The 57,671-nt window shown below is 52.4% G+C and carries 46 protein-coding genes, 1 other RNA gene and 1 pseudogene; 18 read left to right on the plus strand and 30 right to left on the minus strand.

Annotated elements, in window-relative coordinates; all coding sequences use genetic code 11:
* Positions 1 to 582 (plus strand): annotated as a pseudogene (locus tag BIY29_RS20595) (DUF3732 domain-containing protein); the annotation flags it as partial.
* A gap of 210 nt (positions 583 to 792) precedes the next feature.
* On the plus strand, positions 793 to 1,641 hold the full coding sequence (locus BIY29_RS20600) for a DUF3732 domain-containing protein (protein WP_240630056.1): 849 nt from the start codon (positions 793 to 795) through the stop codon (positions 1,639 to 1,641).
* Here BIY29_RS20600 and BIY29_RS08970 read toward each other — a convergent pair.
* Positions 1,638 to 2,482, minus strand: a protein-coding gene (locus tag BIY29_RS08970; protein ID WP_121574801.1) for an IS5 family transposase whose coding sequence is annotated in 2 segments (ribosomal slippage) — positions 1,638 to 2,137 and positions 2,137 to 2,482 — 846 coding nt in all. Because the reading frame shifts where the segments join, the coding sequence is not laid out codon by codon here. The genes BIY29_RS20600 and BIY29_RS08970 overlap by 4 nt on opposite strands.
* A 41-nt stretch (positions 2,483 to 2,523) precedes the next feature.
* Between BIY29_RS08970 and BIY29_RS08975 the strand changes: the two genes are divergently transcribed.
* Complete coding sequence (locus BIY29_RS08975; RefSeq protein ID WP_121574802.1) at positions 2,524 to 2,778, plus strand: DUF3732 domain-containing protein; 255 nt, start codon at positions 2,524 to 2,526, stop codon at positions 2,776 to 2,778.
* A 78-nt stretch (positions 2,779 to 2,856) separates the two neighbouring features.
* Here BIY29_RS08975 and BIY29_RS08980 read toward each other — a convergent pair whose 3' ends face one another.
* The 5 genes from BIY29_RS08980 to BIY29_RS09000 form a co-directional block, all read right to left on the minus strand.
* Complete coding sequence (locus BIY29_RS08980) at positions 2,857 to 3,999, minus strand: Fic family protein (RefSeq protein WP_121574803.1); 1,143 nt, start codon at positions 3,997 to 3,999, stop codon at positions 2,857 to 2,859.
* Positions 4,000 to 4,879: 880 nt separating this feature from the next.
* The gene (locus BIY29_RS08985) at positions 4,880 to 5,317 is read right to left on the minus strand and encodes a DUF29 domain-containing protein (RefSeq protein WP_121574804.1); all 438 of its coding nucleotides are present in this window, start codon (positions 5,315 to 5,317) and stop codon (positions 4,880 to 4,882) included.
* A gap of 325 nt (positions 5,318 to 5,642) precedes the next feature.
* On the minus strand, positions 5,643 to 7,013 hold the full coding sequence (locus tag BIY29_RS08990; RefSeq protein ID WP_121574805.1) for a sensor histidine kinase: 1,371 nt from the start codon (positions 7,011 to 7,013) through the stop codon (positions 5,643 to 5,645).
* A 38-nt stretch (positions 7,014 to 7,051) separates the two neighbouring features.
* Complete coding sequence (locus BIY29_RS08995; RefSeq protein ID WP_121574806.1) at positions 7,052 to 7,729, minus strand: response regulator transcription factor; 678 nt, start codon at positions 7,727 to 7,729, stop codon at positions 7,052 to 7,054.
* Between the two features lie 14 nt (positions 7,730 to 7,743).
* Entirely contained in the window at positions 7,744 to 8,559 is an 816-nt protein-coding gene (locus BIY29_RS09000) for a MipA/OmpV family protein (protein WP_121574807.1), read from the minus strand.
* A 314-nt stretch (positions 8,560 to 8,873) separates the two neighbouring features.
* On the opposite strand from BIY29_RS09000, the gene BIY29_RS09010 reads away from it, so the two are divergent.
* Together BIY29_RS09010 and BIY29_RS09015 are read left to right on the plus strand one after the other, a co-directional pair.
* A complete protein-coding gene (locus BIY29_RS09010) occupies positions 8,874 to 9,563 on the plus strand; it encodes a helix-turn-helix transcriptional regulator (protein ID WP_121574808.1) in 690 nt (229 codons plus the stop codon).
* A 107-nt stretch (positions 9,564 to 9,670) separates the two neighbouring features.
* Positions 9,671 to 10,039 carry a VOC family protein gene (locus BIY29_RS09015; RefSeq protein WP_121574809.1) on the plus strand — a complete coding sequence of 123 codons (369 nt, stop codon included), beginning with the start codon at positions 9,671 to 9,673 and terminating at the stop codon, positions 10,037 to 10,039.
* 191 nt (positions 10,040 to 10,230) lie between these two features.
* On the opposite strand, the gene BIY29_RS09020 is transcribed toward BIY29_RS09015, so the two are convergent.
* From BIY29_RS09020 to BIY29_RS09030, 3 genes are all read right to left on the minus strand, one after another.
* Positions 10,231 to 11,514 (minus strand): glycoside hydrolase family 68 protein, encoded by a 1,284-nt coding sequence (locus tag BIY29_RS09020; protein WP_121574810.1) that lies wholly within the window; start codon positions 11,512 to 11,514, stop codon positions 10,231 to 10,233.
* 283 nt (positions 11,515 to 11,797) lie between these two features.
* Complete coding sequence (locus tag BIY29_RS09025; RefSeq protein ID WP_121574811.1) at positions 11,798 to 12,136, minus strand: phage holin, lambda family; 339 nt, start codon at positions 12,134 to 12,136, stop codon at positions 11,798 to 11,800.
* A gap of 253 nt (positions 12,137 to 12,389) precedes the next feature.
* Positions 12,390 to 13,076, minus strand: coding sequence for an antitermination protein Q (locus tag BIY29_RS09030; RefSeq protein ID WP_121574812.1), 687 nt, complete (start codon positions 13,074 to 13,076; stop codon positions 12,390 to 12,392).
* Positions 13,077 to 13,476: 400 nt separating this feature from the next.
* Between BIY29_RS09030 and BIY29_RS09035 the strand changes: the two genes are divergently transcribed.
* Positions 13,477 to 14,175, plus strand: a complete 699-nt coding sequence (locus BIY29_RS09035; protein ID WP_170158907.1) for a LexA family transcriptional regulator — start codon at positions 13,477 to 13,479, stop codon at positions 14,173 to 14,175.
* 150 nt (positions 14,176 to 14,325) lie between these two features.
* On the opposite strand, the gene BIY29_RS09040 is transcribed toward BIY29_RS09035, so the two are convergent.
* The 13 genes from BIY29_RS09040 to BIY29_RS09100 all read right to left on the minus strand — a co-directional run bounded on the left by BIY29_RS09040 (position 14,326) and on the right by BIY29_RS09100 (position 28,805).
* Entirely contained in the window at positions 14,326 to 15,051 is a 726-nt protein-coding gene (locus BIY29_RS09040) for a DUF421 domain-containing protein (protein ID WP_170158908.1), read from the minus strand.
* An 87-nt stretch (positions 15,052 to 15,138) separates the two neighbouring features.
* On the minus strand, positions 15,139 to 15,855 hold the full coding sequence (locus tag BIY29_RS09045) for a 4'-phosphopantetheinyl transferase family protein (RefSeq protein ID WP_121574815.1): 717 nt from the start codon (positions 15,853 to 15,855) through the stop codon (positions 15,139 to 15,141).
* A 105-nt stretch (positions 15,856 to 15,960) separates the two neighbouring features.
* Positions 15,961 to 17,238, minus strand: a complete 1,278-nt coding sequence (locus tag BIY29_RS09050) for a NupC/NupG family nucleoside CNT transporter (protein ID WP_121574816.1) — start codon at positions 17,236 to 17,238, stop codon at positions 15,961 to 15,963.
* A gap of 311 nt (positions 17,239 to 17,549) precedes the next feature.
* Complete coding sequence (locus tag BIY29_RS09055) at positions 17,550 to 18,395, minus strand: TatD family hydrolase (RefSeq protein ID WP_121574817.1); 846 nt, start codon at positions 18,393 to 18,395, stop codon at positions 17,550 to 17,552.
* A 93-nt stretch (positions 18,396 to 18,488) separates the two neighbouring features.
* A complete protein-coding gene (locus tag BIY29_RS09060; RefSeq protein ID WP_121574818.1) occupies positions 18,489 to 18,677 on the minus strand; it encodes a CsbD family protein in 189 nt (62 codons plus the stop codon).
* Positions 18,678 to 18,801: 124 nt separating this feature from the next.
* The gene (locus BIY29_RS09065; protein ID WP_121574819.1) at positions 18,802 to 18,963 is read right to left on the minus strand and encodes a DUF1328 domain-containing protein; all 162 of its coding nucleotides are present in this window, start codon (positions 18,961 to 18,963) and stop codon (positions 18,802 to 18,804) included.
* A 101-nt stretch (positions 18,964 to 19,064) separates the two neighbouring features.
* Positions 19,065 to 19,679 carry a molecular chaperone OsmY gene (gene osmY, locus BIY29_RS09070; protein ID WP_121574820.1) on the minus strand — a complete coding sequence of 205 codons (615 nt, stop codon included), beginning with the start codon at positions 19,677 to 19,679 and terminating at the stop codon, positions 19,065 to 19,067.
* Positions 19,680 to 20,142: 463 nt separating this feature from the next.
* The gene (gene prfC / locus BIY29_RS09075) at positions 20,143 to 21,732 is read right to left on the minus strand and encodes a peptide chain release factor 3 (RefSeq protein WP_121574821.1); all 1,590 of its coding nucleotides are present in this window, start codon (positions 21,730 to 21,732) and stop codon (positions 20,143 to 20,145) included.
* A 246-nt stretch (positions 21,733 to 21,978) separates the two neighbouring features.
* Complete coding sequence (gene dhbA / locus BIY29_RS09080) at positions 21,979 to 22,737, minus strand: 2,3-dihydro-2,3-dihydroxybenzoate dehydrogenase (protein ID WP_121574822.1); 759 nt, start codon at positions 22,735 to 22,737, stop codon at positions 21,979 to 21,981.
* Positions 22,734 to 23,612 (minus strand): isochorismatase, encoded by an 879-nt coding sequence (locus BIY29_RS09085; protein ID WP_121574823.1) that lies wholly within the window; start codon positions 23,610 to 23,612, stop codon positions 22,734 to 22,736. Before BIY29_RS09085 ends, dhbA begins: the two co-directional genes overlap by 4 nt.
* Before the next feature lie 3 nt (positions 23,613 to 23,615).
* Positions 23,616 to 25,244: a (2,3-dihydroxybenzoyl)adenylate synthase gene (locus BIY29_RS09090; RefSeq protein ID WP_121574824.1), complete on the minus strand. Its 1,629-nt coding sequence runs from the start codon at positions 25,242 to 25,244 to the stop codon at positions 23,616 to 23,618.
* Entirely contained in the window at positions 25,241 to 26,428 is a 1,188-nt protein-coding gene (locus BIY29_RS09095; RefSeq protein WP_121574825.1) for an isochorismate synthase, read from the minus strand. Before BIY29_RS09095 ends, BIY29_RS09090 begins: the two co-directional genes overlap by 4 nt.
* Before the next feature lie 151 nt (positions 26,429 to 26,579).
* Positions 26,580 to 28,805, minus strand: coding sequence for a TonB-dependent siderophore receptor (locus tag BIY29_RS09100; protein ID WP_121574826.1), 2,226 nt, complete (start codon positions 28,803 to 28,805; stop codon positions 26,580 to 26,582).
* 326 nt (positions 28,806 to 29,131) lie between these two features.
* Here BIY29_RS09100 and fes point away from each other — a divergent pair, with 326 nt between their 5' ends.
* From fes to BIY29_RS09115, 3 genes are all read left to right on the plus strand, one after another.
* The gene (gene fes / locus BIY29_RS09105; RefSeq protein ID WP_121574827.1) at positions 29,132 to 30,427 is read left to right on the plus strand and encodes an enterochelin esterase; all 1,296 of its coding nucleotides are present in this window, start codon (positions 29,132 to 29,134) and stop codon (positions 30,425 to 30,427) included.
* Between the two features lie 24 nt (positions 30,428 to 30,451).
* Complete coding sequence (locus tag BIY29_RS09110; RefSeq protein ID WP_121574828.1) at positions 30,452 to 30,682, plus strand: MbtH family protein; 231 nt, start codon at positions 30,452 to 30,454, stop codon at positions 30,680 to 30,682.
* A gap of 81 nt (positions 30,683 to 30,763) precedes the next feature.
* Positions 30,764 to 39,328, plus strand: a complete 8,565-nt coding sequence (locus tag BIY29_RS09115) for an amino acid adenylation domain-containing protein (protein ID WP_121574829.1) — start codon at positions 30,764 to 30,766, stop codon at positions 39,326 to 39,328.
* 32 nt (positions 39,329 to 39,360) lie between these two features.
* Here BIY29_RS09115 and BIY29_RS09120 read toward each other — a convergent pair whose 3' ends face one another.
* From BIY29_RS09120 to fepD, 3 genes are read right to left on the minus strand one after another with little or no spacing between them, the layout of a single operon-like run.
* The gene (locus BIY29_RS09120; protein ID WP_121574830.1) at positions 39,361 to 40,158 is read right to left on the minus strand and encodes an ABC transporter ATP-binding protein; all 798 of its coding nucleotides are present in this window, start codon (positions 40,156 to 40,158) and stop codon (positions 39,361 to 39,363) included.
* A 22-nt stretch (positions 40,159 to 40,180) separates the two neighbouring features.
* Positions 40,181 to 41,212 carry an iron-enterobactin ABC transporter permease gene (gene fepG / locus BIY29_RS09125; protein WP_121574831.1) on the minus strand — a complete coding sequence of 344 codons (1,032 nt, stop codon included), beginning with the start codon at positions 41,210 to 41,212 and terminating at the stop codon, positions 40,181 to 40,183.
* A 10-nt stretch (positions 41,213 to 41,222) separates the two neighbouring features.
* The gene (gene fepD, locus BIY29_RS09130; protein WP_240630059.1) at positions 41,223 to 42,266 is read right to left on the minus strand and encodes a Fe(3+)-siderophore ABC transporter permease; all 1,044 of its coding nucleotides are present in this window, start codon (positions 42,264 to 42,266) and stop codon (positions 41,223 to 41,225) included.
* Between the two features lie 177 nt (positions 42,267 to 42,443).
* On the opposite strand from fepD, the gene entS reads away from it, so the two are divergent.
* Positions 42,444 to 43,739 (plus strand): enterobactin transporter EntS, encoded by a 1,296-nt coding sequence (entS, locus tag BIY29_RS09135; protein ID WP_121574832.1) that lies wholly within the window; start codon positions 42,444 to 42,446, stop codon positions 43,737 to 43,739.
* 61 nt (positions 43,740 to 43,800) lie between these two features.
* Here the strand turns inward: entS and fepB are convergent, their stop codons facing one another.
* On the minus strand, positions 43,801 to 44,817 hold the full coding sequence (gene fepB / locus BIY29_RS09140; RefSeq protein WP_121574833.1) for a Fe2+-enterobactin ABC transporter substrate-binding protein: 1,017 nt from the start codon (positions 44,815 to 44,817) through the stop codon (positions 43,801 to 43,803).
* A gap of 95 nt (positions 44,818 to 44,912) precedes the next feature.
* Positions 44,913 to 45,566, minus strand: a complete 654-nt coding sequence (locus tag BIY29_RS09145) for a YtjB family periplasmic protein (protein ID WP_121574834.1) — start codon at positions 45,564 to 45,566, stop codon at positions 44,913 to 44,915.
* Between the two features lie 164 nt (positions 45,567 to 45,730).
* On the opposite strand from BIY29_RS09145, the gene serB reads away from it, so the two are divergent.
* The 3 genes from serB to nadR all read left to right on the plus strand — a co-directional run bounded on the left by serB (position 45,731) and on the right by nadR (position 49,517).
* Positions 45,731 to 46,708: a phosphoserine phosphatase gene (gene serB, locus BIY29_RS09150; RefSeq protein ID WP_121574835.1), complete on the plus strand. Its 978-nt coding sequence runs from the start codon at positions 45,731 to 45,733 to the stop codon at positions 46,706 to 46,708.
* Positions 46,709 to 46,725: 17 nt separating this feature from the next.
* Positions 46,726 to 48,111: a DNA repair protein RadA gene (radA, locus tag BIY29_RS09155; RefSeq protein WP_121574836.1), complete on the plus strand. Its 1,386-nt coding sequence runs from the start codon at positions 46,726 to 46,728 to the stop codon at positions 48,109 to 48,111.
* 149 nt (positions 48,112 to 48,260) lie between these two features.
* Positions 48,261 to 49,517: a multifunctional transcriptional regulator/nicotinamide-nucleotide adenylyltransferase/ribosylnicotinamide kinase NadR gene (nadR, locus tag BIY29_RS09160; protein ID WP_121574837.1), complete on the plus strand. Its 1,257-nt coding sequence runs from the start codon at positions 48,261 to 48,263 to the stop codon at positions 49,515 to 49,517.
* On the opposite strand, the gene BIY29_RS09165 is transcribed toward nadR, so the two are convergent.
* From BIY29_RS09165 to zapA, 3 genes are all read right to left on the minus strand, one after another.
* Positions 49,489 to 50,103 carry a 5-formyltetrahydrofolate cyclo-ligase gene (locus tag BIY29_RS09165; protein ID WP_121574838.1) on the minus strand — a complete coding sequence of 205 codons (615 nt, stop codon included), beginning with the start codon at positions 50,101 to 50,103 and terminating at the stop codon, positions 49,489 to 49,491. The two genes, nadR and BIY29_RS09165, sit on opposite strands and share 29 nt — an antisense overlap.
* A 46-nt stretch (positions 50,104 to 50,149) precedes the next feature.
* A non-coding RNA gene (ssrS, locus tag BIY29_RS09170) (6S RNA) lies at positions 50,150 to 50,333 on the minus strand.
* 73 nt (positions 50,334 to 50,406) lie between these two features.
* Positions 50,407 to 50,736 carry a cell division protein ZapA gene (gene zapA, locus BIY29_RS09175; RefSeq protein ID WP_121574860.1) on the minus strand — a complete coding sequence of 110 codons (330 nt, stop codon included), beginning with the start codon at positions 50,734 to 50,736 and terminating at the stop codon, positions 50,407 to 50,409.
* Between the two features lie 187 nt (positions 50,737 to 50,923).
* On the opposite strand from zapA, the gene BIY29_RS09180 reads away from it, so the two are divergent.
* The 5 genes from BIY29_RS09180 to BIY29_RS09200 all read left to right on the plus strand — a co-directional run bounded on the left by BIY29_RS09180 (position 50,924) and on the right by BIY29_RS09200 (position 57,068).
* Complete coding sequence (locus BIY29_RS09180; RefSeq protein ID WP_121574839.1) at positions 50,924 to 51,508, plus strand: YecA/YgfB family protein; 585 nt, start codon at positions 50,924 to 50,926, stop codon at positions 51,506 to 51,508.
* Positions 51,509 to 51,558: 50 nt separating this feature from the next.
* Positions 51,559 to 52,878, plus strand: coding sequence for a Xaa-Pro aminopeptidase (gene pepP, locus BIY29_RS09185; protein ID WP_121574840.1), 1,320 nt, complete (start codon positions 51,559 to 51,561; stop codon positions 52,876 to 52,878).
* A gap of 18 nt (positions 52,879 to 52,896) precedes the next feature.
* On the plus strand, positions 52,897 to 54,075 hold the full coding sequence (gene ubiH / locus BIY29_RS09190; RefSeq protein ID WP_121574841.1) for a 2-octaprenyl-6-methoxyphenyl hydroxylase: 1,179 nt from the start codon (positions 52,897 to 52,899) through the stop codon (positions 54,073 to 54,075).
* Positions 54,076 to 54,099: 24 nt separating this feature from the next.
* The gene (gene ubiI, locus BIY29_RS09195) at positions 54,100 to 55,344 is read left to right on the plus strand and encodes an FAD-dependent 2-octaprenylphenol hydroxylase (protein WP_121574842.1); all 1,245 of its coding nucleotides are present in this window, start codon (positions 54,100 to 54,102) and stop codon (positions 55,342 to 55,344) included.
* Positions 55,345 to 55,742: 398 nt separating this feature from the next.
* Positions 55,743 to 57,068 carry an APC family permease gene (locus BIY29_RS09200; protein WP_121574843.1) on the plus strand — a complete coding sequence of 442 codons (1,326 nt, stop codon included), beginning with the start codon at positions 55,743 to 55,745 and terminating at the stop codon, positions 57,066 to 57,068.
* Positions 57,069 to 57,671: the final 603 nt, after the last annotated feature.

The raw sequence follows: 57,671 nt of genomic DNA on the forward strand, positions 1-57,671 counted from the left end.
ATAATTTCTATTATTGATTATTGCTTGGGAGCCAGCAAATGTGCAATTCCCGTTGGACTCATCCGTGAATCGGTGATGTGGTTTGGGCTAAAAATAAATATTCTTGGACAAGAGTTTATTCTTGCACGTAAGACCCCAGGAGATAAGTCAGTAAGTACAGAATACCACTTTTCTCATTTTTTTGAAGATATCCCATTAACTATAACAACAACTCATTCAGATGCTTTATTCAAAAATGAATTTAATCAACTAGTTAACTTAAGTGATCTATTACTTACTGAAGAAAAAAATAAAGTTGGGTTTGATGGAAGAGCATCTTATCGTGATATGGCTGCTTTTAATTTCTTACCACAACACATTGTTGCTAATCCATATACTTTATTTTTTAAAGCAGACTCTTATCAGAATAGAGAAAGGTTAAAGAGAGTCATGCCTTTTTCTTTAGGAATTATTAATCGAGAATATATGATTAATGAGAAAGAGCGCATAGACATCCAGAAACGACTTGATTCATTAATTAAAGAGCAAGATGTTAATAAAAAGGCACTAGCCAGTTGGGACATCGATGTTGATCATTTATAGAAATCATGCGTAGAACTAGGATTATTAAATTCATCAGAAATTCCGTCCTCTGATAAGAAAATAGAGTCATTAAATTATATCAATAAAGTTTATCTTGAAGGGAATATAGAAAAATTACTAGGAAAGCCAAACTATGAGTATACAAATGAACGGATAAAAACATTAACTATACAGGGAGAGAGTATTCAGCAGGAAATTGATACATTAAGAGTGAAAATTAGAAACCTTGAACAACTTTATTTTAGGGGAAAGAATTTTACTCAAGCAATAAAGAAAGAAAAAGAACATGTTGTTGGATTCACTTGGTTAAAAGAAAACTTATATCCTGAAGGTGAATGCATAGCTTGCGGTTCAAAAACCAACGCATTATCTAGTGTCGTGGATAATCTTGAACATAAGATATCAAAATTAAACTCAATTTCAGATATACTTTCCGACAATCCTATCGCAGATAAAGAAATTCATAAATTAAAAAAAGAATTACGAGATCTACAAGATAAACTATATAAAGTAAGAAAAGAAAAATTTCACTTTGAAAAAATAGATAGGTCTACTAATGATTCATTAAATAAGGTTTACGTCCTTATTGGTCGTATTCAGGAAACGCTATCATCCTTAAGAAAAGTAAAAAATACTGACGATACAAGTGAAAAGATAAAAATATTAGAGCATCAATTAAATGAATTAAATAAATATTTTAGAATATCTAATAAAGAACAAAAGGAATATGTTGTTTATAATAGAATAAACTCTCTTATTGAGAAATATGCTAATAAATTTGGATTAGAACGCCGTGGGAGAATTAATCTTGATAAAAAGGAACTAACTTTAAGTTTTAAACGATCAGAATATGGTAAAAATGAATTTTTATGGGAAGTGGGTAGTGGTGCCAACTGGATGGGATACCATATTTCTACATTTCTAGCCTTACACGAGTATTTATCAGGTAAGGACCAAAGCCATCTACCTCCCTTCAGTTTCTTAGTTATCGATCAGCCCAGCCAGGTCTATTTTCCTAGTGCTGAATCTGGCGATAACATACTAGGCTGTGTCCCTTAATTGCATAACTTCTTGTAAAAGAGTCGGATACAGCCCAGTTTCACCATCGACAGATAATTTCTCGCCGTTTTGTCGTAGCGTGTGGCAATACGCCGGTACTCTTTTAACCGGCCAAAACATCTCTCCACTACGTTGCGGCGACGGTAAACGTCACTGGCGAACCGTGAGCGTCCGTCAGAAGCCATTTTTTCATTAGATTTTCGAGGGATAACTGCTTTTATCCCTTTTCGTTTCAGTTCGTTACGAAGCGCATGTCCTGAGTAAGCTTTGTCAGCCAAAACCGCATAACCACGGCGCTTCATACTGCCGTTCTGACGCTGAACACCAATACCATCCAGCAGGCGTAATGCGAACTGGCTTTCGTGAGCCTGTCCGGGACTCAGTACAATGTTTAGCGGGAGACCGCCTGCATCTGTCGCCAGATGGATTTTGGTGCCAAAACCACCGCGAGAGCGACCCAGCCCATTATCTCCGGTGATATCGGGATGTTTTTTTGAGCACCGGCAGCGCATTTCAGCGCACGGATATTACTGCCATCCAGCGCAGTAGCAGACCAGTCAACAAGGCCATGTGCATCAAGTAATGAAAGTAACTTGTTGAAAATAATGTTAATGACACCAGATTTAGACCACCGATTAAAGCGATTATAAACCGTTTTCCAGGAGCCATATCGCTCAGGTAAATCGCGCCATGGCGCACCAGAACACAACACCCAGAACATACCGTTGATGACTTTACGATGCTCAGCCCATGGGCGTCCGGCTCGTGGGGATGTAGGTTCAGCAGGCAGTAAGGGCTGGATGATGCTCCATGCTTCATCGGGAATATCGTATCGGGCCATATCTCAAAGTGTTGTGGAAATAAGTAGTTACTATAGCTCAGATGATTAAGGGACACAGCCTAGATAAGATGGGTGCAGAGCAGGATCTAAAAATAACAAGACAAAATGATATTATTTCGACCAGAAGGATTTTTGAAATGCTATCTAATGCTATTGAGGAAAATAGTTATAATTTTCAAGTTATTGTATTGGAACATGCCGGTGAGTCAATATGGGGACAAGTCAAAAATACCTATGAAGTGGCAAACTGGAAAGATGAAGGTGATGGACTTATTCCTAAAGAGTGGCTTCAATAAATAATAATGATATTTTATTAAAAAAATCATCAGCAGAGGGATTTTCCCTCTGCATTATATAATTAAGCAAAGTATACATCACAAATCAGGAATAAACCCTTCTTCACTCAGAGCCTTAATCACCCCACGAATCAGATACGAGTTAGAGAACTTCGCTGTATAGGTACGAGCCCCTTCTTCTACCGGCTGGAGCAATCCCCGCTCAATCAACTTACCAAGCTGATAAGTCACCTGCGTCGGTTTTAGATCAGGTAAAACGGCGCGTAGATCGCCCGCTTTTATCGTCCCCAGCTCAACAGCGCGTTTTAGCACCTTCGACTCCAGCGGGTTGATCAGCCCTCTCTCCGACGAATAATCGATGGCCGGATACAGGATCTTTTCGCTCAGGAAAGCGTGGTTTGTCAGTTGATCGACTTTCTTCAGCTCAGATGAGATCCCCGAAAGCACATATAAGCACCATTCTTCCAGCCCCTGCACTGTTCCCTTATCGGCTAACGAAAGCATGGCGTAATAGCGTTCACGATCATTACAGAATACCGCTGTCGGATTGAGTACCCGCCCACCAGCCTGAACATTAAAACCATACTTGATAAGCAACGCATAGGTCAGCAGTCTGACCGTTCTGCCATTACCGTTGCCAAAGGGATGTATCCAGCCAAAGCGATGATGTACCAGTGCAATCTTCATCAGATCGTACTTTGGCTTATCGGTATGGTTAATGAAGGCGGTCAGTTCCGCCATATAATCAGCAACGCGAATGTGGTCCGGCGGTAAATGGTCAGACTGAGCGATGCTGACATTATGTTGTCGATATGCGCCGGGCGTTCTGTCGCCCTCCTGTTGCAGCCCGGCAACCGCCAGACTATGCAGCTCGCGGATAAAATATTCCGTTATCTCATCGCCGTCGCTCAGGAATTCGTCGATGTACTCCATCGCGGCTTCAATATTATTGATTTCTTTGAGCTGATCCGTCGAACTTTGAGTTCCCTCAACCTTGCTTTCAACATAGTCGGCAAGTGTGGTGTGGTTTCCCTCAATCCTTGCAGAACCAAGACTCTCCAGCATGTGGAAAACGGCCTTCAACTGCGCAAACAGGATTGGATGCACATCGGTTTCCAGCCGTAGGTGCCGAAGTAACTCTAGCTCCGTCAGTCCATCGACCAAAGGGGAGTCAAAGCTGGGATTCAGAAGCGAAAGTTTAAAGTGATTAAATTGGGCCATGATGTTTAGTTATCTCAACTGGTGCATGACGGCATCTCAAAAGTATAGCAAAAATACTAATAGAATCTATAAATTAGAAAGAACATCGTTTTTTATTATCTCAAAAATATTTGTTCCAACATATCAAATGTAAGTTTGAACGATGTTCAATGCGAAGGGGGATGGAGCTTTGCCTGCGTAATGCAGCATGGATTTTTTAGCGCCGCTATGTGTGGACCCCGAACCGTTATGTGTGGAGTTCCCCTCACTATATGTGAACCTCAGACCGTTATGTGTGGACCTGACTCCACACATAACGCAGCTTCTACCCTTAAACACCGATTCCTCGTGACAACCATCACAAAAAAAAGCAATTTTTTATGGGGGCTTTAGTGGGTACGCTGTTTCAACAATTTCGCAATAAAACCAATAACAAACAGCATGTTAATCGTCGATATGATCCCAAGTCCGACCATCTTTCCTTTTTTATGCCTCCTTATAAACACCTATGTGTATGCGATATAATCAGTTATTCAGGCAGAGCAAACAGCAAAGTATCAAGGTTCACCATTATCGTTAGTTTTGTACCACGGAGGACGACGAGCTGTATGCTGCTCATAGTCGTTTTTCTCAATCAGATAATACGCCTGGTTTTTTGCAGAAAGTTTGTAAACGTTCATGGTGAGGAAATACCAATAAGACAGACTAATCATTTGGTTATAGCATGTACTGCCATCATAAAAAATAGATTGATATCATGCCTTATCCTACTAACGCGCCTGCGGCTTGTTCAACTGGCCATAGGGTATTACCGTCAGGAGATACAGTGTCTTTCCTGTCAGAAAAGAAAAAACGCGGGCCGAGGCCAGCGTCATTATTTCTTTGCTACATAAGAACATGTTTAATTTGGCCAAAACTCGGAATACAACACCTCGTCCACTGTCCAGATTTGCTCATCAGGCAGGTTTTCAAGCTGTGTTTCATTCGCAGCAATGGCCACTGCTTTAGACCAGATAACATCATACCAATCGGGATCGTTAAGCTTAGTTTTCAGGCTGGGAGACTCTTTCAGCGCATATGCGGCATCTTTGCGTTGCGCTTTGATCGTCTTTTCCCAACTCGAACCACGACGTTCCGGTTGATATTTCCATTTCAGCAGGTGAGCAATCAGTACAGCCATGCGGCTTGCCAGCTCCCTTTGTTCGCTCTTACCCACGTCTGCAATCTCCTCCGCGATATTCTCGCAGTCGATCTCTGAAAATTTACCGGAGCGTAAAAGTGCTGCCTGCTCATTGGCCCAGGCCACAACATCAGTCTCGTAACGAGTATGAGTGGTCATTTTTACCCCCGCAGGATCACAGAAAAAGTAAGCGTTTCACTAAGTCTGTCACGTAAAAAAGCGTCCGTCAAAGCCTGGCGCGGGTGTTTACGAAATAGCATAAAGCGCATGGTTGGGAATACTCAAACTGCACTCTGGTTGTTACTTCCGCCGTGTCCAACCCGACCTTTTAAAGAAGTGCTTTTTTAACTCAGGCTCTGTCACAAGACACGCCGCGTTTTCCATCGCAGCAATAATCGTTCCATCAGTGAAACGAGACGGCGGCTCACCGGTATCAAGCCTGCCTCTTGGTTAATTACTGAACAGACCATTGAAGTTGTTCGCCTTAGCGCGTGAAGCGGATAATAAACCGGGAGCCGACCTCACCCTCTTCAACGGCAATGGTCCAGTTGTGTGCTTTGATGATTTCCTCACAGATGGCCAACCCAAGCCCCGCGCCCTCGCTGGCCCTATCCGCAGGCCGCCAAAATCGTTCAAACAAAAACGGGCGATACTCAGGTTTTATTCCCGGCCCGCCATCGGCAATCTGTATAAAATCGTGCTGCACCAGAATCATCACTGTCCGATGGACGGGAGTGACATTAATGGCATTTTCCAGGAGATTTTTTATCAGAATAAATAACGCGCTTTTATCCGCTTTAATCCACGCAAGCGCTTTAGACACCTCCAGGTTAACCTTCACCTTTTTGCTCTTTGCTTTACGGCTAAGGTAGGTAATAACGTCCAGCGTTACAGCAACCCGATCCACATCCTCAAATTTATAGTTATGCAGTTCACTAACCTCGGAAAGATGCAAAAGCTGCCTAACCTGTCGCGCCATAAAATCGATATCCTGGAATAGCACCGCTTTATTTTCTATTTCATCCTGAAGTTCAATTTGTCCGCGCAGGAGCGTTAGCGGCGTTTGCAGCTCATGCGCCGCCGCGGCGAGAAAATGTTGTTGTACATAGAAACCTTGCTCTAAACGTTCCAACACACCATTAAATGCCACGATGAGCGGCTTAATTTCCAGGGGAACATTTTGCCCGGCAAGGCGCAGACTTAAATTACCCGGCATGATGGCAGCGGAGATGTCGGATGCCTGTTTCAGCGGGCGAAGAATATGCCGAATGGTCAAGGGAAAGATCAGGGCGAAAATGCAGGTGACGATAAAAATACTCCAGCCAACCACTTCCAGCACAGGATCGAGCTTAATGTCCAGCATCGCACGGCCAAAGTCGATGCTTCCAGCGCTTTGTACCGTAAATAGTCGCCCCTGATGATGAAAATTGAGTGTCGCCAAAACATAACGTTTATCATTGATGCTAATTTCACGCAGGCTTTCTGATTCCGCAATCTTCTCAGCCAGTCCCCATCGGGTCAGAGGGCTATCTTGTTTTTCCCCGGTTGAAGAGAGAATAAGGTTGCCGTTACTGTCATAAATGCGATACATCAGCGCGGTGGATGCCTCTTTATACAGCGTCGCCCGTGGCTCATCTAACGTCACCGAAACAGGTTGGCCCTGCGCGTCGTAATGGATTCCGGCTATTACCCGCCGCGCCGTTTCCAGATTTTCATCCTGTATCCACATCTGGCGGGGCGAATAGTTGAAAATGCCCAGCACTATCGTTGCAATCAGCGCCAGACTTGCCGCCAGCGACACGATGCTTACCAACCATAATCTTACCGTCAGGCTGTTCATCCAGTTTTTCATCATGTGCTGCGCCCTCTTTCTTCACCCTGATGCAGAAAGACTTATTGCTTGCTTTGCAGGGCGAAACCGATACCGCGAATATTGACGATATGCGTCTGGTCATTCAATGATTTCATTTTCTTTCGCAGCCGGTGCACCGTGACCTCAAGCGCATTGGGGGTCACTGGTTCACTTAATCCCCACGCCGCATGTTCCAACGCGGTATGCGCAACCACCTTTCCTCTGGCCTTGACCAACGCCAACATAATTTGCAATTCCGCTGGCGCCAGCACCACAGAACGATCGCCGGATTGCAATCGGTGTTCACGAGGATCGACACTCACCCCGGCAAAGTTTGGCGTTAGCGGGATCAGGTCAGTCGGGCGTCGTAGTTGGGTTCTGACTCGGGCAACCAGTTCCGCCATAGCGAAGGGTTTTGTCACGTAATCATCGGCCCCGTTTTCCAGGCCAGCAATGCGATCGTGTAAGGCATCCCTCGCGGTCAAAATCAGGCAGGGCGTTTTTACTCCCGAGGTGCGCAGCTTATTGAGGAAAATCAGCCCGTCGCCATCGGGTAGCCCACGGTCAATAATGATCACGGCATAGTCAGCCATCTTCAGGCCACTGGCCGCTTCAGAGATAGTGGAAAATATATCTGTCTCAATGCCGACTTGTGCAAGAGCCTGCCGGATCATGCTGGCCAAACGCTGATGGTCTTCAAGCAGGGCGATACGTGACATAAACGACCCGTCAATTAAAATTGATATAAGTAGTAAAGGGTTGCGGCAGGAATTACCGAATGATCCACTAACGGACTGTCGGTAATGCCACTACCCAGTCGCGTAAGGCTAATATCAACTCCGAGTTTTTGGTGCTCGGTCAGGCGATAGTCAAATCGACTGCCCAGCGAAAATTTATAGGTTGATTCGCCATCATAGGCCGTGCGCCCCGCTCTGGTTTCTGACTCCCGGACGCCGTAATAGTAATCCACATTTTTATGACTACGCCATTGTGCACTGACATAGGGCGTGACCGACCAACGGCTATAGTTAATATCTTTACCAAAATGAATTTTTGCCTTTTGCCCTTTGCTCCCAGCGGTCAGAAACTCACCGGTGAGCGTGCCGAAACCGGTATTCCAGGCGACGGACGGGCCATACCAAAAAGCCCTCTTACGTTTTTCCATCCCTCTGAGGGCGGAGGAATCCGAACCTTTATAGCCCTCTCCCAACGCGTACTCGCCGCGTAAGGTGACGCTGACATCGCTCCAGCGGCCAACCTTCAGGTCAAGTTTGTTACCAACAAAATGCGCCCATTTATTATCAAAGTACAGCAGAGGCAACGGTGAAAATGACGAGCCGACGCCCTCATAAGGCGATTCTTTATACCCGACACCGACACCCAAACCCCAACGTGTGACGTTGGGTTGATCGCTTAACAGGGTAAAACCGGAAGAGGTGTTCTCAACCGCACGATTTTCTTCACCGGCGGCCCATGAACTTGCTGAGGGTAAAAAGAGTACCGCCGTAAATAACGGTAATGACCAGGTACAGGATGGCGTTTTGCTCACAATTGTTCCCCAATGGAAGCAGCAGGTAGGGGAATCGTAGAGCCGTCAGACTTACAGTTTACTTACGCAACGCTTGCCAGCAAAAGGAGAACGCGGAGAGAGTAGTGCATCGTGCGAACGATCAGCCGTTCATCCCCCCGCAGCCGCAAGCCGTTCGATCGGTAATGTGTGCGCACAATGGGTTATGACGCGAAAACAAAATCCTACAATCTTGACTTTCGCTCTATGGCTTGTAGCGCACTGATTGAGTCTGGTTTATGGTCAAAGGTATGCCGTTGAACGTTAAATAAGCCAATTAACAGGAATAAGTTGAAATGTCCCGTGCACAGCGTTTACTTGATTTACTGCAAATCCTGCGAGGTCACCGGTTCCCTGTTACCGGCTCGTCTCTGGCGTCGGAACTGAATATCAGCCTTCGCACGCTGTATCGTGACATCCGAACGTTGCAGGAACAAGGTGCGGTTATTGACGGTGAACCGGGGCTGGGTTATGTCTTGCGGCCTGGTTATGTCATTCCCCCTCTGATGTTTTCCAGGGAGGAAATTGAAGCACTCGTTTTAGGAATGAGATGGGTTGCTGATCGGGGAGATGTTTCTCTTCAGGCGGCGGCTAAAAGTGCACTGACCAAAATATCAGCGGTCATTCCCGATGAATTACACAGAACGCTCGATACCACTACGTTATTGGTTGGTCCGGGGGCATGCACACAACACAAAGGGGAAGCGCTTCCCCAGATTCGTCAGGCTATTCGCACTGAGCATAAGCTTACTATCAACTATTGCAATCTTGGAGGTGCGGTTTCAATCCGCACAATCTGGCCTTTTGCGCTTGGCTATTTCGATCACACCCGCATCCTTGTCGCGTGGTGTGAACTTCGACAGGGGTTCCGTCATTTTCGTACAGATCGCATTTCATCATTACAAATTCTGGAACAATGCTACCCTCGTCGTCGACAAATGCTTTTAAAGGAATGGCAGGAAATTGAAAAAATTCCTTCGCAGTAAAAACTACTGCTGACAGAAACTGACAGTAGTCGGTTTTATTCTGTCACTCACCTTAACTGGCTGTGATACCAAACTCAGCCAATATCAAACAGTGAGTGAGATTGATTATGACAGATCCAAATTATGTCCTTTTATACGTAGACAATCCGGTTAACAGCGCCAACTTTTATGCTCGTTTGTTAAATAAACAACCCGTTGAAACGTCCTCAACATTTGCCCTATTCGCACTTGATTCAGGGATTATGTTAGGCCTGTGGTCAAAACATACCGTAGAGCCTGCGGCTATAGCCAGCGGTGGAGCCAGTGAACTGGCGATCTCCGTCGCCAGCAATGAAGAAGTTGACGTACTTTATATGGATTGGTGTCAGCGGAAACTGAATATTATACAGACGCCTGTCGATCTGGATTTTGGTTACACTTTCGTTGCGGCAGATCCTGATGGACACCGCCTTCGTATCTTTGCATTGTCAGAATAATGAACAGTAACTGGATTGCTCTTACATCGGCAGAACACGTACAAATTGGTCATAGCGAAGGTTTTATTTTCGCTTTGGCCTCTTTCAGAGAGGCGATCACGATATAAAAACCATTGCTAACAGAATGGACGTTAATTTGTAACCTGATGAATGAAAAAAGGGGAACCACCGCAGTGGTTCCCCGAAAGCGGTTATTTCACCTCAACGTCAATCATTGGGGGAATATAACCATAGTCATACTCTTCAAGTACAAAAGTCTGCTCACCATTGAGTTTAATCTGTACCGTGGGTGCTTCGGTTCCCCCGATGCGATAGGTATCTTCACTCGTTGGTATGGAATCAATAAAGGATGTCACCAGCCCGTTAGGCATAACATAGTGCGAGTAGGTCTGGTAAGGCTGTGAGGGCGGATTACCCAGAACCAGACCAGAACCGTTCAACGGTACGTAAGGCCCAAACAAATCCTTGCTGACAAAACCGTACACACCATCAGGCCCGGTAAGACCATCACCATAGGTATATTTATGGCTAATGGTGAACAGATAATATTTTCCATCCTGGAAAACAAAGTGCGGACGTTCGGTCTGATCGTTGACGCCAACGGCGGTAATCAGCGGCGGCAGCAGTTCCCAATCATCCCCATCCTCATCGCGGCACACCGCAATACCGACACAGCCGGTCTGGTAGCGGGAATTGCCGACATCTTCATAGCCCGGCGGCACATCCCCCAATTCGTCAGGCCCGACCACATGCGATCCGCGCTCTCCGGCAACATTACCTTCAAATAGCATATACAGCTTGCGGCTTTTCGGATCGCGGAACGGACTAGGATCGCGGAAGGCCCAGTAAGGGTTTTGGCTTTCGGTCTGATACATTTTTCCATCTGCATCAAACAGCCTTTTTACCTTTTTGAAGCCTACCATTTCTACACCATTTTCTGTGGTTACCACACGTCCTCGCACTTTTACAATAGTAGAACCCGGTGAAACGGCGGTGTAGTAAAGATCCACTTCGCCGCAATCGTTTAGCAGAATCGGCGTACCAGCCCATTCGCGTGATGTCGGCGAATCATCCTCGTCCATCACGCGGCCACCCATGATCCAGTCTTTACCGGTGCGTGAGTACCAGAAGTATATTTTTGCCCGGCCATGACGATTGTTCCAGTCGAGGGCGATATCGTAATCACCCTGCTCACCCTGATAATCCGGATCGGTTGGGTTGCGGGAAGCGGTCAATGTGAAGATAACAGACCAGCCGTTAACCGATGCGATATTGCCATCAATATCGCGCAGCGGCATGGTATCCCAAACGAAGACGTCATCGCTCATGACCGGGAAATCCCCACGGACTAATGGTTGGGTGGTGGTCGGATCGTTTTCATTTACTTTCAGTGCATCGGCCCGCGACCAAATGGTTGGCTTGTGCGGTTGAATACGTTTAAGGGTATTCGTTTTACAATGATTGAGTTTATTCATAATGTTTCTCTCTTTATAAAAAAATAAAAGCAGGCCAGATAAATAGTTTTAATTATCTGGCTACTGCTTTCTTTCGATTGGATAGCTTTCACATGATGACAGGCACAGAAAGCCCCTTCCATTGATATAACGGAATATATTCATCAGGTGGACTTAACAACACATAAAACCACTTTAGATAATGTTTATCAGGTAACTTATCCTTTGCACCTCCTTTATAAAAATTTAAAAAACAGCGTCATAAAGAAATAACTCACGACGTCACATAAATTACATGATGAGTTTATTTCTTGGTTTTCTTATCATTTTCAACTTGATCATTAAAAAGCCGCAATATACCGTGACGAAGATGTTCGACACCGATAAATCCAATCATACCGCCCAGTGCTGGCGTCAGCGTTTTAGGTAGCGAATAATACTCCAGCGACGCAACAGCCGTTAGCGTCAATGCTCCGCACAGCGCGCCTTCCAAGAACATACGCTGCCAACCACCACCGGTGTATGCGACACGTAATATCGCTATAAAAATCGATAGTAACACGCCACCAGTGGGAACATCTCCGCGCCACCAGGCGTGCATTACGTCATAAATCCCTGTCCAGTTGAAGATATTATTTTGCATACTTACCCTTTCAAAATAATGGATTAAACCGATAGGAAATGTCTCACAGGAGCCATCACAGATAAAAAAAATACATAAAAAAAGCCTCGATCTTATCCGAGGCTTAAATAAAAAAAGCCTGCTGACAGCAGGCTTTGCAGTATATTTATTTTTCGATGCATGAATCAATACATCTCCATCATGGGAATAAATCTAACCAGTTTTGGACAAGAGTGCAAGCCTTAATTAAAAAAAGTGAATTTTATTTTTTGCTTTATTGTTGCGGTGATGTCAATTGAGAAAACAGTTTTTCTGCTGCCGTAGATTCCTGATAACACTGGGTAATAAGAGAGTCATAGAAAACTTTCCAATTCCGCGTCCATGTACGCTGAGTTAAATCAGGCACCAGGGCTTTAATAACTTTATATACTGCTGCCGATGTTGCCGGCTTTAAACCGGTGCCGTCGCAGCGGGGACAGATTTTCTCTATTGTCGTACCCGCCGCACGCGAAGCAGCCAAATCTGCTACTTTGCCCCGGCCTCGGCAACGGCAGCGGGACTTCGGATCGTCCGCTGTCCTGCTGTATTCCTCTACCGCCATTTTTGCCAGCAACACTATGCAGTTAGCCATTTGGCGGCCTGCGGCCTTCCCCACCAGCTTTGGCGCCTGTTTCATGCCGATACCGGCAATCCCCTCTATCGCCTTGTTCTTTTCTTTGGGATCTTTGTTGTACTTGGCAAGGATAAGGCTAAGTCCTAATGCCTCACGCGACTGAACGACCCCCAGGGCCAGCAGGATATCGCTATAACGCTCCCGCGTACCGGTGCTTCCCTTTCTGGTTTGAATAACGGGCCTGCTGCCCTGTGGCCGGTAGGCAAATGAAGGCGCGGCTTCCCTGCATGTAAACATTGACGAGGCTGATTTTGCGCTGTACAGGCTAAGTGCATATTCAATCTTCATAGCCTAATCCCCCTATAACAAGCCGGGACACCACCGCTTAAGGAGCCATACGCTGAGGTGCGATACCCGCATATAAGGATGATTCCCGCCCGCCGCCTCTCCCATAATCGCCAGAGCGCGAACCATCCCGTTCTTGCCCGGCGCAGACAGCCGGGCCATGTTCGCAACGGACGTATTGTCAATTTACGTTCCATAGAGTCTTTCCTTAGGATCTTACCGCCAAACTATGTTAACCGCCGCATTACGCGGCCATCCCTGCCTATGTGCCGGTACTGTACGCATAGTCAAAATTCAGTCATTTTTTTGTTGATTATATCTGCCATAAAGCAGACTATAGTCAACACAAATCAACAATACAATGAATAAATCCACAACATGTTTATTTTTAAAGTTGGTAAAAATGACAGAGCTAATCGCACGCCTGCGCTACCTGATGCGCGAAGAGGGAATGAAGCAAAAGGATTTGGCGGAAATTGTGGGTACGTCACCTCAGACCGTGAATAACTGGTTAAAACGCGGCACGTTAAGCCGTGAATCAGCTCAGGCCATCAATGAAAAAACCGGCTACTCGTTAGACTGGCTGCTCAATGGCATTGGCCAGCCGAAACCAGAAAGCAGTAATTTCAAGGCATCCCGCCTGCATGTCACTGAGTGGGAAAACATCGATAACAACGATGATGAATTTGTGGAAGTTCCATTGTTAGGTGTCAGGCTGTCAGCCGGGGGGGGAGCGTATGATATTGATGAGGAAGAAGTTTATGCCCTTCCCTTTCGCTCCCATACCTTAAGGCGGTTGGGTATCCGGGTAGAAGATACCCGCGTGGTTACCGTAATGGGTGACAGTATGGAACCCAAGCTGTCGGACGGTGACAAAGTGGCCGTCAACCTGTCAGACAGGCAAATCCGGGATGGCAAAATGTACGCCATTCGCATGGGTGAGCTGCAACGCGTCAAGGCGCTTATCAAACGCCCGGATGGAAGCATCATCGTGCGTTCTTACAATTCTCTTTATGAAGACGAGGTTGTTACCAAAGAACAAATCATCAACGGTGAACTGGCCGTCATTGGGCGCGTATGGTGGGTGTCCGCACTGGTGTGAATAACCAGCGCATCCGGGGTAACGGCGGTGCCGGAACCGAGCCTTTGAAGTTAAAATGCAGCAAAGTTTGAAAACAGAATAAAAGGCCGTCAGCCTTTTCAGGTTACATCATCGCCGGTATCGTTCTCATGTGTTTGCTGTTTTACCGCTTCACATACTGGCGGTTTTTTCCGCCCTGCCCGCATAAGCTGAAAAATCCTCTCCTTTAGGCCCCGTGGCGGATAAAACCCACCGCCGGGCGCCACATTGCGGGCATACGGTGGGCGAGGCAGGGATTGAAAGTTCCTGGAAATGTGTATAACTACAGTGGCCACAGGAATAATACCCTTCCTTGCCGATTTCATCTGTAACACGCAGCATGTACAAAGGCAGCGTCGGTAGGCCAGGTTTCACATCCTCATTATTTTCATACAAAAATACACTGATGTTTCCGTCCATCTCCAAAAAGGCGAACTGAACCTGCCCCAGATGCCCAACACTATTTTGTCGCAGCTCCATCATCAGTTCATCCGTGGAGAAGCTCTGCTTCTGGATGAGTTGCCATTTCAAGGCGCCTTCGTCAATCACCAAAAGAGGTTTCCCGTCAAATTTCTCCTGAAAGTAATCACTCTTTTTCAGCAAGTAAGTAAACACTTTATACAAAAAGATAACGACGACAAACACCACCAGTGCAGAAAGGAATGGCGTATCCTCATATAAGGCAACATCGCCGGCAGCAGACCCCAACGATAAAAAAATCACCAGCTCCAGCGGCGTCATTTGTTTAATACCGCGTCGGCCAATGAATTTAATAAAAATCAGTACAAACAAGAATGAGATGACCGATCTGACGGCCACCTCGCCTAAAAAACCGATAGGGTAATCATTAATAACCATGCGGCTGACATCAAAGGCAACCATCTATTACCTTCCTGTATTCCTGACTGACCGACCATCTATTGAGGGGTAGACCTAATCTGGTGTTTAACAACAGAGAAAAGTCGTAACGTCATTCGGCCTTTTCAGATAAGCCCCACTGAAACGTCGCCCCGCATAAAACCGGGGCGTTAAATCAGTCAATAGCTCCAGCTCAAAGGTCTGTCTGACACAATCCAACGCGACCATTCTGACATCAAGAAAATCGAAATAGTGTTTAACCTGTGGATACAACGCCTTAAACAAACTCTCTTTGGCAGAAAAGTTTAGCGTTAATAAACGACGAAACTCATCATCCTGAGCGTTCAGCCAGTGGAACTCCTCGTCGTCCACAATGCCAGGCCATAGCGCCTGAGCGCGTTCCGCGGACATAAAAGCTTCGATATCCACCCCGATGCAACAAAGCCCGGTATTGCGAATATGCGCTGCACACAATACGCTATCCACATTATGGCTTAAGGAACCGACAATATTTTCCGGCCATTGCGGGGATCGATCCGCGCCACTGTTCAAGACAAAATCAGCACACCCCAGCTTATTCAGTACCTGTTTAGCCAAATAGCGACCGGCCAGAAACTCGGCACGCCGCTTCGGCACAGAGCGCTCAAGCGCATCGGAAAAGGGAATCTTAGCTTCGGTAAACAACTCATCGGCATAAGCAGGCAAACGGAAATAGCAACGAGCAACAAAACCAGAATAAACGGCGCCATCCTTTGCCAGCGGGAACGTTATCCATTCAACATCATCGATAAAAGCAGAAAGCATGTTACGTTACTCTTGAAGGAGAAATTACTCTCAGGGCGATCCAGCACCTCAACCTTCAATGAATAATGGGCCACTCCCCGCCCATTATCACTCACCCCAGAACCATCACAGCGCTAAAAAGAACCCAGCGATGCAGGCACTCATCAGGTTGGAAAGCGTACCCGCCGTCACTGCTTTCAAACCAAATCGGGCAATATCCTGACGCCGATTCGGCGCCATACTGCCCAGTCCTCCAATAAGGATAGCTATCGATGACAGGTTAGCAAACCCACAAAGTGCGAATGAAATAATCGCTTTACTCTGATCAGACAACACCTGTAAGCCAGCCGCGGCAACAACGTCATCAGCTTTCAAATACTCGCTGAAATTCATGTAAGCCACAAATTCATTGACGATCAACTTCTGGCCGATAAATGAGCCAGCCACCATAGCTTCATTCCAGGGTACGCCGATCAGGAACGCCACCGGTGAGAAAACCCAGCCTAAAATCAGCTCCAGCGACAATTGCGGGTAGTTAAACCATCCGCCCACGCCACCGAGAATACCGTTAAGCAGGGCAATCAACGCAATAAATGCCAGCAGCATGGCCCCGACATTCAGCGCCAGTTGCATACCGGAAGCCGCACCGCTCGCCGCCGCATCAATGACGTTAGCCGGACTGTCTTCTTCGTCAACAAATCCGCTGATTTCATCACGGTCATGTGTGCGTTCAGTTTCCGGCACCATCAACTTGGCAAACAGCAATCCTCCGGGGGCGGCCATAAAAGATGCCGCAATCAGGTACTCCAGCGGTACTCCCATCTGCGCATAGCCTGCCATAACAGAACCTGCGATAGAGGCCAGTCCTCCGCACATCACGGCAAATAATTCTGACTGCGTCATATTGGCGATATACGGACGAACCACTAAAGGCGCTTCGGTCTGACCAACGAAAATATTCGCTGTGGCGGAAAGTGATTCCGTGCGTGATGTGCCCAGCAGTTTCTGAAGCCCGCCGCCAAGCAACCGGATCACCCATTGCATAATCCCCATGTAATAGAGCACGGCAATAAGTGATGAGAAGAAAACAATGATAGGCAGCACGCGAAATGCAAAAACAAACCCACCGCCGCCGAATACTTCAAACATTTTGTCGGAAACCAGGCCGCCGAAGATAAAAGAGACACCCTGGTTGCCATAGGAAATGAGGTTGGCCACCCCTTCCGTCATACCACCCAACACTCTGCGCCCTAATGGGACATATAACACCAGTGCGCCGATGCCAATCTGGAGCAGGAAAGCCCCCAGTACCGTACGCAGCCTGATGGCTTTACGGTTACTGGAAAACAGGACGGCAAAAAATACCAGTGCGGCCATGCCGATGAGACTCATGATGAGCTGCATGTGAAGTTCCCTCTAGCGAGTGATAACAATAATTTTTGGTAAAAATAGTTTTTGGTCACAATAAGTCGTGATAGCAATCAGTCGTTATAAAAATCGCCCGACAAAGCAGGAAACAGATGACCTGTCAGCCGACCCGATTGTAAAAACAGGCTTTAGACAGTAGCCAACTTATGTCACAAATACATACGACATCGAATAACCAAAAACACATAATAGTGATCCTGATCACACTTCCATTGCCATTATATGAAAAAACGATGGTCATTTCGGATTCACACTCGCAAAAAGGCTGTTGAAATCAAACATACGTTCTACTTGTGCGACAGGGATATCTCACTTTGCCGCGATAATCCGAACAGCCTGAGGGTGTTGTCATATATTGCAGTAGCAATATCAATGGCGGGTTCTGACCGTAACTGGCAGAGTGATTGAAAAACCGACTCTACCCGCTCCGGACGATTTGGCTCCCCCTGATAACCACAAACAGGCATGTCCGGTGCATCCGTTTCCAGCAATAAGCAACTGAGCGGTAAACGGGCGATTGCCCGGCGCGTCTTGTTCGCCCGAGGATAAGTAATCGTTCCGCCAACCCCAATGTAATAGCCTAACTGGATAAAAGCCTGTGCCTGTTCCAGGCTGCCGGCAAACCCGTGGATCACTCCGGTGCGCGGCAACGCAATACGGCGCAATAATTGAGCGAGTCGATCATGACTGCGTCTCGAGTGCAGAATGACCGGGAACTCGTACTGTTTCGCCAGCTCAAGTTGAGCGCCTAGCAACCAACATTGCCGCTCAAACTGCGGCTTCTGCATATAGAGATCCAGCCCGATTTCGCCCACTGCCACCAGCTTTGCCGGATGTTGCCGCAGGCGTGCCGCCAATAGATCAAGATCAGAATCATGATGATGGGAAATATACAGGGGGTGCAATCCCAGAGCGGCATAAAGGGGGGAGTGGTCGCAAGCCAACCTGAGCACACGTTCAAAATGGCGGGATTCAACAGCCGGAATAATAATACGTTCGACGCCAGCCTCAGACGCCAGACGCAGGCTTGCCCGTTCATTCTCGCTGAACAGCGGGAAATCGAAATGGCAGTGAGTATCGATAAATTTATGTCGGGTAGCGGTATTTCCGGTAAGCCTGGGGTCAGTCGTCATAGGCTTGACCGGTATAATAAATTTGCTGAATTAATCCATCTGCTGATATCAGAGAACAGACAACAGAAATGCACATTGCCAATCTGGTTAGCCTCAGTGTAGAACAGTCTTCTCCGAGGATACCTCTTCATGCTCTTTTCCGTAACCTTCTTGCAGTACGCCGGATAAATAACCGTTGTTCCCTTCCAGCCAGGCACAGTCACTGTCAAACCATTCGGCCCACATCGACCAGAAATTCCCTTTCCACTGTTTCCATTTGCCAACCACTATATCGCTATTCATCATCTACCTCCTGATAAAATGCCGACGTTCAGCAAATACCCGAACAGTGTGCCGATTTAATATGACAGCCATATGGCATGGCTGCCCTGTTTTTGAAACCTCGTCTATCGATTTATTCGCTTATCTAAGGTCGTTTGCGACCGAGAAACAAACTCACCAGGAACAGAATAATACCAACAACGAAGACGATTTTAGCCGCACCTGCCGCTGTTCCTGCCAGACCGCCGAAGCCCAGCGCTGCGGCAATCAAAGCGATAACTAAGAATATAATACCCCAACGAAACATACGCTCTCCTTACCCGAAAATTAAAAATCGTGGTGGTGCGGTGTTTTGCACGTCATAGCGGGTTGTCCACCGGAGTGAACAACCCTGCTTCTTGCTCAGTGTTATGACTTGATGGTTAAGTCGTTTTTAACGCTTTTAACACCGTCAACCGCTTTGGAGATACTTTCAGCGCGTGCAGATTGCGCCTGATTGTCAACGTCGCCGCTCAGTTGTACGACGCCTTCATGTGTTTCAACTTTAACTTTACGTGAAGGGACGATGTCATCCGCCAACAGTTTGGCCTTAATCGAACTGGTGATCAGTGCGTCATCGGCATAAGCCCCCACGGACTGGGACGCATTGTCTTTAACCTGTAGCTTGTCGCTGACAGACTTTACGCCCTCGGTGTTGGTCGCAATCTGCACTGCGCGGGCCGACAGTTCCTGACTGCTGACGAATCCGCTCAGGGTGACCACCCCATTGGTGGTTTCGACAGAGATGTCGCCGCTGGTAATGGATTTATCTTCTAATAACGCACTTTTTACCTTTGCTGTGGTGGCGCTATCACTCATGTAGCCTGACGCTTTATCAGCGGTGTTATCGACTTTTTCGCCCGTGGTATCGGCGATACGTTGTATTTTTTGTCCTACCGTCTCTTCAGCCAGCGCATTACCACCAGCCAGAATAGCGCCTAAGGCGACGACGAGCACAGATTGTGTAAGTTTGGTCATTTTCATCGATTTCTTCCCTTTATACTTTTATGTATGTGCCCGGCGAATGGCGACACGGGCAACATTGACGCATAGTGATTAATCAAAGCCATTCAAAACATTGCTGTTAACTTTATTTTGCCAATCAAGTCAGAACTTCATTTAAACGACAAAAAAACAGAGTCGTATTTACATAATCAGCAAAATATCAATACAATTAGCTACCTACAACCTTATTAGCAGTCAAAAAAACTAAAGCGTTTAACACACTGTTAACTATAGACCATCGCGTGGGAAATCACAGGAAGATAGAGAGAAAAGAAGCAAAATCGGGAGGAATTCAGATTTGTCTGTGGTAGGGCTTTCGGGAATAGAACGCTTTTGCAACAAATTTATTCAATTGATAAATAAATAGATTCCGGCCAATCATGATTAATCCACGACTGGCCAGAATGCCAAACAACACGATGACTATTTACACCCACGCCGATTAATGCTCGCGTGTTTTATGGAACTCAACTTCAGGGTAACGTTCCCGCGTCAGATTCAGGTTGACTATTGTCGGGGCGACATAAGCCAGATTGTCGCCGCCATCTAACGCCAGATGCTGTTCGTTCTTGCGTTTGAACTCCTCAAACTTCTTCACGTCACTGCATTCAACCCAGCGAGCGGTCGAAACATTTACGGATTCATAGACCGCTTCTACGTTGTATTCGGTCTTCAGCCGGGCAACCACCACATCAAACTGCAACACCCCCACGGCGCCCACGATAAGATCGTTATTGGTCAGCGGGCGGAACACCTGTACCGCCCCTTCTTCCGACAACTGCACCAGCCCTTTCAGCAATTGCTTTTGCTTCAACGGATCGCGCAGGCGGATGCGGCGGAACAGTTCTGGCGCAAAGTTGGGAATACCGGTGAACTTCATCTCTTCACCCTGAGTAAACGTATCCCCAATCTGAATAGTGCCGTGGTTATGCAACCCGATGATATCGCCGGGATAAGCCTCTTCGACGTGGGAACGATCGCCCGCCATGAACGTCAGCGCATCAGAAATCACCACGTCTTTGCCGGTACGCACCTGACGTAGCTTCATCCCTTTCTCATATTTACCGGACACCACACGCATAAACGCCACCCGGTCGCGGTGTTTCGGGTCCATATTGGCCTGAATTTTAAACACAAAACCGGTGAACTTTGCCTCATCCGCCACGACAAGGCGCGTATCGGTTTTACGCGGCATCGGCGGCGGTGCCCAGGCGACCAGACCATCCAGCATGTGGTCGACGCCAAAGTTACCCAGCGCCGTACCAAAAAAGACCGGCGTCAGATCGCCAGACAGGAACGCATCCAGCTCAAACTCATGCGACGCCCCTTTTACCAGCTCAAGTTCTTCACGCAATTGCATCGCCAGATCGCTGCCAACCGCCTCCTCCAGATCCGGGTTATCCAACCCTTTGACGATGCGCACTTCCTGAATCGTATGACCTTTACCCGTCTGATAAAGATAGGTTTCGTCTTTATAAAGGTGGTAAACGCCTTTGAACAACTTACCGCAGCCAATTGGCCAGGTGATGGGCGCACAGGCGATTTTCAGCTCATTTTCCACTTCATCCAGCACTTCCATCGGATCGCGGATGTCACGGTCAAGTTTGTTCATAAACGTCAGGATCGGCGTATCACGCAGACGCGTCACTTCCATCAGCTTACGGGTGCGATCTTCGACCCCTTTCGCCGCATCAATCACCATCAGGCAGCAGTCCACGGCGGTCAATGTGCGATAGGTATCTTCCGAGAAATCTTCATGCCCTGGGGTATCAAGCAGATTTACCAGACACTCATGGTAGGGGAACTGCATCACTGACGTGGTAATGGAGATACCACGCTGTTTTTCCATCTCCATCCAGTCTGATTTTGCATGTTGATTCGAACCACGCCCTTTTACCGTACCAGCCGTCTGGATTGCCTGTCCGAACAGTAAAACTTTTTCAGTAATGGTGGTTTTACCGGCATCGGGGTGGGAAATGATGGCGAAAGTTCTTCTTTTCGAGACTTCGCGGGCGTATTCACTTGGAGACATGATTTTCAGGTTTCTTCTGTTAGCCACCCGGCGTCAACATCAAATCACACCGATGGCGGCGTCAGGCAAAGCGGGAATAAATCGTAAGCCGGGTATTTTCCCTGATTTAACGGTTATACACAATCAGTGACTGAACGGGATGGAAACACAGGCCGCTGAGGATTGGCCGCGGCCACGCTTCACAGCGCTGAATAACAGCAGAGACTGCCGGAATTTTACCGGCTTATCTGTCAGCGCCAATCATACTCAGGCGCCCAGCGTAGCGCCGCCATCAATAACGATATCCTGTAGCGTAATGTGGCCAGCGAGATCGGAGGCCATAAACAAAATGGCATCGGCGATATCCTGCGGCTGCGCAATTTTCCCCAACGGAATGCCCAACTTAAATTGTTCGGGAAAACCCACAATAGTTTGCTGTTGCGCGTGTGCGGATTGCCACAGGCTACGTTGCATTGGCGTGTCTGTTGAACCCGGAGAGATCAGATTACAACGCACACCATACGGCGCCAGCTCAAGCCCCACCGTCAGACACAGGCTGCGCAACGCCGCTTTGGATGCGCAGTAGGCGGCCATGCCCACGCGGGGAACATGAGCGGCATTGGAAGCCACCGTGACAATGGCCCCGTGGCGCTGACGCTGGAACTGGGGGATCACTGCCTGAAACAGATTGAATGCACCGCCCGCATTGACCGCCAGACAATCCTGCCAGTCCTGCTGACTGAGCATTTCCGTCGCCCCCATGCGCAGAATACCGGCCCCGTTGACCAGTACATCCAACCGTGGCGTTTGCGACAGCCGTTCACCGCAACATTCTGCAACGGCTGTTGCATCGCTGATATCCAGCAAACAGGGCGTAAAAGGCAGCGCCGTATCGGGAAACGCCAGATCAAAACCCACCACATCGGCCCCCGCCTGTACAAAACGGCAAGCCGTTGCGTAACCGATACCGCGACCGGCGCCGGTCACCCATACCTGTTTTCCGCTGAAATCAAGCCGGGCACTCATGCTTCCTCCCGCTGTGGCTGCGTCAGCAGTGTTAACCAGTGGTTGATGGTCGGGGCTTTTACCAACGTAACGAAATCCACCTCGTGCCCCTGCTGACGCCAGCGGCTCACCAGAGACATGATGCGCACGGAATCCAGCCCGTAATCCAGCAGGTTTTCGTCAGCGCCCACCTCGCCGCAGTCGTCATCCAGAAACGGTAACAGCTCCGCCTGCAGGCGGGATTTACTGTACCCCTCAGCCAGAGCCTCAGAGGCTATCAGTTGGTCGGTAGTGACCACCCGTGCGCAGCGACCCGCGCTATAGCGCAAGGCCATCATGTGCTCTTCCAGTGAAAAATCAGCCAGCGCATCCGCCGCCATAAAGGGCTTGATATCACGCATAAAGGCATCGTTTGCCGTGGTAAGGCAGCCGATATGGGCATAAACGCCGCATATAATCAGCTGATCGCGACCGGCGTCGCGCAACCGTTGTTCCAGGTCGGTGCGCACAAAGGCGCTATAGCGCCATTTCACCAGCACGGTATCGTCAATCTCCGGCGTCAGGGCGTCGGTGATTTTCTGTTGTTCAGGGTAGTTATTCAGTCCCGGCCCCCACATATCATTCAGCAACGCCCTATCGGCGGCGCTCTGATTTTCCGGCTGGGCAGTGTAGAACACCGGGATAGCGTGCTGGCGGCAGAACGCCTTCAATCGCACAATATTCTCGATAAGCCGGGCCGTCAGCGGGCTGTTCTCCCCCCAAAAATGAAGAAAATAGTGCTGCATATCATGAATCAACAACGCCGCACGGGATGTTTCCAACGGCCAGCTCACTTTGTTATCAGGCAGTGATGCCGCAGACGGCAGAGGATAGCTATTCAGTTTGGGAATACTCATGGGTTACTCTCCTGCAACGGATGGTTGGATAAGTTGCAGCGCCATCTCGCGCAACCGTTGTTTATCGACTTTACCGACCGGCGTTTCAGGTAACGCAGGCAGACTTTCAAAACGATCCGGCAATTTGTAATCGGCAATGCCCTGTTCACGCAGATGACGACGCAGCACCACGGATTTGATCACTTGTCGGCAAACGACAAAAGCGCAGCTTTTTTCCCCCATCAGTGGATCGGGGATCGCCACCAGCGCGGCGTTGAGCACCAGCGGGTGACGCAAGAGCAGATTTTCAATCTCTTCGGCGGCAATCTTTTCGCCTCCCCGATTGATCTGGTCTTTTTCCCGGCCAACCACCTGTAGGTAGCCGTTCTGGTGCTGGATCACGATATCGCCGGAGCAGTAGAAACCCTGTTCATCAAACACCTGCTGGTTATGATCCGGACTGTGATAATAACCACGAAAGGTATAGGGGCCGCGTGTCATCAGGCGTCCGGCCTGTCCGTAAGGCTGAGAGTTACCGTCGGCATCGGCCACCCAAACTTCGTCGTCCGGGCTGATAGGGCACCCCTGGGTGGTGAAAATAGAGGTATCATCGTCATCAAGGCGGGTATAGTTCACCAGCCCTTCCGCCATGCCGAACACCTGCTGTAGCTGGCATCCCAGTTCGGCAGGAATACGACGGGCCAGCGATTCGCTCAACCGGGCGCCGCCGACCTGCAATAATTTCAGACTTTGCAGCGCCTTACGCTGCCCGGCCAAAGCAACGGCTTCCAGCCACAGCGTTACCGCAGGCGGCACCAGCGCCGTCACGTTAATCTGGTGCTGTTCAATCAGCGGAAAACAGTGGCTGGCGCTGGGATCGTTCGCCATCACCACCGTTCCCCCCGCATAAAACACCCCCAGCGCGCCCGGTGAGCTTAACGGATAGTTATGGGCGGCCGGCAAGGCGCACAAATAGCGGGTATGTTCGTCAAAACGGCAAATTTCCACGCTGGCGCGGATACTGTAGTAGTAATCGTTGTGGGTTCGCGGAATCAGTTTCGGCGTACCGGTACTGCCCCCGGATAGCTGGAAAAACGCCACCTCATCCGGCGGCGTGGGCGAGGAAACGGCATCATCCTCTATTTCCTGTAGCAGATGGTTCAAATCACGTTCGGGATCGTCATCACCACGCAGTATCACCTGCCGTAAAGTAGGATGATTCTGCTGCAACGCCGCAATAAACGTATCGTCGTGAAACAGATCATGATGTCGATCGGCAATCAGCAGCGCAGGAGCTATCTGTTGCGCATAGGCGCTCAATTCACTGCGCTGATGATTGAACAACGCATTCACCGGCACCACGCCAACACGCAGCAGCGCGAAATAGGTCAGGTAAAATTCGGCGATATTTCCCAGCTGCACCAGCGCCGTTTGTCCGCGCCGTACGCCACGCCGCCTGAGGGCATCCGCCAGCCGGTCCGCCCCCTGGTTTAGCTGGCGATAGCTGAAGTGACGAGCACCGTCGATCAGCGCCAGCGCATCATTGTCTTGGTGACGGCAGAGGATATCGTTCAAAGGTTTGTCAATCCAATAGCCGCGTTCACGATAGCGCTGTGCCAGCGCAGCAGGCCAGCGGTTGAATTCAATCATCATGCGACACGCTCCCGATCATCGGTTATGCCGAAGGCGTGTAGCATGGTAGTCAGCTTCACACCGGTTTCGTTCCATTCGGAAACCGGTTGAGAATCCGGCACGATGCCAGCACCGGCAAACAGCGTCACCTGGTTTTTTCGCACTTCACCGCAGCGGATGGTGACCACCCATTCGCCGTTACCCAGCGCATCGCACCAGCCGACAATGCCGCCGAAGTATTGACGGTCAAAGGGTTCAAGTTCGGCAATCAGGGAGCGGGCTGCCTGGAACGGCGCGCCGCACAGCGCCGGGGTGGGATGCAGCAAACAGGCAATGGATAACGCATTTTCCCGCGGATCGCTGACCTCGGCGGTAATTTTGGTCGCCAGATGCCAGAGCACAGGCGTTGCAAGCAGTGACGGGGTTGCCGGTATCTTTAAGGTATGGCAGCGGGGAGCCAACATCTGCCGCATCGTGTCGATGACCAGCCGATGCTCATGGCGATCCTTGTCTGAATACATCAGCGACTGCTGCAACCGGCGGTTTTCCACCGAATCGTCACTACGGCGGGCCGAACCGGCAAGCGGTTGTGATGTAACCACATTCCCTTGTTTGTGCAACAGCAGTTCCGGGCTTGCCCCCAACAACACACTTTGCGCCAGCGGCACATGGAAATTATAACTGTCAGGGTTTTGCCGATTAAGCAGCAGCAGCAGATGCATGGAGTTTAGCGAGCGATCGGTTTCAATGTTCAGCAGACGTGAAAGCACTACCTTATCCAGTGCACCGCTGCGAGTGGCATTGACGCCAGCAGACACCATCTGACAGAAGGTATCATGAGCGGGGATCTGATGCTGTTGCCGGATCCGCAGCGGCGTTTCGTTCAGCACGGTATCCGCCAGAAGGCTACGCGCAAACCAGCGGCTGTGTTGGGGAATAAACAGGCAGGCTGGCTCCCTTTTATCAAACGGGATAGCACCGACGATCAGCGGGTTGGCTATCCCATCGTGCTGCGCTCGGGCGAAAAGCTGGCGCAGTTGCTGCTGAAAGTGGCCGTCAAGCGCCGCACCACTCTCCACCGGACAGTTCAGCGCCGCGTAACACCCGCGTGTATGCAGGCTTTTGTCCGGCGACAGAAAAAGAAAATCGTCTTTCAGCAGATCGCTGGCGCTCAGTTCGGGACGTGTGGCAGATAGCATAGACAAGATGTATTCCTTATGTTCTTTGAATAATAACCTGATGATTGGATTATTATTTTTGTTAATAAGGGTACTGCTGCTAACGAAATAGGTTGTTTGATCGTGGCGACGGGATACCGGGCGGCGGCACGCCAGCGCCCGGTATATTTGCCAGTTATTACCAGCTATAGCTGACGTTGGCGATAATGCTGCGACCTACGCCATAGAAGCAGGCGGTGGAGCCGCTACACGACGCCACATAGTGCTTGTCGCTCAGGTTATTGACGTTGAGCTGCACCTTGGCCCCTTTCAGCCGTGACGAGGCTTCACCCAGATCGTAACTCGCCATCGCGTCATACAGGGTATAAGCGGGAACCTTAAAACTTTCCGCATTATCACCATAGCTGGTGCCGATATAGCGCACACCGGCCCCCACGGTGAATCCTTTAAGCGCGCCATTCAGGAAGCTGTAACTGCCCCAGGCGGAGGCGATATGTTTCGGAATGGACGCTGGTGTCTTGCCCTCAGGATTGTTGTTGTTGACACTCTCTTTCGTTTCAGCATTGGTATAGCTATAGGCCGCCATCAGGCTGATTTCCGGCGTCAGTTGAGTACGTAACTCGGTTTCCAAACCTTTGGATTGCACTTTACCTATCTGTTCGTTGTACTGAGTCACACTGTTATAAGAAGTAATATTCTTCTGGGTAATATCAAACAGCGACAGCGTTAGGATTGTGTTGCTGCCTTTAGGCTGGAATTTCACCCCGATTTCCTTTTGTTCACCGGTCGTCGGCTTAAAGGGATCGGAATCTGGTGCGCCAGATTCCAGGTTCGGTTCAAACGAGGTGCTATAGCTGATATACGGCGAAATACCGTTGTCGAAAGCATACAGCAGGCCGGCACGACCGGTGAATTTGCTGTCATTCTGCTGGACGCTGGTGTTGTCGGTACGGTCTTGCGTGCGCACTTCGCTCCAGTCCTGACGGCCAGACAGCAACAGGTTCCAGTTATTCCACTCCAGTTGATCCTGCAAGTAGATGCCTACCTGATCGAGCTTTTTCCTGGTACTGGTGGTTAATCGCAGATCGCTATCCCCAACAAGAATGGAACTGCCGTAGATAGGATTAGCCCAGTCAAAATTGTATTGATCACCGCTGTTTCGCCAAAAGTTATAGTCACGATCCTGCCACTTATAGTCCAGGCCACCAATGACCGTATGTTTAACCGTCCCGGTGTCGAACTGTGCTTTCACTTGATTATCAATCCCCAGCTCATCGACCTTTGTTTCTTCGCGCTGCTGGCGTCGTGATAGCGACGTATCAGAGATTTCAGGATTACTCCAGCTGTAAACCAGATATTTATACTTTTCATCCAACTGTGAATAACGCACGTTCTGCTGGAATGAAAATACATCGTTAATAGTGTGATCGAAAATATAACCAATCGATGCCTGCTCACGTTTTGACTGATTCCAGTTCGGGTCGCTTACGTTCAGATCGTAGGGGATATAACCCGCGCTGGTAGATTCAACAGTGCCGATTTTGGGCAGGAAGTTACGTTGTCCGGCTTTCGGATCGTTCTGGTAGCTGGTCAGCAGGGTAAAGCTGGTATCAGGATTCGGCAACCAGGTCAGCGCCGGAGCAATGGCCACCCGTTGATTTTTATAATCCTTGACGAATTCATGTTTGGTGCCAGCTATGCCGTTCAAACGGTAGAGCAGGGACTGGTCGTCATTCAGCGCGCCGCCGAAATCAAACGCCGCCTCCGCCAAATGTTTATTGCCGCCGCTGAACTGCACTTTGCGGATATCCTGCGCCGTCGGGCGCTTGCTGGTCATGCTGATAAGCCCGCCGGGGCTGACCTGCCCGTACAGCACCGACGCCGGGCCACGCACCAGTTCCACCCGCTCCAACAGCCAGGGGTCTATTTTTCCTGACGTCGCCCCTTGACCATTCAAACCGTAGCTTAAACCATCCAGAAATTTCGGCGCATAACGAAAACCACGGGTCATCACTTCGTCATTACGGTTGGAAGAACCACGATAATTGGGTACTACCCCGGCAGAGTAGTTCAGCGCATCCGCCACCGACGACACCGCCTGGGCATCCATTTGATCACGAGTTACCACACTGATCGACTGCGGTGTTTTTACCAGCGGCGTGCTGGTTTTGGTACCGGCGGCACTGGCTTTGGCGACGATACCTTTCAGCGGTGCGGTGACGCTTTCCCCATTGCCTCCCGCCGTCACGACGATGGTATCGTCGCTGCTGGCTGCGGCATAGGCCAGGCCAGGCCAGGCCAGCGGAGACATCAGCAAAGTGGAGGTAATAGCCAGCGGTATACGGCGATGGTAAACACCGAAATTAATGAGACATGCTAACGGTTTTTTTGTCTTTTTAAACATACATTTATCCCTTCAGAAAACAGCCTTGTCATAGTTCACTCAAGATATTTTGAGCTTTTTAAACCATCGCAAGGGCCGGAGCACACCTCATCACCCCAGAGTAACAACCGGTTTTCGCGTGGCATATTGTCATAAAAAACAATCAGATACTTAATAACCAATGTTCTCTCAATTGGCAGAGAGATCGACATGTTATTGCAAATGTAAATGTATCTCAATATTATTCGCATTAACGTCAATGATTGTAAAGCAATCGGTTTACGCCATCGCTTATGTCATGAAAGGTAAGGAACGCAAACGTAATGGGAACGCCATGAGAGGTTTTAATGCTGAAAAAACAACCATCTGACACGGCTGTCGCGCTTCTGTCATCATCGTCGGCGGGGGATGATCGCTGGTGGCAACAGATAGCCGGAATTGGCACACCGTTAGTGGAAAGCCTGAGTGAAAAACAGGTTTACATCACTTTTTTCTGGCGCGATCCGGACGGGGATGAGCACCACTCCGCCGTTCAGCAAGTCTATATCGATATCAATGGCATCACCGACCATCACAGCGTTATGCCGCAAAGCCTGCAACGTCTGCCCGGAACCGATGTCTGGTTCTGGTCGCTGACGATTGAAGCGCAATGGCGCGGCAGCTACTGCCTGATCCCCATTACCCGCGAACAGTTACCGCCCGAATTTCATGGCGATGAAACACAGCGCGACCAGCAGCAGCGAGAGTGGTGGTGCTCGCTGTTTTCTTATGCCATTGCCGATCCCCTGAATCCGTTGAAACCTTATAACACCCATTGGGACTACCCCCTTTCCGCCGCTCACATGCCTGCCGCGCCGGCGCAACAGGCATGGCGGCAATGGGATAGCGGTACAGCCCCTGCGCCGGATCCCCGGCGATTAGCGTTTTTTCAGTGGCAAAGCGAGCAGTTGGGGAACCGCCGCCGTATCTGGTTGTATACCACCGGCGTAAACGAGGCAGAGGCAGCGCGGCCATTGGTGATTGTGCTGGATGGTCAGAAATGGGCGGAAGAACTCCCGCTGTTTTCCGCGCTGGATGCGGAAACCGCCAATGGCAGCTTGCCACCGGCAGTGTGGTTGTTCATTGACGTAATTGATATGGAGTGTCGTGAGCAGGAACTGACCTGCAATGCGGATTTCTGGCTGGCGGTACAGGCGGAACTGCTGCCGCTGGCGGCAGGCTATGCCGCTTTTAGCGACGATCCCGATCTCACGGTGGTATCGGGGCAGAGCTACGGCGGGCTATCGGCGCTTTATGCCGGTCTGTTCTGGCCCCAGCGCTTTGGCCGGGTACTCACGCAGTCAGGCTCTTTCTGGTGGCCGCACTTCACCACCCGACCGGGACGTGAAAGCGGCTGGCTGACGGAGCAGGTTCAGCAGGGGGCGGGCGGCCAAACGCCGCTGACCATCTTTCAGGAGGCGGGGAACCGTGAAGAGGGTATCAACGTTGTGAACCAACAAATGTATCAGGCGCTGATTGCCGCTGGCCACCGGGTGAACTACCGGGTGTATGAAGGTGGGCACGACTCGCTGTGCTGGCGCGGCGGATTAATTGACGGTTGCCGCTGGCTATTGTCCGGCAGGCATAACACCAATCGACCATGAAATTGAAATTGACAGGTGATCCCGATGAGTCAGGAACAGTTGAACCCTTTTGACGATGACAGCCTTACGTTTTTTGTACTGATGAACCAGCAGCAGCAATACAGTTTGTGGCCTGCATTTGCCGCGCAACCCGCGGGCTGGGAAAGCGTATATGGGCCGCAGTCCCGCGCAGCGTGCATTGAGTACACCGAAAAGCACTGGCTCGATATGCGTCCTGCCAGTCTGCGCACCGCGTCTTCAGCGCAATCGTCTTAAACACCATCGTCTTCAACACAATGCTAAGTGCAGAAACCCGTCTGGTTCTGTCTTTCCCGTTTACGAAGTAAGGAAAACACTGTGTCAGAAACACTCATAGCATCTGAGGTACAGGCTGGCTTTCAGGAACTACCGCTGGCAGCGGCCCAGCCCGGTATCTGGTTTGCGGATCAGATTGCCAGCCGGCGGAATGCGTTTACCGTCGCTCACGTCATTGAACTGTGCGGCCCGGTGGATCGTGATTGTCTGGACGCGGCGATACGTCAGGGACTGTCTGAAGCCGATACCATCCATGCCCGCTTTTATCTGAATGAAGCAGGCGTACCGGTTCAGCGGTTCCCCTGTCATTGCCAACCGCAACAGGTCAACGCGCCGGAATGGCTTGATGTCGGTCAGGAAGGCGAAGACGCCGCCCGTGCATTGATGCGAGACGATCTGGCAAGCGAGTTACCCGCCGATGGCCCACATCCGCTTTATCGTCAGGTGGTGATGCGGGTATCCGCCCAGCCGGAGCGTTGGTTCTGGTATCAGCGTTTCCACCATCTGATGCTGGACGGTTTCAGTTTTGATGCGCTGACCCGGCGGATCGTGGACATTTATAACGCCCTGCGTAATGGGCAATCCCCCGGCGATACCCCTTTTGTCTCTTTCAGCCGGGTGGTGGACGAATATCAGACATGGCAGACTTCTCCCGCCTACCAGCGGGCGGCGGCATTCTGGCAGGCGCACGCCGACGATTTACCCGCGCCGGTTTCACTGGCAAGCGACGTCTGTACGCCTGCGCCGCAGGGAACGCGAACGCTGCACCAGCAGGTGGACATGGCCGCGTCGCTGTTCAGCGCGCTCAAAACGGACGGGGGTTTCGTGCAGGCCGAACCGGCGGAAATCGTGATGGCAGCGCTGTATATCTATCTGTATCGCATGAGCGGCGCGTCACGCCTGTCCGTCGGTTTTCCCTTTATGCGCCGCATGGGTTCAGAAGCGCTGTGCGCCATCGGCCCGGTGGTTAACGTGTTGCCGCTCCAGTTAACACTGCACCCGGAAATGACGCTGGCCGACGTGACACAGGCGCTGCTTAACGAAATCAAGACGGTACGCCGCCATCAGCGTTATGAAGCAGAGCAGTTACGCCGGGATCTCGGTCGGGTCGGCAGCAGTGAGGGGCTGTACGGGCCGGTCATCAACTTTAAAGTGTATAACGCGGCGCTGAAGCTGGACGGCACGCCGGCGATTACCCATGTGTTGGCAATGGGGCCAGTGGACGATCTGGAGTTTGAGCTAGGTATGGATGACGGCACGCTGCACCTGACGCTGGTGGCAAACCCCGACCGTTATGATACGCAAACCTTGCAGTGGCATACGGAACGTATTGGTTATCTGCTTAACCAACTTGTGCGGCAACCCCGGCAGGCGATCAACCTGTTTCCCCTGATCAGTGAAAATGAGCAGCGGCGCATGGCGGGCTGGGCCTACGGGCCGCGTCTGACGATGCCGTCTGGCGCGGTATCCGTGCTGGATAAGCTGTTGCAACAGGTGGAAAAACAGCCGGACGCCGTAGCGGTTCGTTGTGGCGAGAGTAGTCTGAGCTACCGGGAACTCGCCGGGCGCGTCATGCAACTGGCGCGGGTGCTGATAGCGCGTGGGCTGGGGGCGGAAGATGTGATTGCCGTCGGTATTCCCCGTTCGACGGATTCACTGGTGGCAATATTCGGCGTACTGGCCAGCGGCGCAGCCTATATGCCGCTGGATCTGGATTACCCACGTGAACGCCTAACGCTGATGTGTGAGGACGCCCAACCGGTCTTACTGCTGACTCACCGGACCGTTGCCGAACAGATGCCGGATTTGCCGCAGACACTCTGTCTGGATGACGCAGACGTTAAGGCCGCATGCGGCGTTATGTCGCCACAGCCGGTATGTGACGCCGAACGCCGGGAAGCGCTACGCGGCGAACATCTGGCCTACATGATTTATACCTCCGGCTCTACCGGGCGACCCAAAGGCGTAATGAGCACTCACGCCGGGTTGCTGAATCTGCTGGTTTCGCACACCACTTTCCTGTTCGGCCCGGCGATAGAAACATTGTCCCGCCGCTATGACCGTCGCCTGCGCGCTGGTCATACCGCCTCTTTCTCTTTTGACTCATCCTGGGAGCCGCTGTTCTGCCTGATCCTGGGCTGCGAACTGTACATTTTCAATGAAGAGCTGCGGCGGGATGCCTGGTCGCTGGTACAGCATCTGCACCAGACGCCGGTTGATCTGATGGATGTAACGCCCTCTTTCTTTTCTCAAATGATCGACAGCGGACTGCTGGAGCCGGGCAATCCCAAACCAGGCTTTATCATGATTGGCGGTGAAGCCGCCACACCGCGGCTGTGGCAGTTAATGCGGCAACAGTCAGACATGGCGATCCACAACTATTACGGGCCGTCGGAATACACTATTGATACGTTGGGCGCTGATATCCGCATAGCCGCACAGCCGGTTATCGGCAGACCGGTAGCCAATACCGATGTCTGGTTGCTGGATCATCGTTTGCAGCCAGTGCCGCCCGGCGTAGCGGGAGAACTGTATATTTCCGGGCCGGGTATCGCACGCGGGTATCTCCGCCGCCCGGATCTGAGCGCCACCCGCTTTGTCGCCAATCCGTTCCGCCCCGGCGAAGTAATGTATCGCACCGGGGATTTGATGCGCTGGCGCAGCGACGGACAGTTGGCTTTTATCGGTCGGGTCGATCATCAGATCAAAATCCGCGGTTTTCGGGTCGAACTGGGCGAGGTGGAAAATGCGCTGGTCGCTCTGCCGGAAATCAGCACCGCCGTAGTGATCGCCGAATCAACGGGCGTCACCCACCGCTTAATCGGTTATTGCTCCGTGCCCGATGCCGCGCTGCGCAAGCAACCGGATCTCCCGGCCTCTTTGCTGTCGCAGCTCTCCGCGCAACTGCCGGATTATATGGTGCCGTCGGTGCTGGTAGTGATGGACGAATTGCCTTTGACCGTCAACGGCAAAATTGATCGTCAGGCATTGCCTGCCCCTCAACCGGTGAAGCAGAGCCAGAGCCGGGAAGCGCAAGGCGAACAGGAAGCATTGATCTGTCAGTCGATTGCCACGCTGCTGGGGCTGGAACGTATGGGGGCCGACGACGACTTCTTCGCCTCTGGCGGCGACAGCATTTCCGCTATGGGACTGGGTACACTGCTGCGGCGGGCAGGCTGGCAATTGTTTGCACGGGATATCTTCGCCCAACGCACACCGGCCCGTATGGCATTGGTGATGGAACGGCTGTCAGCACGGCACAGTACGCCACGTTCCCGACAACACGGGCCGATTGACGGTTTACCCATACTGCGCTGGTTCGCCCGGCAAGGGATCAACCGGCGCTTTGCCCACGGGGTATTTCTCAACGTTCCGGCGGCCTTGCAGCAAACCCATGTGGAACAGGCCCTGTCGGCGCTGCGCGATACACATCCCGCGCTGGCGGCTTTTACGCGGGACGATCGACTGATTGTCGGCGAACAGCCGCCGCTTGCCGTATCGTCATATTGCGATCTGTGGCAGATCACCGGCGATTTGGCCGTCAGCGCCGAACAGGCGTTTGATGCCGCGCTGGAGAAACTGCAACCGGCGGCAGGTTTGATGATGCAGGCCGTACTCTTACAGCAGGAAAATCAATCATGTGGTCTGGTTATCGTCATTCATCATCTGGTGGTCGATGGTGTGTCATGGCGTGAGCTGTTACCTGAATTACAGCAGACGGCAGAGGCTGTCATGAACGGGCAGACTCCCCTGTTGACGCCGGAAGCAACGTCGCTGCATGACTGGTCAGCCTGGCTGCTGGCGGATCTTCCCCGACGCCGGGCTGAATTGCCGTTCTGGCAGTCCATGTTACGGGAACCGCTGCCTTTGCTGGGGCAGCGACCGCTGGAACCGGCGCAGGATCGTCAGCACACGCAACGTGAAAAACGGCTGTTGCTCGACGCAACGCGCACTGTCGCCCTGCTGACCTCACTGCCACACCATTATCGCGCAGGGGTGGAAGAAATGCTGCTCAGTGCGTTGGGACTTGCCTGCCACCGCCATTACGGCATATCGCAACTGCGCGTAATGCTTGAATCTCATGGCCGGGCGGAAGTGGAAAACGGGATGGATGTCTCCCATACCGTTGGCTGGCTGACGGCGGAATACCCGGTACATATGGTCTGGCCGACAGCGCAGGCAGACACGCCCCGGCAAGCGGTTCGGGCGGTCAAACGCGTGTTGCGGGCGATACCGGATCGCGGCATTGGCTACGGCATGTTGCGTTATCTGGATGAAGCCAACGCCGACACGCTATCGGCGCTGGCACAGCAACATGCGCCTGAAATTCTGTTTAACTATCTGGGACGGTTCAGCAACGGCAACAGTCTGTGGACGCCGCAACGCACCACCCACCGTTTTCGTGACGCTTTCGCCGTCGCGCAGGAAAGCCAAACACCACTCAGTTACCCATTGGAAATCAATATCTTTGTCGACGAACAGTCGCCAGAGCCGCGTCTGGCCATTCATTGGGAATGGGCCGAAGGCATCTTCACTGAACAGGATATTGACGCGCTTCATCAGCATCTGGCGCAGGCCGTTGATACCCTGACGGACTTTGCTCATCGCCATCCGGCGCAGGCGGCGGATACGCTGGTCGCGTCGGAAGTGATGCTCGATGGGGTAACAGACGACAGCCTGCTACGGCTAAGACAGGTACACGGCCCGCTGGCCACGATATTGCCGGTGTTGCCGCTACAGCAGGGATTGTTGTTCCATGCCCAACTGGCGGATAGCGCTGGCAGCTATAATTCCATGACGCGTTTGTCACTGGACGGGCCGCTGGACAGCGCGCACCTACAGCAAGCGCTGGAAACCGTCGTCCGTCACCATCCACAACTGACGGCGCGTTTCGATACCGAGCAGACTCAGACGCCGCTGCAACTGTTGCCGGTTCTGCATGATAATGAAACCTACTGGCCGTTGGATGTGCAGACACTGCCCGCGCTGTCGCCACAGGACGAAGCCGATGCGCTGTCGGCGCTGGAAAAAACCGAACTGGAACGCGATCTGTTCCGCCAGCCACAAGCCATGCTACATGCGTTGCTGGTACAGCATAGCGAATCGTCCCGCCATACGCTGTTTCTCAATGCCCACCATCTGGTGGTGGACGGCTGGTCGACGCCGATACTTCTGCGCGATCTGTTCACGGTACTTCATCACGGTGAAGCCGCGCTGGCCGCGCACCGGGTCAGTTACCCGCAGATTGTCCGCCAATTGGCGGCGCGGGATGCCGCCATCTCCCGCCAATGCTGGCGGGAGGCACTGCAAGGAAGCAGGCCGACGTTGCTGTTTGGCGAACAGCCGCACACCAGCGAAGTACGTGAGCTGGAACTGCTGCCGGAACCCCGGCTGGAACAGGCGATGACGCAACTCTGCCGACGGCATGGACTGACGCTCAACACCTTGATGCAGGGGATTTGGGGCCTGCTGTTAAGTAGCTATAGCGGCGCTAACGAGGTGATCTTCGGCTCACCGGTATCAGGCCGTTTTGGTCAGACAGACGGGCTGGACGCGCATATCGGGTTGTTCAGCAACACGCTGCCGGTGCGCATCACCTTTGCCGCCGATCAGCCATTGCCGGATCAGCTTGTCGCGCTTCAGTCCCGGCAAATTCAACTGATTGAACATGACTGTCTGGGGCTGGGGGAAATTCAGCAGTTGGCTGGCACCGGAACGCTGTTTGATACGTTGCTGGTAGTGGAAAATTACCCTGATCAAAACGGCCCTGATCGCGGCATCACTGGCAATGGCGCACAGGGGCTGCGCTGTAGCGGCATCAATAACCGGGGCTATACCCACTATCCGCTGACGCTGCTGGTATTACCGGGTAAGCGTCTCCGCCTGCTGATGGAATACCGCGACAGCGTGCCGCATCCGCAACGCCTGGCGCAACGGCTGATGATGTTGCTGGAACAACTGATCCAACAGCCGGATTTACCACTCAGCGCCTGGCAACTACAGATACCGGAGGAACAAGCGCTGCTGGCCTCGATAAATCAGACCGCGCATCACGTCCCGCCGGGTACGCTACATCAGGCGGTGGCTGAACAGGCTCGCCGTACCCCTGATCGCATAGCGCTGGTGGACAGCGATCACCAGTTGACCTACTGCCGGATGCGGACACAGACACAACTGTTGGCAGGCCGTCTGGTCGCCGCCGGCGTACAACCGGGAGATATTGTGGCGGTTGCCCTGCCGCGTTCGGTGCGGCTCAGTCTGTCGCTGATGGCCATCCTGGAGGCCGGGGCCGCCTGGCTGCCGTTGGATACCGGCTATCCTGATGAACGGCTGGCGCTGATGGTGGACGATGCTCAACCACGTCTGATTATCACGCAAAGTGACCTGCAATCACGGTTTGCGCCGCTGGCCTCCCTGTTGCTACTGGATAAACTGGCGGATGAACGACAATTGCCGACCATGCCGCAGATAACGGTCGCGCCCCGGCAGGCCGCCTATGTGATTTACACCTCAGGCTCCACCGGGCGGCCAAAAGGGGTGGTGGTCAGTCATGAAGCCATTATTAACCGCCTTTGGTGGATGCAGGACTGCTACCAACTTAGCGCCGACGATGTGGTGTTACAGAAAACGCCCTGTAGCTTTGATGTATCGGTATGGGAGTTTTTCTGGCCGTTGATAACCGGCGCCCGTCTGGTGATGGCGCCGCCGGAGGCGCATCGCGATCCCGATGCGCTGTTACAGCTAATAGATGATTATGCGGTAACCACGCTGCATTTCGTGCCTTCCATGCTGGCGGCCTGGGTGAACGCCGGGGCAAAACGTCAACAGGTCGGCTGTACCAGCCTGCGACGGGTATTCTGTAGCGGCGAGGCGCTGTCACGTGAACTGGCGCTCAACTATCAGACCTTGATCGCCGCACCGCTGCATAATTTGTATGGTCCAACGGAAGCGGCGGTTGATGTCACCTATCAGCCCGCCTCCGGCGAGGCGCTGGCCGCTATTCACGCCCCCGGTATTCCGATTGGTTTACCGGTATGGAATACCCAACTGCGTATTCTGGACGGCTATCTGCGTCCGGTGCCGGTAGGTGTGGCCGGTGATTTATACCTCTGCGGCATTCAGTTGGCGGAAGGCTATCTGCGTCGTCCTGATCTGACAGCCAGCCGTTTTGTTGCCGATCCGTTTGCTCAGGGGGAACGGATGTATCGTACCGGGGATATCGCACGCTGGCTCGACGATGGCGCAGTAGAATACTTAGGGCGCAGCGACGACCAACTGAAAATCCGCGGCCAACGCATCGAGCTGGGGGAGATTGAACAGGCGCTGCTGGCGCAACCGGGCGTTATACAGGCGGTGGTCTGCGCCCGTGAGGGGGTGAATGCCGCCTTAACCGGCGCCGATGCGCGTCAACTGGTGGCCTGGCTCATCCCGGAAACCGACGTCACGCTGGATATCGACAGGCTGCATCAGGCAATGGCGCAACAGTTGCCAGCGCATATGCTGCCGGTCAGCTATGTGCTGATGACCGCCTTTCCACTCAGCGCCAACGGTAAGCTGGATCGTAAAGCGTTACCGGCGCCGGAAACGCATCGGGAAAGTGGCCGCAAGCCAGCCCCCGGCACGGAGTGCCTGCTGGCGGCGCTGTTTGCCGACATTCTGGCGCGGGAAACGGTGTTTGCAGATGAGGATTTCTTTGCGCTGGGGGGGCACTCGCTGCTGGCAATGCAACTGGCGGCGGAAATCCGTCGCCGTCTGCATCAGCCGCTAACCGTCGGCCAAATTATGGTGGCTCGCAGCGTTGAAAAAATCGCGGCGCTGCTCGACGGCAAACAGGCTACCGACTCGGCGGAAAGCCGGGGAGTTGGCGAAACCTTGCCGTTACGCGCAGGCCGTGGCCCGGTTCTGTTTTGTCTGCATCCGGCCTCCGGTTTTGCCTGGCAATACGCGGGATTGCTAGGCTACCTCGGCGGCGAGTACCCGATAGTCGGCCTGCAATCGCCACGGCCACAAGGGGTGATTGCCCGCTGTGAGGATGTGGCGGCAATGTGTGAGCATCATCTGGCCGCGATACGCCGCATTCAGCCTGAAGGCCCGTACTGCCTGCTGGGCTATTCGCTGGGCGGCACGCTGGCGCAGGGGATCGCCGCACGGCTGCAACAGGCGGGGCAACCGGTGGCGTTCCTGGGTCTGCTGGATACCTACCCGCCGGAAGGACAGGACTGGACCTGCCCCAGCGAAGAGGAGGCCCGTCAGGACGTCGCCCATGAACAGGCCGCCTTTATGGCTGCAACGGAAGAAGAGTCGGATCCCCAGTTACGGGCTGAAAAAGCGGCGATGTTCAACAGTATCGTCGCCAACTATAAAGATGCGGTGCGTTTATTGTCGGGCGCCACGACGCCTCATTATGCGGGCGAAGCAACGCTGTTCGTCGCCACACATAAGCTACCGGCAGGTATGGATGTACAAGCCACCTGGGCGCCCTACGTCAACACGCTGGTGACGTATCCTCACGCCTGCGAACATGCCGATATTCTTTCACCGGCATCATTGACGCATCTGGGACCGCAGTTGGATCGGCTGTTGTCCGGTTTACCGCAACTGGCATAACGCACCGGTGATGGAAAGAAAATTGTCCGGCCCTACGGGGCCGGATGATAGCGTCCGCAGGGCACAATCAGCGGCGTATGGGAAACCGGGTCGTCAATAATTACGCATGACATACCGAATACCTGCTTCACCAGGTCGGTACTAATGATCTCAGCCGGTTTACCCTGAGTGACAACCTGCCCGGCGCTCATCACAATCAGATGGTCGGCATAGCGGCACGCCTGATTGAGATCGTGCAGTACGGCGATCAACGTGCGCCCGTGTTGCTGGTTCAACAAACGAAAAAGATCGAGCAGTTCAATCTGGTGGGCGATATCCAGCCAGGTTGTCGGCTCATCCAGCAGCAACAGCGGAGTTTGCTGGGCCAGTACCATGGCGATCCAGACGCGCTGACGCTGACCGCCAGAAAGTTCATCCACGCTGCGTTCAGCCAGCTCGCTGACATTGGTGGCGATCATCGCCTGCTCCACTGCGTTCCGATCCGCCTGACTCCATTGACGAAGTAATGTCTGATGAGGATAACGACCGCGGGCAACCAGATCGGCCACCGTGATGTTATCCGGCACAATCGCCTGCTGCGGCAACAGGCCGATCTGACGGGCCAGCGCCTTAGTGGGGATGTGCTGGATGTTTTTACCCTCCAGCAACACCTCCCCCGCCAACGGTTTAAGCAGCCGACACAACGCCCTTAACAGTGTGGATTTACCACAGGCATTGGGGCCGATAATCACGCTGAATTGGTTGTCGGGGATCGTGACGCTCAACCCCTCGGCAATGATTTTTTTGTCATAAGCCAATGTCAGATTCGATGCGTGCAAGAGGTGCGTCATGGCTATTGTACTCTTTTGACGGTTAACGGCGTGATTCACGAATAAGCAGCCAGATCAGGTAAATGCCCCCGATGCTGACGGTAACCGCGCCCACCGGGAGTTGTACCCCGGCAAAGGTGTGTTGAGCGGTGATATCAGCCGACAGCAGCAAAATAGCCCCGATCATGGCTGACGAAAATAACGGCACTGAGCTGGCCTGGGTTAAACGACGGGCAATTTGCGGCGCAGCCAGCGCAATAAAGGAGATCGGGCCAGCCGTCGCCGTCACCACCGCGATCAAAATGACGCCGAGCAGCATTAGCCACAGTCGGCTGGCTTCCGCGTTAACCCCCAGCGCCCGTGCGCTGTCATCTCCCATTTCCAACAGTTGCAGACGTTTTCCCATCAGCAGCGCCGCCATGATGACGACAGGAACAATCGCCACGGCGGGCTGTCCTTTTGCCCAGGTAACGCCGTTTAACGATCCCGTTCCCCACAACCTGGCAGTCATGGCGCTCTCCAGCGATCCGGTAATGATCAGCCAGGTATTAAACGCAGCCAGTATTGCGCTTACCGCAATACCGACAATGATCAGGCGAAACCCCACAATACCTTCACGCCATGCCAGCAGATAGACCACCACCGCAGTAATGATGCCGCCGGTTACCGCACCGCTGGCAATTTGATAGTAACCGCCGTTGAGCAAAATAATGGTGACTAACGCGCCGGTATAAGCCCCGCTGCTAAAGCCGATGATGTCAGGGCTGCCCAGCGGGTTACGGATAATGGACTGAAAAATCGCCCCGCTGACCCCCAAACCCGCTCCCAGCAGCAAAGCCATCACCGCCCGCGGGGCTCGCCACTGGGTAATCACGGTGACGATTCCCGGCTCTCCCTTACCGATTAACGCCTGCCAGACATCAAATGGCGATAATTGCAGCGTACCGAGACTGACGGCCAGGATAACCAGCAGCGCACAGGCGATAATCAGCAGGCTGTTAATCCACACCACGCGGCATGACAGCCGACCGCTTATCAACCCGAAAGGCGCATTAAGACTGAGCGTTTTGGTCATGCTATTTTCCTCAGGCTTTACGCTGGCGCACCAGCCAAATCAGTACCGGCGCGCCAATAAAGGCGGTGACAATGGAAACCCGCAGTTCGCCCGGCACCAACAGACGACCGGTAATATCCGCGCAAAGCAGCAGAATGGGCGCGAGCAGCAGAGAGTAAAGCAGGATCCAACGCTGATCCGGCCCCGCCCACCAGCGCGCAATATGCGGGATCATCAGGCCGACAAAAGCAATGGGGCCGACCAGCGCGGTGGCGGAACCGCACATTAGCATAATGGCAAGCATCGCCAGACAGCGAACCAGAATGACATTGGTTCCCAGCGCGGTTGCAATGTCTTCACCCATGTTGAGCGTATTCAGCGAACGGGCGGCCATCAGGGCCAGTACGCAGCCCAGGATAATCGTCGGCGTCACCAGCACGATATTGTGCATGGAACGGATATCCAGCGTACCAGCTTCCCAGATACGCAGTTGATCGAACGCTTCTGGATTAAGCAATGAGATCGAAGAGGTGATGCCGGTCAAGACAGCGCTTAAGGCCACGCCAGCAAGCGTCAGCCGGACTGGATTAATCCGTCCGCCGCTCATCGTGCCGATGATCCAGACCACAACACTGGTAATCAGTACGCCAGCCCAGGCAAAACCGAGCCAGGATGCCATGCCGGTAATACCAAACAGGGTGATGCCAAGTACAATGGCGAAGCTGGCTCCGGCGTTGACGCCCAGAATTCCGGGGTCGGCCAGCGGGTTGCGAGTCAACGCTTGTATTACCGCACCGGCGCCCCCCAGCGCCATGCCGGCAATAATGCCTGCCAACGTGCGGGGAAGCCGGGAGTTCAGAATGATGGTGCTGTCGGCATTGATAACTTGCCCCGTCAGGCTTAACCAAACGGTTTGCGCAGAAATTGACTTGGCGCCCAACATCAGGCTGGCGGCAGCCACTACCGCAATAATGCATAAACTGATCGCCACTCCAGACAGACGGCGTAAACGGTTACGACTGGCAAAAAAGGGAGCCAGACGTGCGGCATCATGGTGAGTCGGATGATGTGACATCCCCGATAGACATCCTCTGCAATAATTAAATGTATATGATTATTATTATCATTAACGTCAAGACCCAGCTATGGTAGCATGACTTTTTCATCAAATACATTGACATATACTGCGTGTTTGCTGGATTAACGTCTGGCTCATGCATCCGGCCAATTATTAATCTTTGTTTGGATAATCATGGCTAAATCATCCATCCTGCTTGATTTCAGCTTGCTGAAAAACAATGCGCATTTCCGTGCGATCTTCGTCGCCCGTATGTTGTCAGTCTTTGCGCTGGGTATGCTGGCTGTTGGGGTTCCGGTGCAGATCCAAACCATGACAGGCTCTACGCTTCAGGTGGGGATTGCCGTCGCCCTTGATGGCATCGGCATGTTCGTGGGGTTGATACTGGGAGGCGTGCTGGCGGATCGGTTCGATCGCCGCAAGCTGATCCTGTTTGCCCGTGGAACGTGCGGGTTGGGTTTTGTCGCACTGAGTATCAATGCCTTTGCCGACACGCCGTCACTGATTGCATTGTATGCGCTGGCCGCCTGGGACGGTTTTTTTGGCGCTCTGGGCATGACGGCGCTGATGGCGGCGATCCCGCTGCTGGTGGGACGAAAGAATCTTCCCGCCGCCGGAGCGTTGAGCATGTTAACCGTCAGACTCGGTGCTATTGTGTCACCGGCGTTGGGTGGGGTCATTATTGTTGCTGGCGGCGTAGGCTGGAATTTTGCCGTGGCCGCCGTAGGAACGCTGGCCACCCTGATCCCGCTGATGCGTTTGCCTGCCATGAAGCCGGAATATCAGGAACCGGAACATCCGTTACGGGCGCTGGCAAGCGGGGTTAAGTTTGTCTGCGCCCATAGCATCGTCGGCAGTGTGGTGCTGATTGGTATGCTGGTGAGCATCGTGGGCGCGATGCGCGTCCTTTTCCCTGCGCTGGCCAGCGATGCCTATCATGCCGGGCCGTCCGCCATCGGGCTGATGTATTCCGCGGTTCCTCTTGGCGCCATGATGGGCGCTTTCACCAGCGGCTGGGTGTCACGGGTTCAGAGACCGGGCAGGATCCTGTTGGGCTGCGCCATCGGGGCGTTTCTATCCGTAGCCTCGCTTGGACTGGCGGACAATATCATTCCTGCCTTGATCGCGCTGGTATGTTATGGCTACCTGAACGCGATTACGTCATTACTACAATTCACGTTAATCCAAAGCCATACACCGGATCACCTGCTGGGACGGGTAAACAGCCTGGGAACCGCGCAGGATGTGACGGGGGATTCAATAGGGGCATTGGGACTGGGGGTAATGGGAAAAGTATTAACCCCGGTGATAAGCATTCTGTCATTCGGCGCCGCCGCCGCGCTGTTATGCATGCTGCTGGCCGCCTGCATCCGTCCGTTGCGGCATTGTACGTTTGGCGATCCGGCGTTATTGCGTAAAACGGATACACCACCCTCAGGCGAGGACAACGAACCCGCCCGCCAGCCCTGATACAACGTCTTTCACACCACGGACGCCGGTTACTGCACCCGCAGACACCGGCGGGCTGCCTCTATGGCGCAGCGAAATGTCGCTCAATATTGTCGAGCATATTGCTGGCGCTGTAATAGTCCAGCCGGAAGGTATCAACCCCCATCGCCCAGACATGATGTTGTATCACCGGCCCCAGGTGACTGAGGAACGGATTGGCCATTACGTCGCTGATAATAGTGTCATCAGCAGAAAACAACAGCAGGCTTTTACCATTCAGGCTGTCCGCCAAATTTTCGCCGGAAATCTGCACAATATCCTGACGCTTACCCTGTTTGGTTTCCGTTTTTATATCCTCAGGCAGAGTGGCAAGCTGAAAGCCCAGTTCAGTAAGCAACTGCCCCTGGGCCGATGCCTTCGTCCAAATATTCACACCGCGCCCGTCTTCATAGTAGACCAGAGCGGATACCGGTTGCGGTGGTAGGATAATCGCCTGCTTTACCGCCTGCACCCGCTGTTCAAACTCGGTGTTCACCCGCTCGGCATCCGCTTCATGCCCGGTGATATCCCCCAATTGCCGGGCCAACTGCTGCCAGCTTTTATCACCGTAATCAATCACCAGCGTCGGGGCAATGACCGCCAGTTGATCATACAACTTCAGGGCAGAATCACCGCCAGTGGCGGCGATAACGATCAGATCGGGAGCGAGCGCGGCAACCGCCTCAGCATTGGGTTCCGTAATATAAAGCGGCTTTACGCCGCGCTCCGTGGCGACTTTACTCCATTGGGAGAAAAAGCCCTGACTATCGGCAACAGATGCGCTAGGGCTGGTCGCGCCGGTGCCGACGACGGGCGCGTTTATCGCCAATAATGTACCGGTGATCGTCACGCTGGTTGACACAATGCGCTGCGGCGGAGCAGACAACGTCAGCGGCCCTTTAACAGTCTGAACGGTACGCGGCCAGCCGTCATGCCGGGGCTGAGTGGATACGGTCGAGGAAACCTCATTATTGTCGCAACCATTGGCGATAACGGCCAGCAATGCGCTGCATGTTATGATAATTATTCTGCGAACAAGGGTATTTAACGTACCGTACATAACCGTATTGCTCCTCCCGAAACGGACATCAGGTAAGTAAAAGTGCCAGCGAGCTTAACGGTAGCCTGCCAGAGATACAATATAAGGGACACAGCCTAATCCGCGCTGGCGTCATTCTCCACGCCATCATCTTCTTTTACCGGCTTACTGGCGGTCAGCAGATAGGGCGACTGCTGCCAGCGTGTGCGACGGTTCTGCAACAGGGTGCGGGTCAGGATGATGCCGATAGCCAGCGATAGCAGAATCATTAAACGCAGAATGTTGGTGGTGTTATCAACCTGTTTGGCTTCGGTTCCCAGCACATGCGTATCGAGTGTGATACGCAGAAAACCTATCGGGCCGTCTTTTCCCTCAATCGACTGCACCAGTTGATGATTAAAGTAACTGCCCACCCGATTCCCATCCAATGCCAGACGGTCCCGGAGCTGAACCTGCTCGCCGGCGCGAGCAATCAGCGACCCATCCTGCTGATAAATACCGGCATCCAGAATACGGCTATGCTCGGTGAGTTGCCTGAGTATATTATTAATTTTCTGGCTGTTGTCATCAGCGCTTTCCATCAGTGGAGAGAGACTGTACGCCACCTGCCTGGTCAAGGTGCGCGCCAGATCTTCAACCTGCTCAGAACGCGCCATCTGGTGACTCAGGCTGAAATAGGAAGCGCCCTGCATCAGCATCACCAGCAGGGCCAAGCAAATCAGCACAATGGCTGTACGATGTAGGCGAAATTTTACCCGAGCCCGAACCATGATAATCCTTACGTGATTTGGATACTTTATGTTGCCAGAAGCGCTGGCGATAGGATAGCTTGTTGCCCTGTTTTCCGACCAAAGTATTTGTGGCTGCCGGATGTACGCGTCGAACGGCGTGTAGTACCCAGCCACGTCATTACCGCTAGTAGAGGATCTGCCCCATGTCGAATAGTCTGACCTATTGTGATCTCCCGGATGAGATTAACCTTTGGCCCGGGCTGCCGCTATCATTGAGCGGTAATGAAGTGATGCCACTCGATTACCGCGCCGGCGATACCGGTTGGTTGCTGTATGGCGACGTACTTGATAAGCATTTGCTCGCCCGTTATCAGCGCATCCTGGGGGCGGCAATGGTGATTGTCAGCGCGTGGAATGTGGGGAATTATCAGGTTGTCCGGCTGGCGGGTACGCTGACGCCACGTGCGACCCGGCTGGCGCATGAACTGAATTTGGATGTTGCGCTTATGAGCAACTCCCCTACCCTGCGGTCGCCGGGTTTGCTGGTGATGGATATGGATTCCACCGCCATTCAGATTGAATGCATTGATGAGATAGCCAAACTGGCCGGTACCGGCGATTTGGTTGCCGAAGTGACCGACCGGGCGATGCGAGGCGAGCTGGATTTTGCCGCCAGCCTGCGCCAACGAGTGGGAACATTAAAAGGCGCCGATGCGAATATTCTGCAAGAAGTACGCAAAACCCTGCCGCTGATGCCGGGGCTAACCAACATGGTCAGTCAACTTCAGCAAGCCGGTTGGCATGTCGCTATCGCTTCTGGCGGATTTACCTATTTTGCCGATTACCTGCGTGACAAGTTGGGCCTGGTTGCCGCCGTTGCCAACGAAATGGGGATGCGGGATGGTAAACTGACGGGGGAAGTCATCGGCCCTATTATCGATGCCAAATATAAAGCGGCCACGCTGTGCCAGTTGGCGGAAAAACTGAATATTCCCTTGCAGCAGACTGTTGCTATCGGTGACGGCGCCAACGATCTGCTGATGATCAAAGCCTCTGGTTTAGGCATTGCCTATCATGCCAAGCCGAAAGTCAACGAACAGTCAGTGGTGACGATCCGTCATGCTGATCTGACCGGCGTGTTGTGCATCCTCAGCGGCAGCATGAGATACGAAGATCGTTAATTCAACCGAGGTGATTCGTGGCAAAAGCAGTCAAACGCGCCTTTGTATGTAATGAATGTGGAGCAGATTACCCACGCTGGCAGGGACAGTGCAGCGCCTGTCATGCCTGGAACACCATTACTGAAGTTCGTCTGGCCGCGTCTGCCTCGCCCTCACGTTCCGATCGCCTGACGGGCTACGCCGGTGAAAGCGCCGGGATCAGCCGGGTGCAAAAGCTGTCAGAGATCAGTCTGGAGGCGTTACCGCGTTTTTCCACCGGCTTTCAGGAATTTGACCGGGTGCTCGGCGGCGGCGTGGTGCCGGGCAGCGCGATTTTGATCGGCGGCAACCCCGGCGCGGGGAAAAGCACCCTGCTGCTGCAAACGTTGTGCAAACTGTCTGAACAGATGAAAACCCTGTACGTTACCGGGGAGGAATCGTTACAACAGGTGGCCATGCGGGCACATCGACTTGGTTTGCCCGCCCACAACCTGAATATGCTGTCCGAAACCAGTATCGAACAGATTTGCCTGATCGCCGAGCAGGAACAACCGAAGCTGATGGTGATTGACTCTATTCAGGTCATGCACCTTGCCGATATTCAGTCTTCCCCCGGCAGCGTCGCGCAGGTGCGTGAAACCGCCGCCTATCTGACCCGTTTTGCCAAGACGCGCGGTGTCGCCATTATTATGGTCGGCCACGTTACTAAAGACGGCTCACTGGCCGGCCCGAAAGTGCTGGAGCACTGTATCGACTGTTCCGTGTTGCTGGATGGCGACGCCGATTCCCGTTTTCGCACCTTGCGCAGCCATAAAAACCGTTTCGGCGCCGTCAACGAGTTGGGCGTCTTTGCCATGACCGAACAGGGACTGCGTGAAATCAGTAACCCTTCGGCGATTTTCCTCAGCCGCGGCGACGAAATTACCTCCGGCAGTTCAGTGATGGTGGTGTGGGAAGGTACGCGTCCGCTGCTGGTGGAAATTCAGGCGCTGGTGGATCAGTCGATGATGGCCAACCCACGCCGGGTGGCGGTCGGGCTGGAACAAAACCGTCTGGCGATCCTGCTGGCGGTGCTGCATCGTCATGGCGGTTTGCAGATGTCGGATCAGGATGTGTTCGTCAACGTGGTGGGGGGCGTTAAAGTGACGGAAACCAGCGCCGACCTGGCGCTGTTGCTGTCGCTGGTGTCCAGCCTGCGCGATCGTCCGTTGCCCCAGGATCTGGTGGTATTTGGCGAGGTGGGGCTGGCGGGGGAAATCCGCCCGGTGCCCAGCGGTCAGGAGCGCATTGCTGAAGCGGCCAAGCATGGCTTTAAACGCGCCATTGTGCCGCACGCCAACATGCCGAAAAAACCCCTGACCAACATGCAGGTTTTTGGCGTCAAAAAGCTGGCGGATGCGCTGGATATTCTCAACGATCTGTAAAAAATCGCCGGGAGCGATTTTTAACGTCGCGCAGCGACGGCCCACAGGGCGAGTCTCATGGATGAGACGAGTAAAAAATCTCCAGGTACTGCAATTGATCCAACACGCTGTGCTATCTTGTTTAGTACGCTAAACAAGAGTGTTGGACGATGTCACCATTCGATTATCTGAAATCCGCCATCCGGCAAAAAGGCTGTACCTTACAACAGGTCGCTGATGCGACAGATATGACCAAGGGTTATCTCAGCCAGTTACTCAATGCCAAAATAAAAAGCCCCAGCGCGCAGAAACTTGAAGCGCTGCACCGTTTCCTGGGGCTGGAATTTCCCCGGCATGAAAAAAAGATTGGCGTCGTCTTCGGCAAGTTTTATCCCCTGCACACCGGGCACATCTATCTGATCCAGCGTGCCTGTAGCCAGGTGGATGAACTGCACGTCATTTTGGGCTTTGACGAACCACGCGACCGGCTACTGTTTGAGAACAGCTCTATGTCGCAACAGCCTACCGTCAGCGATCGCCTGCGCTGGTTGTTACAAACTTTTAAGTATCAGAAAAATATTCGTATCCACGCCTTTAACGAACAGGGGATGGAACCTTACCCGCACGGCTGGGACGTGTGGAGCAAAGGTATTCAGGCTTTTATGCAGGAGAAAAGCATCGAGCCTAACTTTGTGTATACCAGTGAAGAGCAGGATGCGCCGCAATACCGCGAACAGTTGGGTATAGAAACGGTATTGATCGACCCTAAGCGCTCATTTATGAGCATCAGCGGCTCCCATATCCGTCACGATCCTTTCCGCTACTGGGATTATATCCCGACCGAAGTAAAACCCTTCTTTGTGCGCACCGTGGCCATTCTCGGCGGCGAATCCAGCGGTAAATCCACGCTGGTCAACAAACTGGCAAACATTTTCAACACCACCAGCGCCTGGGAATATGGCCGCGACTATGTGTTCTCCCATCTGGGTGGCGACGAAATGGCATTGCAATATTCCGACTATGACAAGATCGCGCTGGGGCAGGCACAGTACATTGATTTCGCGGTCAAATACGCCAATAAAGTGGCCTTTATCGATACTGATTTCGTCACCACGCAGGCGTTCTGCAAAAAGTATGAAGGCCGCGAACATCCGTTTGTTCAGGCGCTCATCGCTGAATACCGTTTTGATCTGGTTATCCTGCTGGAAAACAACACGCCGTGGGTGGCAGACGGATTACGCAGTCTGGGCAGTACAGCCGCACGTGCGGCGTTTCAGGATCTGCTCAAGAGCATGTTGGCAGAGAACAACATCCCCTATGTTTATGTCCAGGAGTCAGACTACGACACGCGTTTTCTGCGCTGTATTGAACTGGTGCAGCAAATGCTGGGGCATGATCTCACCAGCGCCAGCAGCGTGTCGGGGTGATAATTTCCGGCAGTGGGATGTCCCAGCTTTCCACCGGCAGCATATCAACCTGCTGGCAATCATGGGCCAGCCCGATAGGATAAGGCCCGCGCTGTGGCCAGTGCTGCAAGGTTCGGTCATAGAAACCGCCCCCCATTCCCAGCCGTTGCCCCCGGCTGTCAAAAGCCACCAGCGGCGTCAGCAGAACATCCAACTGTTGCAGAGGCAATACCTGACGCACGTCCAGCCGGGGTTCTAAAATTTTCAGCCGATTCAGCACCAGCGTGGTATCAGGCGCATAGCGCAGGAACAGCAAATTCCCCGCGCTGAAAGGATGTAAAACCGGCAGATAAACCCGTTTGCCCTGTTGCCAAAACCGTTGAATCAACGGTTGGGTATCCAGTTCACCATCAAAGGATAAAAACACCGCGACGCTTTCAGCCTGCTCTATTTTTTGATGCGCCAACACCTGTCCCAGCACCTGTTGAGCGAACAATGCCTGCTGCTCTGCACTGAGCTGACGACGGCGTTGACGCACATCCCGGCGGATTTGCCGACGACGTTGCGCGAAACAGAGTGACGGTATGGATGATGGAATCGGCTGCATACAAAATAGGGGGTAATGACCGTGAATGATCACGCGTGAAAGAAAGGGGATCTCCGAGATGCCGCCGCAGGCTGTAACCCTTGAACCCTTGGTTCAAGGTGAACATAACGTCGCAGTCTTAAGGCTCCTCGGACGAACCGAGTATGCTCACCAACCACGGAGCGTTACATTCTGTTGGTTTGAAATATCGGCTCAGGGGACTGGCCCGCTGACAAACACCTCAGAGAAATTTTATTCGTTACTCGCAGCAAACCTTATCACGTCTTACCGCGTAAAAACACCGGACTTTTGCCAAAACCGGACTCACTCAAACTGCGCGCCCTGGCGATCCGTGATACGTCCCTGCTCCAACAATGCCTGTTCGATAGTCTGTTGCAGCATACGGATACGCTGCTCCATGTTAGAGGCATAATCACGGGTTTTCCCCCGTTCCTGCGCCAGTTCATGGCACACATTCAGCGCGGCGATGAACACTAGTTGCTCTGTGTTTGTGACTTTAGTGCGAACTTTAAGATCTTGCAATCGCTGGTTAAGATCTTCCGCAGCCTGATTCAACGCATCTTGTTGTTCTGGCGGGCAATTGACTCTTAACGAACGGCCAAAAATCTGAATATCTACGGGTTGTGCAGACATACCACCTTCCTGCCTTATTTCGTTTTCGCGCCCGCATGGGACAAATCCTGCGCTGCCTGGCAGCGGCCAGTTAAGGCGGGCGCCACTATATATATCCAAAATATAAGATACAAGCCCTTTCTGGTATAGAGACGGAGCTTGGTGGTAGCATAACACGAACCAATCCTGCCAACGACGACGAATGCGCATGTCTATAGAGAATACGTTTCCAGGCTATGAAACCCTGGACCAATTGCTGCACCAGCAGCAGATCGCACTAACCGCCGCAGAAATGCACGGTTTGATCAGCGGTATGCTGTGTGGCGGCAATCATGACGACAGTTGGAGAACCCTGGTTTTTGAGCTGGCAAACGAAGGCATGGCCTTTCCACAGACGCTGTCTCAGCCCCTTCATCATCTGTATCAGGTCACGCGCGAAACGCTTGAAGATGAGGGTTTTATGTTTCAGCTTTTCCTGCCGGATGACAACAACGAGTCGGTCACGGTTTTTGACCGGGCTGATGCGCTGTCGGGTTGGGTAAACCATTTTTTGCTGGGATTGGGCGTGGTTCAGCCCCGGCTGAATAAGGCGCAAGGTGAGTTGAAAGAAGCCATTGATGATTTACGTAACATCGCCCAGCTTGGCTATGACGAAGATGAAGATCAGGAAGAGCTGGAGCAATCCCTTGAAGAAGTGATCGAATATGTACGCGTCTCTGCCATTTTGTGCCATAACGAATTCATGAGCCAGCCGGTTATCGAACCAGAGCAGAAGAAACCGACACTGCATTAATGCCTGGATAAAAAAGGTATTTCACACAGCACGCTTTTCAGGAGCAGGAGATGAATCAACAAGAATTCCTTCGCCGCCGTCAGACACTGCTGGAGAAAATGGCGCCAGCCAGTGTCGCGATTATTTTTTCTGCACCCGAAGCGACGCGCAGCGCCGACAGTGATTACCCTTACCGCCAAAACAGCGACTTCTGGTATTTCACCGGTTTTAACGAGCCAGAAGCGGTTCTGCTGTTGATTAAAAGCGATGAAAAGCATCAACATAGCGTAATTTTCAACCGGGTTCGCGATCTGACGGCTGAAATCTGGTTTGGCCGTCGGCTTGGGCAAGATGCCGCCCCGGCGGCGCTTGGTATTGATCGGGCGCTACCCTTTGATGAAATCAATACCCAATTGCCGGTACTGTTGAACGGTCTGGACGTGATCTATCACGCTCAGGGTCAGTACGACTATGCCGACAAGCTGGTGTTCGCTGCGTTAGCGCTACTACGCGGCGGGGCACGTCAGGGTTTTATCACCCCGCCAACGCTGACGGACTGGCGTCCGTGGGTACATGACATGCGGTTATTTAAATCACCGGCAGAAATTAGCCTGATGCGCCGTGCAGGTGAGATCACCGCCCTGGCGCATACGCGAGCGATGCAAACCTGTCGCCCCGGAATGTTCGAGTACCAGCTCGAAGGGGAAATTCATCATGAATTCACCCGTCACGGCGCACGCTACCCGTCTTATAACACCATCGTCGGCAGCGGCGATAACGCCTGTATCCTGCACTACACTGAAAATGAAACCCAGATGCGTGACGGCGACCTGGTGCTGATTGACGCCGGGTGCGAATATCAAGGGTATGCGGGCGATATTACCCGGACATTTCCGGTCAACGGCAAGTTCACCGCACCGCAGCGCGCCATTTATGACATCGTGCTCCGTTCGCAGCTAAGGGCGCTGGCGCTGTTTGCCCCAGGCCGCAGCATCCATGAGGTCAATAATGAAGTCGTTCGGGTTATGATCGCCGGGCTGATTAAGCTGGGTATCATGAAAGGTGAAATTGAACAGTTGATATCTGAACAGGCGCACCGTCAGTTCTTTATGCATGGACTGAGCCACTGGCTTGGACTGGACGTACACGACGTCGGCGATTATGGCTCAACCGATCGCGGTCGTCCGCTCGAACCCGGCATGGTGCTTACGGTGGAACCCGGCTTGTATATTGCCCCCGATGCCAACGTTCCCCAGCAATACCGGGGGATCGGTATCCGTATCGAAGATGACATTCTCATCACCGAAAACGGTAACGAAAATCTGACCGCCGGCGTCGTGAAAGACGCCGAGGCCATTGAAGCCTTAATGGCGCAAGCCGTTGGACAATAACCCTCAGGATAACAACGAATGACGGTAATGATTGTCGGGGGAGGCATGGCTGGCGCGACGCTGGCGCTGGCGATATCAACGCTTTCGCAAGGGAAAGTGCCGGTTGAACTGGTTGAAGCGACGCCGCCCTTTGATCGCCAACATCCGGGCTTTGACGCACGCGCGATAGCCTTGTCGGAAGGAACCTGCCAGCAGCTGGAGAATATCGGTATCTGGCAGGCGCTGGCAGGCTGTTCCACCGCGATAATCAACATACACGTCAGCGACCGAGGTCACGCGGGTTTCGTTAATCTGCAAGCCTCGGACTATCGCGTTCCGGCACTGGGTCATGTGGTTGAATTGCACGAGGCCGGGCAACGGCTATTCTCGCTGCTGCAACAGGCTCCTGGCGTTCGTCTGCACTGTCCGGCTAAGGTCGTTGCGGTCGCCCGGACGCAAACCGACGCCACCTTAACGCTGGATAATGGCGCTCAACTAACGGGCCAATTGCTGGTCGCCGCCGACGGTTCACACTCCAGGCTGGCGCAATCCTGCGGCATCCAATGGCAACAGCAGGATTATGATCAAATCGCCGTCATCGCCAATGTCACCACATCTCAGCCGCACCAGGGCCGTGCGTTTGAACGCTTTACGCCCTACGGGCCGCTGGCGCTGTTGCCGATGAGCAAATCCCGCAGCGCACTGGTATGGTGCCACGCGCAACACCAGCAGGCACAGGTCGATGGCTGGGACGAAGCCGAATTCCGCCGTCAGTTACAACGGGCGTTTGGCTGGCGTCTGGGCGCATTCACCCATATTGGCGAACGTCGCAGCTATCCGCTACGGTTACTGACCGCCAATCGGCATATTCACCATCGGCTGGCGTTGGTGGGCAATGCGGCGCAGACGCTGCACCCGATCGCCGGACAAGGTTTCAATCTGGGTCTGCGGGATGTCATGTCGCTGGCGGAAACCGTGGTCGATGCGGTGAACAACCAGCAGGATCCGGGCGGCTATGCGGTACTCAGCCGTTATCAGCAGCGCCGCCAGCCCGATCAACATACCACAGTGGCTATTACCGATGGTCTGGTCAGGCTTTTCGCCAATAGCTATTTCTCATTGGAGATTGGCCGCAATCTGGGTCTGATGGCCATGAATACCCTGCCGATGCTGCGCGATACGCTTGCCCGCCGTACGCTGGGCTGGGTGGATCGTTAACTGGACATAACAGGAAGAACATCTATGCAATCATTCGACGTGGTTATTGCCGGCGGCGGCATGGTCGGTCTGGCGCTGGCCTGCGGCTTGCAAGGCAGCGGATTGCGCATTGCCGTACTGGAACAGCAGCCGGTCGAAATCCCTCCACCTGGGAAAACATATGCGCTGCGGGTATCGGCAATCAATGCCGCCAGCGAATGTCTGCTGCGCCATCTGGGCGTGTGGGAAAACCTTGTGGCGCAGCGTGTCAGCCCCTACAACCATATGCACGTCTGGGATAAAGACAGTTTTGGCAAAATCAGCTTCAGCGGTGAAGAATTTGGTTTTTCCCATCTGGGCCATATTATTGAAAACCCGGTCATTCAGCAGGCGCTGTGGCAACGGGCTTGCCAAATGAGCGATATTACCCTGCTGGCGCCCGCCGCATTGAAACAGGTTGCCTGGGGGGAAAACGAAGCATTTATTACCCTACAGGATGACAGCATGATGACCGCCCGGTTGGTGGTCGGCGCGGACGGTGCGCATTCCTGGCTGCGTCAACATGCCGATATTCCACTGACCTTCTGGGATTACGGCCATCATGCGCTGATCGCCAGCGTCCGTACCGCGTCGCCACATCAGTCGGTGGCGCGTCAGGTATTCCACGGTGACGGCATTCTCGCTTTTCTGCCACTGGGCGATCCGCATCTCAGCTCGATTGTCTGGTCACTGCCGCCTGATCAGGCACAGGCCATGCTGACGTTGCCGGTCAGAAAATTCAACCAGCAGTTGGCAATAGCGTTCGATACCCGGCTGGGGCTGTGCGAGCTTGAAAGCGAACGGCAAACCTTTGCGTTAATGGGGCGCTATGCCCGCAGTTTTGCCGCTCACCGGCTGGTACTGATCGGTGATGCCGCCCACACCATCCATCCTCTGGCGGGCCAGGGCGTCAACCTGGGTTTTATGGATGTGGCGGAATTGATTGCCGAACTGAAGCGCCTGCAATCACAGGGTAAAGATATCGGCCAGCATCTCTATCTCAGGCGCTATGAACGTAAACGTAAGCACAGCGCCGCCGTGATGCTCGCCAGTATGCAGGGATTCCGTGAACTGTTTGAAGGTGGAAACCCGGCGAAAAAAATGCTGCGTGATGTCGGCCTGATACTGGCGGATAACCTGCCCGGCGTTAAACCAACCCTGGTGCGTCAGGCTATGGGGTTCAACGACTTACCCGACTGGCTGGAGTGGGAAAATAGTCAGCCCGCCTCTCATCAAACCCCAACACGTTAACCGTGTAGCGTAACTTCTTATTCCCCTCGGCAATGGGGCGAATGGATTCCTCTGATACCGGTTTCAGGTAGCAGGGGAACTCTCGCAAGGATCTGGCAAATCGGGTTATTTTCCATCATGTAAGCGGTTGGCCGTTCGGTTATTGCTCCAAAACACGGCACCTGAGATCTTTTTTGGTGCATCCGTTCTATTATTGCCATAGAAGGGTGCAACCGCCCCTCTCAGGGATAATATCCTTGCTTCTCCCAAAACAATTTTCATTTCCCAACTCACTGTTATTAATACGAATTACAACCAATCCAACATCTTATAAAAATTATCTGGCATGGTCTTTGCTGTTGGCATGGCCTTTGCTCAGAATATTTCAGACCGCCTTGCGTATTACATAAGGGGAATGTATGGAAGTAAAATCAATCAGTACTGCAAAACTCTCTCTCTGGCAGGTCGTGATCATCGGGATTGCCTACATGACCCCCATGACGGTGTTTGATACATTTGGCATTGTTTCAGACATTACCGAAGGCAGAGTTCCACTGGCATACTTAGTCGCGCTGGTTGCCGTACTGCTTACCGCCCTCAGCTACGGCAGGATGGTTCGTGCGTTTCCTGAAGCAGGCTCCGCTTATACCTATACCCGGAAAACATGCGGCAATCATGCCGGGTTTATGGTCGGCTGGTCCTCATTGCTGGACTATATGTTGCTGCCAATGATTAATTCGTTGCTGGCAGGCATTTACCTCAGATCGCTGTTCCCTGAGTTCCCATCCTGGATATGGATCGTTGGTTTCACCGCGCTGGTCACATTTATCAACTGCCGTAATATCAAGCTGCTGGCGAATCTTAATTTTCTATTTGTCGGTGCGCCGGTTATCCTGATGGGCGTTTTTATCTATCTGGTGATTCAGGGCGTCAGTCATCAATCAGGCAGCGAAGCCATCTGGACGCTAAAACCCCTGCTGAACGGCGATAACAGCATCATCCCGCTTATCAGCGGCGCCGCCGTACTTTGCTTCTCCTTCCTCGGTTTTGATGCCGTCACCACGTTATGTAATGAAAGCCATGAGCCACGCAAAACCATTCCGCGTGCGGTTTTCCTGACCGCCCTGATTGGTGGAGTGATTTTTTTCACCGCAGCCTGGTTTATTCAACTCTATTTCCCGACCAACGCCCGGTTTAAGAATCCTTCTGAGGCAATGCCGGAAATTGTACTGTATGTTGGCGGCGCTTTTTTTCAGTCCCTTTTTCTGGTCGCGATTTTGATTAATACTCTGGCTTCCGCGCTGGCCTCGCACGCAAGCGCTTCACGCCTGCTGCACATCATGGGCCGCGACGGTATTTTCCCTGGCTCGTTTTTCAGCTATCTGCACCCACGTTTTGGCAGCCCGGTATATTGCGTACTGTTTGTCGGCGGCCTGTCGATGAGCGCCGTCTTTTTCAGCCTGGATACTGCGGTATCGCTGATCAGTTTTGGTGCACTGGTGGCTTTTACCGCCGTGAATTTCTCCGTGATTGCCCTGTATGCCATCAGGGAAAGAAAACTCGCCACCGGGAAAGACAAATTATTCAACCTGATACTTCCCCTACTGGGCATGGGATCGATTGGCTTTATGTGGTTCAATCTGGATAAGGACTCAATGATCCTCGGCCTGATTTGGGCGGCCCTCGGCGTTGCATGGCTGGTCTGGTTTCGGATTACTAAAAGAGAGGTTGTTTTTTCATCATAAGATCGGGGCATTTATGGTCTGCATCGCGTGTTTACCCAGGCGAACAATAATTAACCAATTAGGTTGTGGTAGATAATTACAAAATATGTTTTTGGCAAATCTGAGTGGCAGTGTAACGCTGCCTTCACGCGTTTATTTTCAAGAATATTAATGGGGCGGATCAGGATAGGCGCCTGACAAAAACTAACCGATTTTAATCATCTGTTTTAAATATGCGCAAAATCGCACGGTTATTTTTTATTAAAACCTGGAAAATCGACAACTATTTCTCATATTCTTATTTAATTTACGTAGCAAAACCATTATTTTGAATAGTTATAACATTAAATATACCTTTCTCATTCCTTTCTAATTATACCTGAAAATTTACAAAAATATACATTTAGAAACAACAAATAACCACATCTGCGATAAGTGGTATCATTATTTTCACATTATATCTTGCCATATCATCAATATAAAATCGTACCTGTTTGTGGATAGGTGTATTATCACTGCCGGATAAGATCCTATACCCAATAGATTTCGAGATGCAGGAAGGCGGTAACCGAGAGAACCCCCAGGAGCTTACTCAAGTAAGTGACTGGGGTGAATGACAAATCT

It is taken from the genome of Brenneria alni, assembly GCF_003666245.1.
In the GTDB taxonomy this organism is placed as follows: Bacteria; Pseudomonadota; Gammaproteobacteria; order Enterobacterales; family Enterobacteriaceae; genus Brenneria; species Brenneria alni.

What these genes read in the sequence shown, in the direction of transcription:
- fepD (WP_240630059.1), bottom strand. Translation starts at nt 42,266, where the DNA reads ATGTCACATCATCCGACTCACCATGATGCCGCACGTCTGGCTCCCTTT.
- BIY29_RS08990 (WP_121574805.1), bottom strand. Translation starts at nt 7,013, where the DNA reads ATGATGAAAAACTGGATGAACAGCCTGACGGTAAGATTATGGTTGGTA.
- BIY29_RS09050 (WP_121574816.1), bottom strand. Translation starts at nt 17,238, where the DNA reads ATGCAGCTCATCATGAGTCTCATCGGCATGGCCGCACTGGTATTTTTT.
- BIY29_RS09180 (WP_121574839.1), top strand. Translation starts at nt 50,924, where the DNA reads ATGTCTATAGAGAATACGTTTCCAGGCTATGAAACCCTGGACCAATTG.
- BIY29_RS09055 (WP_121574817.1), bottom strand. Translation starts at nt 18,395, where the DNA reads ATGACGACTGACCCCAGGCTTACCGGAAATACCGCTACCCGACATAAA.
- fepB (WP_121574833.1), bottom strand. Translation starts at nt 44,817, where the DNA reads ATGTACGGTACGTTAAATACCCTTGTTCGCAGAATAATTATCATAACA.
- BIY29_RS09090 (WP_121574824.1), bottom strand. Translation starts at nt 25,244, where the DNA reads ATGATGATTGAATTCAACCGCTGGCCTGCTGCGCTGGCACAGCGCTAT.
- BIY29_RS08995 (WP_121574806.1), bottom strand. Translation starts at nt 7,729, where the DNA reads ATGTCACGTATCGCCCTGCTTGAAGACCATCAGCGTTTGGCCAGCATG.
- BIY29_RS09045 (WP_121574815.1), bottom strand. Translation starts at nt 15,855, where the DNA reads ATGCTTTCTGCTTTTATCGATGATGTTGAATGGATAACGTTCCCGCTG.
- ubiH (WP_121574841.1), top strand. Translation starts at nt 52,897, where the DNA reads ATGACGGTAATGATTGTCGGGGGAGGCATGGCTGGCGCGACGCTGGCG.
- BIY29_RS09065 (WP_121574819.1), bottom strand. Translation starts at nt 18,963, where the DNA reads ATGTTTCGTTGGGGTATTATATTCTTAGTTATCGCTTTGATTGCCGCA.
- fepG (WP_121574831.1), bottom strand. Translation starts at nt 41,212, where the DNA reads ATGACCAAAACGCTCAGTCTTAATGCGCCTTTCGGGTTGATAAGCGGT.
- BIY29_RS09145 (WP_121574834.1), bottom strand. Translation starts at nt 45,566, where the DNA reads ATGGTTCGGGCTCGGGTAAAATTTCGCCTACATCGTACAGCCATTGTG.
- dhbA (WP_121574822.1), bottom strand. Translation starts at nt 22,737, where the DNA reads ATGAGTGCCCGGCTTGATTTCAGCGGAAAACAGGTATGGGTGACCGGC.
- BIY29_RS08980 (WP_121574803.1), bottom strand. Translation starts at nt 3,999, where the DNA reads ATGGCCCAATTTAATCACTTTAAACTTTCGCTTCTGAATCCCAGCTTT.
- BIY29_RS09060 (WP_121574818.1), bottom strand. Translation starts at nt 18,677, where the DNA reads ATGAATAGCGATATAGTGGTTGGCAAATGGAAACAGTGGAAAGGGAAT.
- BIY29_RS09120 (WP_121574830.1), bottom strand. Translation starts at nt 40,158, where the DNA reads ATGACGCACCTCTTGCACGCATCGAATCTGACATTGGCTTATGACAAA.
- BIY29_RS08985 (WP_121574804.1), bottom strand. Translation starts at nt 5,317, where the DNA reads ATGACCACTCATACTCGTTACGAGACTGATGTTGTGGCCTGGGCCAAT.
- BIY29_RS09100 (WP_121574826.1), bottom strand. Translation starts at nt 28,805, where the DNA reads ATGTTTAAAAAGACAAAAAAACCGTTAGCATGTCTCATTAATTTCGGT.
- BIY29_RS09040 (WP_170158908.1), bottom strand. Translation starts at nt 15,051, where the DNA reads ATGGTTATTAATGATTACCCTATCGGTTTTTTAGGCGAGGTGGCCGTC.
- BIY29_RS09085 (WP_121574823.1), bottom strand. Translation starts at nt 23,612, where the DNA reads ATGAGTATTCCCAAACTGAATAGCTATCCTCTGCCGTCTGCGGCATCA.
- fes (WP_121574827.1), top strand. Translation starts at nt 29,132, where the DNA reads ATGCTGAAAAAACAACCATCTGACACGGCTGTCGCGCTTCTGTCATCA.
- BIY29_RS08975 (WP_121574802.1), top strand. Translation starts at nt 2,524, where the DNA reads ATGATTAAGGGACACAGCCTAGATAAGATGGGTGCAGAGCAGGATCTA.
- BIY29_RS09010 (WP_121574808.1), top strand. Translation starts at nt 8,874, where the DNA reads ATGTCCCGTGCACAGCGTTTACTTGATTTACTGCAAATCCTGCGAGGT.
- osmY (WP_121574820.1), bottom strand. Translation starts at nt 19,679, where the DNA reads ATGAAAATGACCAAACTTACACAATCTGTGCTCGTCGTCGCCTTAGGC.
- BIY29_RS09025 (WP_121574811.1), bottom strand. Translation starts at nt 12,136, where the DNA reads ATGCAAAATAATATCTTCAACTGGACAGGGATTTATGACGTAATGCAC.
- BIY29_RS09030 (WP_121574812.1), bottom strand. Translation starts at nt 13,076, where the DNA reads ATGAAGATTGAATATGCACTTAGCCTGTACAGCGCAAAATCAGCCTCG.
- nadR (WP_121574837.1), top strand. Translation starts at nt 48,261, where the DNA reads ATGTCACCATTCGATTATCTGAAATCCGCCATCCGGCAAAAAGGCTGT.
- BIY29_RS09165 (WP_121574838.1), bottom strand. Translation starts at nt 50,103, where the DNA reads ATGCAGCCGATTCCATCATCCATACCGTCACTCTGTTTCGCGCAACGT.
- serB (WP_121574835.1), top strand. Translation starts at nt 45,731, where the DNA reads ATGTCGAATAGTCTGACCTATTGTGATCTCCCGGATGAGATTAACCTT.
- pepP (WP_121574840.1), top strand. Translation starts at nt 51,559, where the DNA reads ATGAATCAACAAGAATTCCTTCGCCGCCGTCAGACACTGCTGGAGAAA.
- zapA (WP_121574860.1), bottom strand. Translation starts at nt 50,736, where the DNA reads ATGTCTGCACAACCCGTAGATATTCAGATTTTTGGCCGTTCGTTAAGA.
- BIY29_RS09110 (WP_121574828.1), top strand. Translation starts at nt 30,452, where the DNA reads ATGAGTCAGGAACAGTTGAACCCTTTTGACGATGACAGCCTTACGTTT.
- prfC (WP_121574821.1), bottom strand. Translation starts at nt 21,732, where the DNA reads ATGTCTCCAAGTGAATACGCCCGCGAAGTCTCGAAAAGAAGAACTTTC.
- BIY29_RS09200 (WP_121574843.1), top strand. Translation starts at nt 55,743, where the DNA reads ATGGAAGTAAAATCAATCAGTACTGCAAAACTCTCTCTCTGGCAGGTC.
- entS (WP_121574832.1), top strand. Translation starts at nt 42,444, where the DNA reads ATGGCTAAATCATCCATCCTGCTTGATTTCAGCTTGCTGAAAAACAAT.
- BIY29_RS09020 (WP_121574810.1), bottom strand. Translation starts at nt 11,514, where the DNA reads ATGAATAAACTCAATCATTGTAAAACGAATACCCTTAAACGTATTCAA.
- ubiI (WP_121574842.1), top strand. Translation starts at nt 54,100, where the DNA reads ATGCAATCATTCGACGTGGTTATTGCCGGCGGCGGCATGGTCGGTCTG.
- BIY29_RS09035 (WP_170158907.1), top strand. Translation starts at nt 13,477, where the DNA reads ATGACAGAGCTAATCGCACGCCTGCGCTACCTGATGCGCGAAGAGGGA.
- BIY29_RS09015 (WP_121574809.1), top strand. Translation starts at nt 9,671, where the DNA reads ATGACAGATCCAAATTATGTCCTTTTATACGTAGACAATCCGGTTAAC.